Here is a 56,489-nt window from a genome sequence, read left to right as displayed (position 1 = left end):
CATGGCCGAGACGGGCAGTGGCCCGTTCCCGCCGGCCGCACCAGGAATCAGCCGGTCTTCTGGAACCTGACCTCGGTATACGTCGCTGAGCGGCCGCGAACGTAGACCGGGCACCTGTCGCCGGGCTTGTGGTGGCGAGCCAAAGGTTGCCGGGCGCCCATCGTCGCGGACGCCAAAACGCGGTCGCCAACTTTGCATCGGCGGCCAAAAGGTCCGCCATGTCACGTCGTGATACTGAAATCATGGATCTTGAGCTGGTAGAACACGAGATTTCCCCGCTGGTCAAGCCGGGTGACCCCGGGCTCGCGGTGGGGGTCTACGCCGACGGCGCCGCGCTGCTCACCACCGCGGCGGGCGCGGCCTGCGTGGAGTTCGGCGTCCCGATCGACGCCCGTACGCGCTTCGACATCGCCTCGGCCAGCAAGCAGTTCACCGCCGCGTGCGTCCTGCTGCTGGCGAGGGATCGCGCGCTGAGCCTGGACGACGACGTCAGAGCGCACGCGCCCGAGCTGAGCCTCGACGTCCCCGTCACCCTGCGGCAGTGCCTGCAGCACACCGGCGGCCTGCCGGAGTGGTACGCGCTCCAGGCGCTCACCGGGGTGCCGCTGGCCGAGATGAGCGAGGAGCGGCTGCTCAGGATCATCGCCGGCCTCCGCGCGACGACCTTCCCCCCGGGTACCGACTTCAGCTACTCCAACACCGGCTACATCCTGGCCGCGGTCGTGGTCGCCAAGGTCACCGGGCGGTCGCTCGCCGAGTTCGCCCGCGAGTGGATCCTCTCCCCGCTCGGCATGGACGACACCGTGTTCAGGGACGACGTGTCGCTGCCGCTGCCCCGGTTGGCGTACGGCTACGCCAACGCCGAAGGCGAGCCCCGGCGGGCCGACACCCAGGAGAGCGCGGTCGGCGACGGCGGCCTGGCGACCAGCGTGAGCGACTTGGCCCCCTGGTTCGGCTTCCTGGCCGACGGGCGGGTGCTCGGCGCCGATCTGCGCGACGCGCTGCTCGAACGGGCCGTGCTGGCCGACGGCACCGTCCTGCCGTACGCCTTCGGCATCTACCACACCGAGGTGGCGGGCCGTCCCGCGTACGGGCATGCGGGAGGCATGCAGGGCTACCTGTCCAACCTGCTCTACCTGCCCGATCCCGGCTTCGGCGTCGCCGTGCTGTCCAACCAGACCGCGATCGACCCGGTCGCGCTGAGCGAGCGCCTGGCCCGCGTCCTGCTGGGCGAGCCGCCGATCGCGGACCGGCCGGGCACCGGAGCGGCACCGGAACAGGGGCAGGAGCACGGGCAGAAGCAAGGGCAGGCGCCCACCGGCCATTGGCACGACCCGGCGGGCGACGGCACCCTCACCCTGGGTGTGGGCCCGGACGGCCGGATCGAGCTGGTCCTGGGGGGCGCGCCCGTGGAGTTCGCCCCCGCCGAGGACGGCCGCTGGTACGGCATGGGCGACGCGGAGGGGGCCTGGCTGGCCGTGGAGGGCGACCGGCTGCTGCTCGGCACCTCGTCGGCGGCCCGGCGCCCGGTCGCCTTCGTGCCGTGCGACCCGCCGGGTACGGAGCCGCTGCCCGACGGCGTCTACCTCAGCCAGGAGCTGGGCGTGCTGGCCACGGTGCGGGACGGCGAGCTGAGCGTCGGGCCGGAGCTGCGGCTGCCCGTCGAGCCCGCGCCCGCGGGAGCGTGGCAGGCGGGGCCGTTCACCCTCCGCCCTGATTCCGGCGACCTGCTTCTCAGCGGCGACGGGTTGCGCCGGATGCGCTTCACCGGCCAACCGGACGGCACTCGTCCGGTGGGAATCCCGCGCTGACGGTCGCCGACAGTCATCCCGCAGAACGACTTTTTGCGCCCTATTTCCATACTTTGGTCCATAGTGGCCGGAGTGTTCCGGAAGGAAGTCTTGTCCTATGCACGACCTGCTGCTCAGCCACGGAACCGTTCACGACGGGTTCGGCACTCCCGCCAGGGAGGTCGGCGAGCCTCAGCCGTACAAGCTCCACCAGGGCGTCACCACCGAGATCATCGGCAACTGCGGCTTCTCCTGCGGCCCGGCCGACCCCGAGACCTCGGGCATCATGCCCGCCGAACTGGCCGGGGAGGCGTTCGCCACCTTCGGCGATTCCCTCAACACCGCGCAGGCGGCGGGACCGAGCAACAACCTGGCCGTCCTGGTCGGCCACAACACCCCGTGACCGCACGCGGGCGGGTCACCCTCGGGGTCCTGCTGGACAGCCTGGGCGGCGAGGTGGTGCGGGCGCTCGCCCTGCCGCGCGGCAGGGAGCCGCTGGTCGGGACGCCGGTCATCTACGACCCCGAGGAGGCCGTGACGGGCCTCGACGGCGCGGTGCTGCTGGTGACCGGGCGGCCGTCCGCCGAGGTGCTGGCCCGCGCCGGCGAGGCGGGAGCGGCGGTCGTGGTGGTCAAGACGGGCACCTGCGACCCGGATCCGCTGGCCGAGGCGGCCCACGCCGCCGGCACGGCGCTGCTGGCCGCCGCCCCCGACCTGTCCTGGGGGCAGCTGTACACGCTCGTCGACGCCCTGCTCGCGGTGGTGGCTCCCGCCGAGAGCCTGAGCGACGCCTGGGCCGCCGACCTGTTCACCCTGGCCAACCAGGTGGCGATCAGGGTGGGCGGGGCCGTGGCGATCGAGGACCTCGCCATGCGGGTGCTCGCCTACTCCACGGTCGAGGGACAGCGGATCGACGACCTGCGCAGGGAGGGAATCCTGGGCCGCAGGGTGCCCGAGCACCCGAGCAACGCCGAGGAGTACGCCGCGGTGCTGCGCGCCGAGGACGCGGTGTGGAGCTACGAGCCGCGCGAGTTCTATCCCCGGCTGGCCATCGCGATCCGCGCGCACGGCGAGGCGCTCGGCACGATCTGGGCGGTCCAGGCGGAGGAGCCGCTCACGCCCGACGCCGCGGACGTGCTCGCGGAGGCGGCCCGCGCCGCCGCGCCCCACCTGGCGAGGATCAACCTGGCCGCCGACGAGGCGCGCCGCCGCCGCGACGAGTGCCTGGGCCGGCTGCTGCGCGGCGTCGGCCCGGTCGGGGAGCTGGCCACCTCCTTCGGCCTGCTCCCCGACGAGCCGGTGACCGTGGTGGCGGTCGGCCCGCACGCCTGCCCGGCCGACGCCTTCGCCGCGACCCACACCGGTGACCTGCTGCGCACCGCCTTCGCCGCCTACCGCATGCGCGCGGCGGCCGGAGCGGTCGACGGCCGCGCCTACGCGATCGTCGCGGTGGACTCGGCGACGCCGCTGCTGCGCAGGATCACCGCCGACACCCTCGCCAGGGTCGCCGACCGGCTCGGCGGGCAGTGGCGCGCGGGCATCGGCCGTACCGTCCCCTCCGTCGCGTCGGCTCCCACGAGCGCCCGCCAGGCCGAGGAGGCGCTGCGCGCGCTGTGCGGGCCCTTCTCCCGCGCCGAGGTCGGCCACCACGAGGAACTGTCGGCCGCGCTGTTCCTGATGGACGTCGACACCTCGATGCGGGCCCGGCCCTCGCTGTACGGCGAGCCGTTGCGGCCGATCGCCGAGCACGACGCCAGGCACGGCACCCATTACGTGCGCAGCCTGCGCGTCTGGCTGGCCGCGCACTACGACGTGCCCAGGGCGGCGGAGCTGCTCTCCCTGCACCCCAACACGCTGCGCTACCGGCTGCGCCGGATCGGCGAGCTGATCGACCTGGACGACCCGGACACCCGCCTGGTCCTGGCGCTCCAGCTACGGCTGAGCGGTACTACAAAACCGGGCGGGTGAAGTTCGTCGTCCGCGCCAACGCGGCGTGCGCTCCCCCGGCGGGATGCTGTGGAGCATGGTCGAACTCCTCGCCCCGGCTCCGGCCGGGGTACGCCTCCTGTCCTTGCACGCCACCTCCGACCTCCAGCGGGCCGACCGGCTGCTGCGCCGGACCTGGGGCACCCAGCCCGGCGACGACGCGCCCCTTGCCCTGGACATGATGTGCGCCCTGGCCCACACCGGCGGCTACGTCGGCGGCGCCTTCCTCGACGACGAGCTGGTGGGTGTCGCCGCCGGGTTCCTCGCCGCCGGCGGCACCCTGCACTCCCACATCGCCGGAGTGGCCCGGGAGGCGCAGGGGCGAGGCGTCGGCCTGGCGCTCAAGCGACACCAGCGCGCCTGGGCGGCCGAACGCGGCCTGACCGCCATTACCTGGACCTTCGACCCGCTGGTCCGCCGCAACGCCTACTTCAACCTGACCCGGCTCGGGGCGACCGCCGTCGAGTACCTGCCCGACTTCTACGGCCCGCTGAGCGACGGCATCAACGACGGCGACGTCTCCGACCGGCTCTTCGTCACCTGGCCCGTCGCCGCTCCCCCACCCGGGGCCGCGTCTCCGCCCGGGGCGGACGCCGGTGCTGTCGCGGCGAAGACGGCGGATGGTCTCACCGCCGCCGTGCCGATCCTGGACGAGGCGGGGGCCGTACACGAGGCCGGGGGCGCGCCGTCACTGCGCTGCGCGACCCCGCCCGACGTCGAGAGGCTCCGCGAGGACGACCCGGGCGCCGCCAGGCACTGGCGGGCCGCGCTCGGCGCCGCACTGGGCGGCGCGCTCGCCGACGGTTACCTGATCACCGGTTTCACCCGGTCCGGGTGGTACCTGCTGGCCCGGGGAGGCGCCGCGTGAAGCTCGAAGGCGTCGAACTGCGCCGCGTCGCGCTCCCCCTCGTCACCCCTTTCCGCACGTCGCTCGGCACTCAGACCGTGCGCAACGCCCTGCTCGTACGGGTGGCGACCGACGAGGGCGAGGGGTGGGGAGAGTGCGTCGCCGAGGACGAGCCGACCTACTGCCCGGAGTATCTGGAAGGGGCGGCCGACGTGATCCGCCGCTTCCTCGTTCCCGCGCTCTTCCCCGTCGACCTGGACCCGGCCGCCGTCACCCCCGCCCTGCACCATCTGCGAGGCCATCCGATGGCCAAGGCCGCTGTCGAGATGGCTGTGCTCGACGCCTGGCTGCGGGCCCGGGGCGTGTCCCTCGCCGCCTACCTGGGCGCGGTACGGCGCAGCCTCCCGGTCGGCGTCTCGGTGGGCATCACGGACACCCTCGACGACCTGCTCGACACCGTCGACCGGCACCTGGCGGCCGGATACGCCCGGGTGAAGCTGAAGATCGAGCCCGGCTGGGACGTCGAACCCGTCGCGAGGGTGCGGGAGACCTTCGGCGCGGACGTGATGCTCACCGTCGACGCCAACACGGCCTACCAGCCTGGGGACGCCGCCCACCTGACCAGGCTGGACGCCTACGGCCTGGCGATGATCGAGCAGCCCTTCGCCCCCGACGACCTGCACGCCCACGCCCGGCTCGCGGCCATGATGAGCACCCCGATCTGCCTCGACGAGAGCATCACCTCGGCCCGGGACGCCGTCACCGCGATCCGGCAGGGCGCGTGTTCGATCATCAACATCAAGCCGGGCCGGGTCGGGGGCTATCTGGAGGCGCGGCGGATCCACGACGTCGCCCGCGCCCACGGCCTGCCCGTGTGGTGCGGCGGCATGCTGGAGACGGGGCTCGGCAGGGCCGCCAACCTGGCGCTTGCCGCGCTACCCGGATTCACCCTGCCGGGCGACATCTCGGCGACCGCGCGCTACTACGAGCGGGATATCACCGCGCCGTTCACCCTGGCCGACGGCGAGCTGGCCGTACCGGCGGGGCCCGGCATCGGCATCGCGCCCGAGCCCTCCAGCCTGGAGGCGCTCACCACCGCGACCGAGTGGATCCCCGCTCCCTGAGAGCCGAACAGCCACGAGAACCGAACAGCCACCGCCGGACGCCCACCGCCGGACGCCCGCCACCGAGGAGGCGCGACGCGCCGTCACTACGCTCGCCCCGGGAGGGGATCCCCGGCCCGGTGGATGGGCCCATGCGGGTCGGTGCAGTGGCGCTGGGCGTCCGTCGCGGGGAGCAGGTCCTTGGGGGCGTGGTCGACCTGCAGGGTCGTGTGGTCGATGCCGTATTCCTCCCGCATCAGGCGCTCGGCCGCCTTGCGTACGGCGTGGCAGTCGGCTCCGGGCCGCACCAGGATGTGCGCCGACAAGGAGGCATAGCCGGAGGTGACCTCCCACACATGCAGGTCGTGGACCTCCGTCACATGCTCGAGGGCCGCGGCCTTCTGCCCGATCTCGGCGGGGTTCATGCCGGCGGGTGCGGCCTCCATGAAGACGCGGCCGGAGTCACGGACCAGTCCCCAGCCTGCCTTGAGCATCAGCGCGGCGACGACCAGAGCGGCGATGGCGTCCGCGCGCCCCCACCCGGTGAGCCACACGACGACGCCGGCGACAGTGGTGGCGATGAAGGCGAACAGGTCGTTGAGGATGTGCTGGAAGGCCCCCTCGACGTTGAGGCTTGACCGGTTGGCCTTGCTGAGGAGCCAGGTGGCGGCGAGATTGACGACGATGCCGGCCATACCGGTCGCCACCATGTAGACGCCCGCGACGTCGGGAGGAGTGATCAGCCGCTGGACACCCTCGTAGACGAAGTACGCGCTGAGCAGCAGCAGGGTGATGCCGTTGATCTGCGCGGAGATGATCTCGGCGCGTTTGAGGCCGTAGGTGAATCCGCCCTGGGGCGGCCGGGCGGCGATCCGCATCGCCACCATGGCGAAGACGATGGCGGCGGCATCGGTGAGCATGTGGCCCGCATCGGAGATGAGCGCGAGGGATCGAGCGATGAAGCCGATCACCACCTCGACCGCCATGAAGCCGACGATCAGCAGCAGAGCACCCGTGAGGTAGCGGCGGTCCGCCTGGGCGCTCACGGCGTGCCCGTGTCCATGGCCATGTCCATGAGCGTTTCCTCGAGCGCTTCCGTGCCCGTGTCCATGGCCGTGGCCTGTGGTGCTGCGGTGCTCAGTCGTCATGGGGATCCCCTTCGTCGTGTCCGAGATGGGCGATGGTGAGATCGATCAGCATCCGCACATGGGAGTCCGCGAGCCGGTAGTAGGCCATCCGTCCCGTTCTGCGCACCTTGACCACGCGGTTGGTCCGCAGCAGCCGCAACGCGTGTGAGGCGGCGGACATGCTCTGCCCGGTCGCCGCCGCGAGGTCGCACACGCACATCTCCCCGCCCTCCAGCAGGGCGGATATCAGCCGGAGACGTCCCGGATCGGAGAGAAGGCCGAAGATCTGGGCGAGATCCTGGATCGTCTGCTCCGTGGGCAATGCCCGTCGAACGTCGGCGACCCGCTCCGCGTCGACAACAGACGAGGAGCAGGCGTCGGCGGACAGGGGCACGACGTTTGAACGATTATTCACACATGAGAGTGTAGAGCGGATCAAAGGCCACCTGTCAAGACGGTCGGCGACATACCCGTCACGAACCGTCGCCACCCGAACCCCGGTGCAGAGTAAAGAAAGCGCGGGCTCAGCAAGAGGCGGAAGAAACTCGCCGCGAGCAGGCAGCGAAGTGGGCGACTCTCCAGGCGCCAGGTCGCCGTGGCCGCCGCCGCCGCCGCGAGCATCGCAGGCATTCTGCTGGCCACGGCGAACAGCCTCCATGCTGAAGACGGCGGGACCGAGCGGATCTCCCCGACCGCGGGTCTGGCCATGAAGGAGTACGGGCGATCGGTCACCACTCGCCCCAGTCCTGACACGTCCTCGATGCCCATCGGACCGTTCACCGGCCCGCACGGCCAGACGGAACTCCAGACGGCGATCGCTTCTGGACGGCTCAGCCTGGCCGAGGTGTTCCGGCGGAATGACGACCTCGTCAAACGCACCCCGGTCAGCCGCGTCCTGCGCGCTCTGCCCGGATACAGCCCTGACAAAGTGGCCGCGCTCATCATGGCGAGCGAGGTCCAGGAGGGTAAGCAGATGGCCGACCTGACCGTGCAGGAACGCCGGAAACTGCTGAAGGCGTTCCCCTCTATCCATTGAGAGGTCTCGTTGTCATCAATAACTATCGATCATTCATCTCTAGCGCTATCATCGGTGCATGTCGATGATTAACTCAGAGACCGGCGCGGCGCCCCGAACCGAGTTGGCGGCGGCCGGGGCGTTGTTCCGCTCGCTCGGCGATCCGACCCGGCTGGCGATCGTCCGGCTTCTCGCCGGCGGTGAGCGCAGGGTGGTGGATCTGACCACCGAGCTGGGGCTGGCGCAGTCGACCGCGTCCTCGCACCTGGCGTGCCTGCGCGATTGCGGCCTGGTGGTCGGGCGACCGGAAGGGCGGCAGATGTTCTACGCGCTGGCCCAGCCTGAGCTGCTGGACCTACTGCGCGCCGCCGAGACGCTGCTGTCGGCCACCGGCGAGGCCGTGGCGCTGTGCCCGAACTACGGGACCGCCGCGTCAGGCGCTACCACGGAAGGCGGGGTGTGCGGTGAGTGACACCTGCGGGTGCGGCCACGATGAGCCCCGTGCGATCAGCGAGTCCGAAGACGCGGAGGAGCACGAGCCCGAGCGGCTGTGGCAGGTGCCGGAGCTGCGCTGGGCCGCGGTGTCCGGCGTGCTGCTGCTGGCCGGTTACGGCTCCGGCTGGGCGGGTGGACCGGACTGGGCCGCGCTGAGCCTGCAAGGGCTGGCGCTGGCGGCCGGGGCATGGACGTTCGCGCCGTCCACCCTGCGGCGCCTGGCCAAGGGCAAGATCGGCGTCGGCACGCTGATGACGATCGCCGCCGTCGGCGCCGTCGCGCTGGGCGAGGTCGGCGAGGCCGCGATGCTGGCCTTCCTGTTCTCCATCAGCGAAGGCCTGGAGGAGTACTCCCTGGCCCGTACCCGGCGCGGACTGCGCGCCCTGCTGGCGTTGGTGCCCGATCAGGCCACCGTGCGCCGCGACGGCGCCGAGCGGGTGATCACCCCGGCCGAGCTTCGCGTGGGTGACGTGATGCTGGTCAAGCCCGGCGAGCGGATCGCCACCGACGGGATCATCCGCGCAGGCCGCACCACGCTGGACCTCTCGGCCATCACCGGCGAATCGGTTCCAGTCGAGGCCGAGCCCGGCAGCGAGGTGTTCGCCGGCTCGATCAACGGCACCGGCGCACTGGAGATCGAGGTCACCACCACGGCGGCGGACAACTCCCTGGCCCGCATCGTGGCCATCGTCGAGGCCGAGCAGTCCCGCAAGGGCGCCGGCCAGCGCCTGGCCGACAAGATCGCCCGCCCACTGGTGCCCGGCGTGATGATCGCCGCGGCGTTGATCGCACTGGTGGGCAGCGTGCTCGGCGACCCGCTGGTCTGGATCGAACGCGCTCTGGTGGTGCTGGTGGCCGCCTCGCCGTGCGCGCTGGCCATCTCCGTCCCGGTCACCGTGGTCGCCGCGGTCGGCGCGGCCAGCAAGCTCGGCGTGCTGGTCAAGGGCGGCGCGGCGCTGGAGAGCCTGGGCGCGGTCAAGACGATCGCCCTGGACAAGACCGGCACGTTGACCCGCAACCGGCCCGCCGTCGTCGAGGTGGTGGCGACCGGCCCCGGCATGTCCGAGCAGCGCGTCCTGAAGCTGGCGGCCGCGCTGGAGGCCCGCAGCGAACATCCCCTGGCGCGCGCCATCCTGGCCGCCGCCGAGACCATCCCCGACGCGGAGCACGTGGAAGCGGTCACCGGCGCCGGTCTGACCGGGTTCGTCAGCGGTCGCCAGGTACGGCTTGGCCGCCCCGGCTGGCTGGAGCCGGGCGCCCTAGCCGCCGATGTCACCCGCATGCAGGACCTCGGCGCCACCACCGTTCTGGTCGAAGACGACGGGACCTTGATCGGCGCGATCGCCGTGCGGGACGAGCTGCGTCCCGAGGCCGCCGAGGTGATCGCCCGGCTGCGCGAGGGCGGATACCAGATCGCGATGCTGACCGGCGACAACCACGCCACCGCCACCGCCCTCGCCGCCCAAGCGGGCATCGACCAGGTACACGCCGACCTGCGCCCCGAAGACAAAGCCCGCATAGTCGAGAAGCTGCGCGGACAGCAGAGCACGGCGATGGTCGGTGACGGCGTCAACGACGCGCCCGCCCTGGCCACCGCCGATCTGGGCATCGCCATGGGCGCCATGGGCACCGACGTGGCGATCGAAACCGCCGACGTCGCCTTGATGGGCGAGGACCTGCGCCACCTGCCCCAAGCGCTGGAGCATGCCCGTCACGCCCGGCGGATCATGCTGCAGAACGTCTCCCTTTCCCTGGCCATCGTGGTCGGCCTGATGCCGCTCGCGCTGCTCGGCGTGCTCGGCCTGGCCGCCGTGGTGGCCGTGCACGAGATCGCCGAGGTTGTCGTCATCGCCAACGGCGTGCGCGCCGGCCGGGCCCGCCCCCTGCAGACGCTCGCCATCCCGGCACCGGCGACCGTTCCCATCCCGCTCGACGATCAGAGGAGCCATGACCAAACCCATGCCTGAGCGCGTCCGCACCTGTTACCTGTGGGAGATGGCCGCCGCCCGCGCTGCCACCGACCCCGAGAAGCGGTGGCGGCATCTGGAACGGGCGCACATCCTGTCCCAGCCGTGGCCCTGGCCGCACACCCGCAACCACATCGCGATGCTCGCCCTGGCGATCGCCCAACGGGATCGGCGGGAGGCCCTCGGCCAAGTCATGCGGATCATCGTGGCCGCGCCCGGCTCGGCCCTGGGCCGCTATCCCGAAGGCAACACCGGCCGGGCCCGCGTGGGCCTCACCCAGCCCATGCCCATGCCGGAGGATCTAGTGGCGCTGCTGGCCGCGGCCTGACGGGTCCGGCGCCTACCCTGGCGATCGCGGCCCTGTCCGCGGCCAGCTCGGCTCGCCGCCGCCATGCGAACCGATGAGCGTCGCCACTCCGTCCAGCAGGCGTTGCAGGCCGAATTCGAAGAGCGTGTTCAGGTCGAGGGAGTCGGGAGGGATCTGCGACAGCAGCGGGAACTCGGGCATCTGGGGGATCACAGTGGATTCGAGCCACTCATCGTCGGTGGTGCCGGTCTGCTGGACGGCCTCGGCCTCGGCTTCCAGGTGGGCGGCGGTGCCGTGCACGTAGTTGGCCACGGTCACGTAGATGTGAACCATCGTGACCGGGTCGAGTCCGAGGCCGTCCACCGCCCGCATCGCCCACTCGACCTGGGCCATCGCGTGAGGTGTGGCCATGGGGCGGGTGAACGAGACGGCTTGCGCCAGCCACGGATGACGACGGTAGAGGGCCCATTGCGTTCTGGCCGCCCATTCGAGGCAGGCCCGCCAGCCCGGCGGCTGCGGCTCGGGTAGCCCGCCGTCGGCCAGCACCCTGTCCGCCATGAGGGTGACCAGCTCATCCCTGCCGGACACGTACCGGTAGAGCGCCATGACCGACGTGCCCAGGCTCGTGGCGATCCGGCGCATGGTCAGCGTCGCCAGGCCCTCGGCGTCGGCGATGGCGATCGCGGCCCGCACGACGCGCTCCTCGCTCAGCTCGGGAGCCGAACGGCGGGACGGCACGGCGCCCGTTTTGGGATCGGCCACCACGGTCCCGACCCCGGGCACGGGACGGATGAGCCCCTCCTGACGCAGGGTGGTCAGCGCCTTGGTGGCGGTGGCCATCGCCACGCCCCATTCCCGCGTGATCTGTCGTGTCGACGGCACCCGATCTCCGGGCCGGAGCCGGCCTGTCGTGATGCGTCGCCTCAACTCCGCGGCGATGCGCAGGTACGGCGATTGGGCCTCATCCATGATTCATGCTCCCACTGTCTGCTCCCACTGTCCTAGTGCACCGGAGCCGCTCCAGCCTCGACGGATACTCCACAAATTAGTGCACTAGTGCTTACTTAACAACGTACGCGCACTAGGCATACGGTGGCCGTGCAGACGAGAGAGGGAGCATGTGATGACGAATGTCCTGATCAGCGGTGGCGGCATCGCCGGAACCGCCCTGGCCTACTGGTTGCGCCGCTACGGCTTCACCGTGACGGTGGTCGAGCGGGCCCCCGCGCCACGTCTCGGCGGACACACGGTCGACCTGCGCGGCGCCGCCCGCGAGGTGGTGGAGCGCATGGGGCTTCTCCAGGACGCCCGCCGGGTGGCGGTCGACTCCAAGGGGATGTCGTACGTGGACGAGGCGGGCAGGCGCGTCGCCGACATGCCCGCCTCGTTTCTGGGCGGGGCAGGCGTGGTCGGCGAGTTGGAGATTCTCCGCGGCGACCTGGTCGAACTCCTCCATCGGGCGACCGGGGACGAGACGGAATACGTCTTCGACGACACGATCACCGCGCTGACCCAGACACCGGAAGGCGTTCACGTCACCTTCGAACGGTCCGCGCCGCGCGTCTTCGACGTGGTGGTAGGAGCCGACGGCACGCATTCGCTGACCCGTTCGCTGGCCTTCGGCCCCGAGTCACGCTTCAGCCGCGACCTCGGCTGTTACACGGCGTACTTCACCGCGCGAAATGTCTTCGATATCCAGGATTGGGAGCTGTTCTACAACATCCCTGGCCAAAAGATGGCGGCGCTGCGCCCGTCCCGGCGGCCCGAGGAGGCCAAAGTCCTGTTCGGGTTCGCGTCGGAGCCGCTCGACTACGACCACCGCGACCAGCGAAGGCAGAAGGAGATCGTGGCCGAGGTCTTCGCCGGAGCGGGCTGGCACATCCCCGCGATGCTCCGGGAGATGGAGGCGGCCACCGACTTCTACCTCGATTCGGCGACGCAGATCGTCATGGACGGCTGGTCTCACGGCAGGGTGGTGCTGCTCGGCGACGCCGGATACGGCCCCTCATCGTTGGGCGGCAACGGCACCGGCCTGGCCCTGGTCGGCGCGTACGTGCTGGCCGGAGAGCTGGCGGCGGCCGGAGGAGAGCACAAGGCCGCCTTCGCCGCCTACGAGCGGGAAATGCGGGCGTTCGTCAAGCAGAACCACAAGCTGCCGCCGGGCGGCGTCAACGGCTTCGTCCCCAAGTCGGAGCTGGCCATCCGGATGCGGAACCTGTCCATCAAGCTGACGCCCCACATGCCGTGGGCCGGCCTGATCGAGAAGGCGGTGAGCAGGGCCGACGCCATCACCCTCAAGGACTACCCGTACAGCCGGGCCCGGGCATAGATCCCAGCTTTCCGGTCCGTGACCGCCGGCTCCGATACGGGCAGATCTTGCGGGCTGTCCATGAGCACGCATCGGTCCAGACCAGCCCCGGATCCGCGAGGAGCGGCCGGCCCTCCGCGCCGGTCTGCGGAAACGGCGTAAGGTCCCACGCCGGATGGACAGAAGTCCCTGGGCCGATGGCCCGCGCCCCGGGAGGCTGGAAAGTAGGACACGTCCCATAGGGGGTGGGATCCGATGACGCATCACGAGTCCGGAACCGGGCCCGCGACCGGAGTGGAGATCGAACTGGACCTTCTCAAGGCTCGGGTCAGCGGCCTCGAGAAGCAGGTCCGGGCCCTGGCCGAGGCGACCCTGGCTCTCGCACGCGGCATGGAGGCGGGCCCCCTGGAAGAACCCGGCCAGGCGCGCCCCGAGCACACCGCCCGGCTCGCCCACGAACTGCTGCTCGCCGCCGGCCTCGTGTTCACAGGAGGTGAGTCGGCATGAACCGCCGAGACACGCCCATCGCGCTGGATCCGGCCGACGTACAGATGGGTACGCGCGGCGCGGTGCCGACCGGTGCGATCGATGAGGCCCGCGAGACGGTTGCGGCGTCGGCCGGGGTCTCCCACGAGCCCGTGCTGTACGCCCGGGTGAAGCTCAGCACCTCGGCGGATCCGGCCGTGGCGCGCCCTTGCGCCGCGCAGGCCAACCTCGACGTCAACGGCCGGATCATCCGCGCCCAGGCGGTCGCCGAATCCATGCACCAGGCCATCCGTCTGCTCGGTGACCGGATCAGGACGCGGCTGCGCCGTACCTCCCGAGACTGGGAGGACCTACGTGGACGATCGCCGCAGAACGTCGGCGAGTGGCGGCACGACAGCCCTCCCCGGCGCTCCCTGCCCTTCTTCCCGCGCCCGGCCGAAGAGCGCCGGATCGCACGCCGCAAGACGTACGAGCTGGCCTGGGCGACGCCTGACGAGGCAGCCTTCGACATGGAGCAGCTCGACTACGACTACCACCTCTTCACCGAGGTGGACACCGGCCAGGACAGTGTGATCTATCGCGAGGGAGCGGGCTACCGGCTGGCCCAGGTCGTGCCCTGGCCCGATCGGCTCGGTCCGGTGTCCGTACCGCTCACGATCAGCACCACACCGGCCGCCGTCCTCACCGTGGAGGAGGCGAGGGAACGGCTGGAGGCGGCCGGACTGCCCTTCGTGTTCTTCGCCGACGTGGAGACCGGCCGGGGCAACCTCCTCTACCACCGATACGACGGGCACTACGGGCTGATCACGCCCAGCCGATGAGTTCGGTGTCGGTCCCCGTCTCGACGGAGACCCGGAGGTCGGCGGGAACCGGCGGCGCGGACGGCAGGGGCGGCGGAGCGAAGCGGCGCAGCCGGTTGGCGTTGCCGACCACCGACAACGACGACAGCGCCATCGCGACGGCGGCGACGATGGGACTGAGCCGGACGCCCAGGAACGGATAGAGGACACCCGCGGCGACCGGAATGCCGATCACGTTGTACACGAAGGCCAGGAACAGGTTCTCCCGGATGTTCCGCATCGTGGCCCGCGAGAGGCGTACCGCGGTGACGACGCCTCCGAGCGCCCCGGAGATGAGGGTGATGTCGGAGGCCTCGATCGCGACGTCCGTACCCGTGCCGATGGCGAACCCGACGTCGGCCCGGGCGAGCGCGGGCGCGTCATTGATGCCGTCACCGACCATGCCGACGTGCAGGCCCTCACGCCGCAGTCGCGCGATCTCGGACGCCTTATGCTCGGGCAGCACTTCGGCCAGAACGCGAGTGACGCCGACCTGCCGGGCGATGGCCTCGGCGGTACGCCGGTTGTCTCCAGTGATCATCAAGACGTGCAGTCCGAGGTTCCGCAGAGCCGCGACGGCGTCACGGGAGTCGTCCTTGACCGTGTCCGCCACCGCCACCACCCCGGCGGCTTGACCGTCGACGGCCACCATGATCGGTGTACGGCCCGCCTGTACGAGCTGATCGGTTGCCCGTTCCAGGGCAGAGAGGTCCACTCCAGCGGCGGACAGCAGACGTCGTCCCCCCACCAGCACCCGGTGCCCCTCGACAACCGCGGTGATCCCCTTGCCGGTGACCGATTCGAACTCCGAGGGGTCGGCCGGCCGCAGGCCGCGCGCCACCGCTCCCCGCACCACCGCCTGACCGAGCGGATGCTCCGACGGCCGTTCAGCCGAGGCCGCCAGGCGCAGCAGTTCGTCGGACGGCCAGTCGCCGACCGGCACCACGTCCGTGAGCTCCGGCTGCCCTCGCGTGACCGTTCCGGTCTTGTCCAGGACGATCGCATCCAGCTTCTGCGCGGTCTCAAGCGCTTCCGCGTCGCAGATCAGGATGCCGGACTCGGCTCCCTTGCCGGTACCCACCATGATCGACAGCGGCGTGGCCAGGCCGAGCGCGCAGGGGCACGCGATGATCAGCACGGCGACGGCCGCGACGAGCGCCAGCGTGAAGGCCGGGGACGGACCCGCGACGAACCACACCGTGAACGTGGTGATCGCGATGGCCAGCACCGCGGGGACGAAATAGCTCGCCACCACGTCGGCCAACCGCTGGATCGGCGCCCTGGACGCCTGTGCCGTCCGTACCAGGCGGATGATCTGAGCGAGGACCGTCTCACCGCCGACCTTCTCAGCGCGGAAGACGAAGGCTCCCGTCTGGTTCACGGTCGCTCCGACCACGCGGTCCCCCGGGCCTTTCTCCGCCGGAATCGACTCTCCGGTCACCATCGACTCGTCCAACGTCGAACGCCCCTGGATGATCACCCCGTCCACGGGCACCTTCTCGCCGGGCCGGACGCTCACCACATCGCCCGGGACCACCTGCTCGACCGGGATCTCCGCCTCCGAGCCGTCGCGCCGCACTCGGGCGGTTCTGGCCTGCAGGCCGATGAGCTTGCGGATCGCCTCCCCGGTGCCCGCCTTGGCTCGCGACTCCAGCAGGCGGCCGACCAGGATCAGGGTCAGAATCACCCCGACGGCCTCGTAGTAGACGTCGCGCAACTCCGGGGGCAGCACCCCAGGGGCGACGGTCACGAGCAGGCTGTAGCCGTAGGCGGCGGTCGTGCCCAGCGTGATCAAGCTGTTCATCTCAGCGGACCGGTGACGCAGGCTCAACCAGCCGACCCGGTGAATCGGCCAGCCGGTGTACACCATGACCGGCGTGATCAACGCGAGCTGAACCCAGTGGTTGAGCAACAGATCCGGCACCCACGCGGCTCTGAACACCTCATGGGCCATCATGGCCACCGCCACCGGAGCCGTCAGCAGCGCGCCCACCAGGACCCGCCGCGACAGGTCACGGATCTCCGCGCGCCGATCCGCCGCTTCGGTGTCTTCGCCCTGCTCGTCCCGCTCGCGGGAAGCCGTTTCCGGTGCCGCGCGGTGGTCTCCGGCCGGCTGTCCTGTAGTGGTGCCGTGTGTAGTGGTGCCGGCCGGTTCGACGACGAGACGGCCGCGCACCATGTTCATGCCGCAGGTGAAGTCGTACTCTCCGCTGCGGGCTGGGGTCAGCTCGACGGTCGTTCGCTGGAAGGCGGGCAGCGACCGGTTGACGCCGAAATCGGGGAACACCACACGCGAGGTGCACTCTCCGCTTTCCTGCCGGTCGAAGATCAGGCGCAGCGGGATGCCCTGCCGCACCCGGATCACGTCCGGTGAATAGCCACCCCTGACGGTGACCTCCGCCTCCTGTTGCCCCTCGCGGAGTACGGCGCGGGTCGCCTTTCTCGGTCCGAAGAAGAACCAGCCGAGAAAGCCGATCATCGCGACCGCCACCAGGATGACGACAAGGTCGACCATCATCGATCACTGCTCCCTCGCGGTGCACGCGGGAGACGACTCACCACCAGAATCACACTCTCCGACGACACCGGTCAAAAGAGTCCAGCTCAGGAGACGGGTAACGGGTCGTCGAGGAGTCAGCCGAGGTGGTCGATCCCGCCGACGACCGAGATCACCACGACCCGGCGAGGGGAGGACCGGCATGGCCGTCCACGTGCTCGCTCAGCGTGCCGCGGAGGCGGTCCTGGAGCCGGCGCAGTCGCGGGCTGATCTCCACGGGGACCGGCCGGGGAGCGCGCAGTGCCCGCGCGGGGGCGGGCAATCGGGCCAGCTCGCTCATGCACCGGTCCCGCACGACCGTGATCGGCTCGCCCGGGGCGACCCGGTGACCGTTCACCAGGACAGGAACGAGCAGGGGGCGCCAGCCGGCCGGTGGGGTCTCCTCGCGCAGCGCGATCATGTCGCGGTCCGGTCCGCGGAACACCTGCTTCGCCCCGGGCAGGGTCACCTTCCCCGGGGACAGCTTCATCACCGGGCGGTCACCGTAGGCCACCAGCTTGTAGGCCGTGTCCAGGTAGGGCGCGTCCGCCGACACGCCGACCTTGGTGCCGACACCGTACGCGTCGATCGGCGCGCCCGCCTCCACGAGACCGGCGATCTCGTACTCGTCCAGGCCGCCGCTGGCGACGATCCGGGCGTGCCGCAGCCCCGCGGCGTCCAGCAAACGGCGGGCCTCCCTGGCCAGCGCGCCGAGGTCTCCAGAATCCAGCCGTACGCCCACCGGACCGGTGAGCCGGAGCCGGCGCACCACGTCCACCGCCGTCCGTACGCCGGAAAGCGTGTCGTAGGTGTCGACCAGGAAGATCGTCCTGTCGGGGAAGTCGGCGGCGAACGCGGCAAACGCGCCCTCTTCACTCGGGAACGCCTGGACGTAGGAGTGCGCCATGGTTCCCGACGCGGGCAGACCGTGCCGCCGCGCCGCCTCCGCGTTGCTGGTGGCGGCGAAGCCCGCGATCGCCATCGCGCGGGCCACGGCCATGCCGGTTTCGACCCCCTGCGTACGGCGGAACGCGAAATCGATCAGCCGTGCTCCGCCCGCCGCCAGCACGCAACGGACCGCCTTGGAGGCCACGCTGGTCTGGAAGGTCAGGTGGTTGAGCATCGCGGTCTCGACCATCTGGGCCTCGGCGATCGGCGCGGTCACCTCAAGCAGCGGCTCGCCCGCGAAGACCGCTCGCCCCTCCGGCACGGCCCACACCTCTCCGGTGAACCGCAGGTCGGCGAACGCCCGCAGTGTCTCGGCACCGTACCCCTGGATCTCGCGCAGGTAGTCGAGGTCCTCCTGCTCGAACGAGAAGTCCTCCAGGAAACGCAGCGCGTCCTCCAGCCCGGCGGAGATCAGGAAGCCGCGCTCCGCGGGGAGACGGCGGACGAACAGACTGAAGGTGGCCTGATCGGTCATGCCGCGGCGCAGGTAGCTCGCCGCCATATTCAACTCGTACATGTCGGTCAGTAGTCCACCGGGCATGCCGACACCCTGCCCAGCGGAGGGCTGGGCACGCTCGCGCCGCCGAGGTCATGAACGACGGTCCAAAGCCTGTGCGACAAAGGACCTTCGGCCATACCCGGAGCATCGGGTCTAGAAGGGGATAAAGAAGGATATAAGTCCCATCGTCTGGCGCGCGAGGGGGGACGTCGTGGTGGACGTCATCGTGGTGCGGTCAGTGGCCTGCGCGATGCCCGGCGGCACCTGCTTCTGCATCTCCATGGGGCGGGAGCCCGCCGGCCTGCGCGACCGCGGTGACCGCCGCCGGACCAGCTCCGGGGCCGCACCTCCAGAGGGCGGCGACTTCGACCTTGACACTCCCTTCACCCCACCGGTCCGGGCGGCGATACGAGAGACTGCCGAGGCCGTACGGCAACAGCTTGGGTGAACTGGAAGGAGTCGATCGTGCACAAGAAGGTGCGGGACGTCATGACCAGCGAGGTCGCCTCCGTCGACGGCAGCACCCCGTTCAGGGAAGTCGCCGAGCTGCTGATGGCGCGCGGCGTGAGCGCCGTCCCGGTCGTCGACGGCGAAGGACACGTCATCGGCTTGATCTCTGAGGCCGACCTGCTTCACAGGGAGGAGTTCCGGGAGCAGTTCTACCAGGAGGGCTACCAGCCGCCGCTCCGCGTGCGACTCCGCGGCCGCCTCAGCGGGCAGGACGCGGCGGGGAAGGCCCGCGGGCACACCGCGGCCGAACTGATGACCGCTCCCGCCGTCACGGTGAGGCCGTACACCAGCGTCGTGGGCGCCGCCCGGGTGATGAATGAGAAGGGCGTGAAGCGGCTGCCCGTCGTCGACGACGACGGACGGCTTGAAGGGATCGTCAGTCGGCATGACCTCCTCAAGGTCTTCGTCCGCGGCGACGACGACATCGCCCGCGAAGTGCGCGACGAGATCGTCGAAGGTGCCCTGTGGACGGACACGTCCGGCGTCCACGTCCTGGTGGCCAACGGCGTCGTGACCTTGGGCGGCCAGATGCGACGTCACAGCGACGCACGGATCCTGGTGCGGATGGCCGAGCGGGTCAACGGGGTCATGGAGGTCATCGACAAACTGGGGTGGGTAGAAGACGACGTTCCCGGGTGAGCCGGCACCTCCCATCCCACGGCCGATCACTCATTTCTGTTCGCGTGCCGCTGACACCCGGCACCCGACCCAGGCGGTCGCGCGGGTGCCCGAGCGATCGGCTGCGCCCCTCCGCATGGCGCTGATCAGGACGAGCCGGATCGCCGATGCTCGATACGGGCATGCGGGCCAGGAAATACCAGGACCTCCCGCTCCTCATCCAGCCAGCGGACGACATACGGAGGCGAGCCGTCGGGGTGACGCAGAGCGACGATGATCCCGACGTGATTTGGCCTGTCCCCTCTGGTGCTTTCGAGCACCAGTCGATCTCCGACCGCTGCTTTCATGGCAGCTCTCCTCGGTCCCGGCCGAAGCCGACCTCCATCCCATGTCCTGACGGCCCCGCTCCCCAGAGGCGAAGGTCCCGGGAGTATCAGTGCACGGCCTCGGTGATCTTGTCTTCGGGCATGTCGTGGCGCGGATCATGCCGGAGTTGTGGTGCCCACGGCAGGCGGATGCACCACCGCTACGGGGCACCGGGCGTGGTGCAGGACGCCGCGGCTCACCGAGCCGAGAACCGCCTTGCCGAGCGCGCCGCGGCCGTGGCAGCCGACGACGAGCATGGCCGCGTCCCTGGACGCCTGGACCAGCGCGGTGACGGGGTGTTCGTGGATCACGTCGACCTCCGCGGGCACGTCCGGATACGTCGCCCGCCAGGCGGCGAGCGCCCCCTTGACGAGCCGCTCCCGCATCCGCTGCACGTCTTCGTGGTCGTAGGTGAACCAGCCGCCGTAGATCTCCGGAGGCAGCTGCCAGCCGTGCACCGCGCGTAGCGGGCAGCCCAACAGCCGCGCCTGCTCGAACGCGTAGCCGAGCGCCGGCTCGCACTCGGCCGATTCGTCGATGCCGACGACCACTTCGGCGCGAGCCGGCGTGTGGTCCGGCCGCACCACGACGACGGGAGCGGACGCGTGGCCGGCGACATGCGCGCTCACCGAGCCGAGCAGCATCCCGGCGAAACCACCTCTGCCACGGCTGCCGACCACCAGCTCGGAGGCCTGAGCGGCCTGGGCGGCCAGGACGCGGCCGGGAGGCCCGTCGAGCAGCTCGACGGACAGCTCCATGTCGGGGCGCCGCTCCCGCACGAGGCGTTCGGCCCGCTCCAGGAACTGGCGGCCCGCCCGCGTCAGGGCGTCCTCCAGCCCGGGGACGGTGTGCGTCGCGCCGACGTACGGCAGGTGGTGAACGGCGTGGACCACTCTCAGCGGCAGCCCCTTGCGCGCGGCGTCGTCGGCCGCCCATTCGACAGCGGCGGAGGAGGACGGCGAGCCGTCGGTGCCGACGACGATCGGGCCGGTCATCAGCCGCCCTCCAGCACCTCGGGAACTGAACGGCGTACTCCTCGACTGACGTCGTGCGTGACCCCGAACCTCAGGATCATCTGCGGGTACTCCCCCGAGCACAGCTCTTCCCGCAGGAACTCGCGGAGGTGGCGCATCTCCAGCGCCTGGGTGTGGACGGCCGCGCTCACGCCCTCGGCGCACGCGTGTAGGAGGGCGCTCTGCAGCCCCTGGCCGGCGGCGATCCACTCTTCTCGGGAGTCGCCGGGCGTCGTGAGCACCGCGACGACACCGGCATGGGTCGAGGTGAACTGGTCCGCGTCATTGCCCCATGGCTGGCCGTGGGCGTAGTCGCGCTGGGCGAAATGCGGGGATGTATGCCGTGCGGCGCGCGGATACCCCTCCGCCGGCACGCCGTCCCGCCGCGCGCTGCCGGGCGGGCGGGCCCAGCGAAGCAGCTCCAGAGTGAACGCTCGGGCCTGCGACTGGACGTCCTGGGCCGCGCTGGTCAGCGCGGCGATGACCCGTACGGCCGCCTCGGAGCGGATCGGCGTCAGCCGCGCCCCTTCGGCCGCGGCCTTCCGGACGAGCGTCTCGACCAGCCGCTCCAGGACGGGGGCGTCGGCGAAGCCCGCGCGGTGGGTGCGGCGGCGCTCGATCTGCGCGTGCAACAGCCGCGTGTCATCGTCGACCAGGACACTCGCGCCCAGCCTGATCGTCGCGACCAGCGCCCGACGCTCGGGCTCGGGAAAGACGCGCACCACCGGCTCGTAACCCAGCGCGCGCAGGGCGAGCCGCGCGTTGAACAGCGCCGCGCCGCAACTGATGAGCATCTGGCGGCCCTCGGGATCGCCCAGCCGCAGCAGCCGATCGGGATCGGCCCGCAGACTGATCTCGTCACCGGAGACGGCGAACGACCACGGCTGAGTGTTGTGTATGGAAGGCGCCCAGATCGCGGCCTCCACGGCGACGTGAACGGCGTGGCTGATCTCTTCTGCGGAACGGGTGTTCATCCTCCACCACCTCCCGGGGAGATGAGGCCAAAGCGTCACACGGCGGTCCCGCCTCGTCAGCGGCCGCGGCTGTGTCAGAGGCTCAATCAGTAGCGTACGACGGCGCCCAGGGCCGGGTCACCGGCCCTGGGCAGTGCCCGCGCCTCCCCCGGGCTCGGCCTGCGGAGCGTGATGGTGACGCGCGCACGAATCGAGACGCTGCACGCGCCGCGAGACGGTACGCCGGCGACGGTGACCACGCCGGCGGGCGGCAGGCAGACGATCCTGGGCGGCCCGGTCGCCTCCTGGGAGTAAAGATCGGAGGAAGGACCGAGCCCTCAGCGAGCGGACGACCGAACATCCGGCGCATCCCCGGATGCCCGCATCCTGATCAGGGGAATGTGCCCGCCGGCGAGCACCATCGCGACCTGACGGGATGACAGGCTGTGGCGAGCGGCGAAAGCGGCACCCGTGGTCACGTCGCGCACGACGATCTCTCCGCCCCTTTCCAAAGCGGCCCGCAGGTCCTCCAGCGACAGCTCGTCGCCCTCGCCGATGCGGTCGTAGTCCGCCGGGTCGGCGAACTCCAGGGCCAGTACGCCGAAGTTGGCGAGGTTCTGCCAGTGGATGCGCGCGTAGGATTTCGCGATCACCGCGCGCAGGCCGAGGTAGCGAGGTGCTATCACAGCGTGTTCGCGAGACGACCCCTGCCCATAGTTGGCTCCGGCGACGATGACATGCCGGCCGGTCTGATGTGCCCGTGCGGCGTAGCCCTCGTCGATCTGGCCGAAGGTGAACTCGGCCAGCCGTGCGATGTCACTGCGGAAGGGCAGGACACGGGCCCCCGCAGGCAGGATCTCGTCGGTGGAGACGTCATCGCCCACTTTGATCAGGACAGGGCCGCACAGCCGGTCCGGCAACGGATCGAAGTCGGGCAGCGTCCCGATGCTGGACGCCTTGACCAACTCGACCCGCCGCGCCTCGGCAGGGGCCAGCGGCGGCTCGAACATGCCCTCGGGAACGGCGGACCGCTCGGGCAAGGTGACAACGGGATACTCGATCCCCAGCAGGTCAGGCAGCGTTCTCGGGTCCGTGATGCGTCCGGTCAGCGCGGCGGCCGCCGCCGTCTCCGGAGAGCACAGCCACACCGAGTCCTCCTTCGTGCCGGAGCGGCCCGGGAAGTTACGCGGCATGGTCCGCAGGCTGTTGCGGCCGACCGCGGGCGCCTGCCCCATGCCGATACATCCCATGCATCCGGCCTGGTGCAGCCGCGCACCGGCCTTGATCAGGTCGAGGGTGGCCCCCATGCGGGTGAGGTCGGCGAGGGTCTCCCGCGAGGTCGGATTGATGTCCACCGACACCTGGGGATGCGTCTGACGGCCGGCCAGGATGGCGGCGACGATCGCGAAATCCCGCAATCCCGGGTTGGCCGAGGACCCGATCACCACCTGATGGACGTCCTCGCCGGCGACCTGGCGTACCGGGACGACGTTTCCCGGCGAGGTGGGCGCGGCGATCAGTGGTTCCAGGACCGACAGGTCGATCTCCTCGTGAACGTCGTAGCGAGCGTCGGGATCGGGAAGGATCTCGACGAAGTCGCCGGCTCGCCCCTCGGCGGCGAGGAACGCGCGCACCTGGTCGTCGGCGGGAAACACGGTCGTCGTCGCGCCGAGCTCCGCGCCCATGTTCGCGATGACGTGCCGGTCCATCGCCGACAGCGCGGCCAGCCCCGGTCCGTAGTACTCGATGACCCGACCCACCCCGCCTTTGACACCGTGACGGCGCAGCATCTCCAAGATCACGTCCTTGGCCGACACCCACGGCGGGAGCGTGCCGGTCAGGCGCACTCCCCAGATCTCGGGCATCGTCACGTACAGCGGTTGCCCCGCCATCGCCATGGCGACTTCCAGGCCGCCCACACCGATGGCGAGCATGCCCAGCGATCCGGCGGCACAGGTGTGGGAGTCAGAGCCGACCATCGACGCGCCCGGGACTCCGAAGCGCTGCATGTGCGTGGGATGCGACACGCCGTTACCGGGCTTGGAGTACCACACTCCGAAGCGGTGGCAGGCCGAACGCAGGAACAGATGATCGGCCATGTTCCGCTCGTCGGTCTGCAACAGGTTGTGATCGACGTACTGCACCGACGTCCGGGTGCGAACCCGATCCAAACCGAGCGCCTCCAGCTCCAGCATCACCATCGTCCCCGTCGCGTCCTGCGTCAGGGTCTGGTCGATGCGCAGCCCGATCTCCTCCCCGGGTGTCATCACACCGTCCACGAGGTGGGTGCTGATCAATTTCTGAGCGACGTTGAGTCCGGTCATGGCCGACCCCTATGAACGCGGATCTCCGGCACGTTCGAGTGGCTCGTCGATCCGAAGTGCCCGCACGGCACCCGCCGTGCCTTCATGCCCACTTTATGGCGATGCCCGAAATAGACCGTCTGGAATACGCCGGGGCTGGGCGCCATCCTCGCCAAGGCCGTGTGGGGTAGCCGACTCGACTCGCCTGCCGGCCCGCGCCGCGTACGAGGTGGCGGCCGGTCACCTCGCCCCGCCGACCTGGTGTGGCGGCCCGATGTGAGCCCGGCCCCTCGCGTACGGTAGCCGCTGGTCAGGTACGTACGGCACTCGCGGGCGGCGAGCCCATCTCGACGACGAGGAGCAGTGATGACGGACGGCACCATAGAGCGTGACGGCGAACAGGTCGTCTTCCGGTACGAACGCCGCCTGGCGCGGCCTGTGGACGCCGCCTGGCGCGCGGTCACCGACCCGGCGGAGATCGAGCGCTGGGGCGGGGCGCGCACCGAACTGGACCTCCAACCCGGCGGGCGGTTCGTCTCGCATCACCAGGGCGGCCACCGCGTTGAGGACCGCGTGTTGCGGGTGGAGCCGCCGCACCTGTTCGAGCACACCTACTTCGAGGACGTCAACCCCGGCGCCGTCGTCACCTGGCGGCTCCAGGCGACCGACACCGGCTCTCTGCTCACCTTCAACCACCGCCTGCCCATAGACGACGTACGCGCGGCGGCGGAGAGTATCGCGGCGGGAGACGATCCGATCACCATCCTGGCCCGCAACGGCGCGGGATGGCACCACGTGCTCGACATGCTCGAGGCGTATCTCAGCGGCCGGAGCCTGCCCTGGTCGCCCCAGGATCAGCAGGCCCTCCAACGGCACTACGCGACACTGATCCCTTAGGTCGCGCGGAGCGTCACGCGTCGATCTCGCGGACGCGCGACCGTGCGCACGCCGGAGAAGGCGTGTTCCCAAGTCGGTACGTGAAGCTGCACCAGCCAGCGGGATCAACCGGCACCCGCGGGGCCTGCCACGAAGCAGACCGCCGAAGAACGGTGGCCTCCTACTGTGAGCGGGCATCGTCAACGGCGTAGTCGCGGAGCGTTATGTTCTCGGCGGTCTTGCGGGCGATCTTGGTGACCATGTTCTTCCCCGGCAGGTACGGCATGATCTTGTAGTAGTGGTTGAGGACCGAGGCCAGGAAGCGGTTGCTCGGGACCATGAGCTGGGCCACGCCGTCGCCCATCTTCTGGCAGCCCTCCACGTACTCGCGCATCTCCTGCTCGTAGCGGGCGAACGCGACGCGGTGGTCGCCGCGCGCCGCGGCCAGCTCACCCGCCAGGACGTACGCGCCGACCAGGGCGAGGCCCGAACCCATGCCCGACAGGGAAGACGGGCAGTATGCGGCGTCGCCGACCAGGGCGACCCGCCCTCGGGTCCAGGCGTCCATGCGCACCTGGCCGACCGAGTCGAAGTAGAAGTCGGGCGCGTGCCGCATGTCGTGCAGCAGCCGGTCACTCTGCCAGCCGCCGCCGGTGAAGTGCTCGGCGAGGACGGCCTGCTGCCGCGCCACGTCCCGCCGGTCCAGGTCCAGCTCCGGTGAGCCGAAGTAGAAGACGGCCTTGGCCTCGGTGTTGTGGCGGGCGCTGTACATCGCCACCAGCTTGTTCGCGGTCCGGTACGCGTGGCCGGTGTGGTCGAGCCCGAGATGGTTGGCGGTGGTGAAGATCGCGCAGTAGACGCCCAGATGCTTGACGTAGTCCTTCTCGGGGCCGAAGGTCAGGCGGCGGGTGGTCGAGTGCAGGCCGTCCGCGCCGATGACCAGGTCGAACCGCCGCGGCGCGCCGCGTTCGAAGGTGACGGCCACCCCGTCGGCGTCCTCGGTGAGCGAGGCGATGGAGTCGCCGAAGATGTACTCGGTGTGCTCCCTGGTCGCGTCGTAGAGGATGCGGGCCAGGTCGCCGCGGAGGATCTCGACGTCCCCGGCGAACAGGTCGGCGGGCATCTTCGCCTGCGGCTTGCCCGCGCTGTTGACGTACGACATCGAGCCCATGCCGGTGCGGGCGCGTTCGACGTCGTCCAGGATGCCCATGCGGCGCAGGACAGACAGGTGCGCCTCGCCCCGGAAGTCGACGGCGTAGCCGCCGTCACGCAGCGCCGGGGCGCGCTCCACGATCGTGGGGGTGAAGCCGTGGCGGTGGAGCCAGTAGGCGAGCGCGGGGCCCGCGACGGAGGCGCCGGAGATCAGTACGGTGCGGTTCTTCATGGCAGAGAGCCTGCCGGGGAGGGCTCACCGGACACTCACCGCCGGCTCACCGCGTCGACGACGGTCTCAGCTCTGGCCGGAGGTTCCGGGCTGGCCGAAGAGGTGGAGGGCCGCTTCGGTACGGCTGGCCACGCCGAGTTTGGCGTAGATGTTGGCGAGGTGCTTCTCCACCGTCCGGGGACTGATCTGCAGGATGCGCGCGGTCTGGACGCTGGTACGGCCGTGCGCGACGAGCCAGAGTACCTCGGATTCGCGGGCGGTCAACGGGGCGCCGGGATGGGATGGGGATTCGGAGAGCAGCAGCGCCCCGCAGGCGTCATAGGGGAACAGCTGGATGGTCAGGCGCCGTCCGCCCTGCTCGACCACGTAGTCGCTGGCGAGGTAGGGCATCGTCGGGTCGGCCGGCCGACGCCGCGCGGTCAGCCAGGCGTCGAGCTCGTCGGGCAGCGTTCGATTCTCGCCGGTGGGCCTGCTGAAGTACGCGGCCAGCAGCATGCGGGCGGCACGGTTCATGGTCTTGATCGTCGCGTGGCGCCCCAGGAGCACCAGCCCGTGGGCGGCGCCGTCGATGTCGTCCAGGCTGGCCAGCGCCGCCTCCAGCCAGGCGGTCGCGTGCCTCGCCCGCAGAAAGGCGGCCAGATAGGGCTGGGCCAGCTCCAGGAGCTCTCGATCGGTGTCGCTGAAGTCGGCTCCGGTGCGGTTGAAGCCCATGCAGGTGATCGTGCCGTGATAGGTGTTCAAAACGCACATCATCTGATGCTCGATGCCCTGCGGGCGGTAGAACTCCTGATAGAGCGCCTGGCCGTGCCAGGCGCCGCGCGGGATCACATCGCTGAGCCGGATCGAGCGGCCGTCACCGACGGTCTGGCGTACGTGGCCCAGCAACGGGTGCTGAAAGAACAACCGGTCCAGGGCGTTTTCCAGATCAGTCGTGATTTCCACCCGGGGGCGCAGGTAGTGGTCGAAATGACGGCCATACGGGTTGATCGTCTTGATCGCGACGATATCGGCGGCCACCACAGTGGAGACGACCTCCAGCACCTGCGGGAACGCGTCATCGGCGGGGACGCGTTCGCATTCGCGCAGCGCGTCCAGCAGACGTTTGACGTCAGATGCCCGCAAATCTGTCACACGATCATGGTACGCGGACGCGATCTACGTAATTTCCCCCATCGCGCCGACGAAATACGAAACCTGATAGTGGGGGAAATCGCTTCCGGAACAAGGGAGAAAGCCATGCGATCCCCCGCTCCGCAAAACGTCCCGATCCTTCACACCGGCATGAATGCCATGGCCAGGAGGCTGCTCGGCGGCTTACTGGCCATGGTGACGGCACTGGCCGGGCTGGGCCTGGTCGCGCCGGCGGCACACGCGGCCACCCTCGTCGCCCAGAACAGCCAGCATTCCTGGCACAACAACAACCGGAACAAGACCATCGACACCACGGTGGAGGTCTACAACGACGGCACCGTCCGGGGTGTGTCGACCGTCGAGTCAGGCGTGTGGCTCACCGGCGTCCGCCTGTGCGCCAAGGCCGTGCTCATGGACCGTGACGGCGGCGCCCTGGCCGAGGTGGGAGGCGACTGCTGGGGTGTCAACGGCACCGCCTTCGGCTATTCGAGCCGCACCGAGAACTGGGGCGGCCAGGTGTCGCCGGACATCGCCTCCCGGACCTACGCCGTGCAGATCGTCCACTGGAACAACGGCATCGACTGGGGTCAGGTCTTCGCGTTCGCCAAGAAGGTCTGGGACATCTACCGCGCCATCGCGCAGAGCAACAACGATGCCGCCGCCACCGACATCGTCATGCCCAACGGCACCGTCATGCCGTACAGCAGCTTCGTTCCCGCTCCGGGCGGCGGCGGAGGCGGCAACATGTGCGGCGGAAGCCCGTGCAAGCATCCGCTGTGATGACGCACTGACCTCCGTGTAGCAAGCGAAGGCCGGGACAGTCCACGCTGTGCCGGCCTGCGCGCTTTGTAGGTGCCTCGTGGGCGCCCACCCCCGTCCCCCAGAGTTCAAACCGGGCAATTTGTACAGATGTCATTGTGTTCAGCAGGGCAAGATGCGCAATCTGAACATGGCTTTCGTCCTGCTGTTGCGTAGGTCATCCCCTTTCGGTTCTCATCTGCTACATCGGCGTTCGTTCGCTGCGGCAGCAGTGTGGGGAAGGGACTTCAGCATGGGCGTGGAGCAGACGTTGACCAGCGAGGAGCGGCTGGCCGAGCTGAACCTGACGCAGCTCAAGCAGCTCGTCGGCCTGGTTGAGTACGACGACGACGCCGACCCGTTTCCTGTCACAGGTTGGGACGCCGTGGTGTGGGTCGTCGGGAACGCCACCCAGACCGCTCACTACTACCAGTCGGCCTACGGCATGGAGCTGATCGCCTACTCCGGCCCCGAGACCGGCAACCGCGATCACGTCGCGTACGTTCTGCGCAGCGGCGCCATCCGCTTCGTCATCAAGGGTGCCGTGGACCCCGAGAGCCCTCTCATCGAGACGCACCGGCGGCACGGGGACGGCGTCGTGGACGTCGCCCTGGAGGTGCCGGACGTCGACCGTTGCATCGCCCACGCCCGGGACACCGGCGCCACCGTCCTGGAGGAGCCGCATGACGTGACGGACGAGCACGGCACCGTCCGCCTCGCGGCCATCGCCACGTACGGCAGGACCCGGCACACGCTCGTGGACCGCTCCCGCTACACCGGGCCGTACCTTCCCGGATATGTGGCCCGCACCTCCGGCTACACCAAGCGTCCCGGCGCGCCGAAGCGGATCTTCCAGGCCCTCGACCACGTCGTCGGCAACGTCGAGCTGGGCAAGATGGACGACTGGGTCGCCTTCTACAACCGGGTCATGGGGTTCACCAACATGGCCGAGTTCGTGGGCGATGACATCGCGACCGAGTACTCGGCCCTGATGAGCAAGGTCGTCGCCAACGGCAACCACCGGGTGAAGTTCCCGCTCAACGAGCCGGCGATCGGCAAGAAGAAGTCCCAGATCGATGAGTACCTCGAGTTCTACCGCGGCCCCGGCGTGCAGCACCTCGCCCTGGCGACCAACGACATCCTCGCGTCCGTCGACGCGCTGACCGCCGAGGGCGTGGCGTTCCTGGCCACGCCCGACTCCTACTACGAGGACCCGGAGCTGCGGGCCCGCATCGGAGAGGTCCGGGTGCCGATCGAGGAGCTCCAGAAGCGGGGCATCCTCGTCGACCGGGACGAGGACGGCTACCTGCTGCAGATCTTCACCAAGCCGATCGGCGACCGTCCGACGGTCTTCTTCGAGCTGATCGAGCGGCACGGCTCGCTCGGCTTCGGCAAGGGAAACTTCAAGGCGCTGTTCGAGGCGATCGAGCGCGAGCAGGCCCGCCGCGGCAACTTCTGACCGCCGTCCGGGCTCGCCAGGCCGGTCCGGCCGCTGCCGACACCGACAGCGGCCGGCCTCCGGCAGGAACCGATGGCGCGCCGCCGGCAGGTGAGCGAGCCCATCGCCACGATCGCCGTGGCACGCACCGCGTACGCGCACGAAACCGGCTGATCCGAGGAGGACGAGAAGAAATGTCGACGCCGCGCTTCCGGGCCGTACTCGACACCATGCCCCCGTACAAGCCGGGCAAGGCCGTGGTCGCCCCTGACGGCAGGTCGTTCAAGCTGTCCTCCAACGAGAGCCCGTTCGGGCCGCTGCCGAGCGTGCGGGAGGCGATCGCCGAGGCCGCCGCGCGGATCCACCGCTACCCCGACCCTGGCGCGACCGCCCTCACCGAGGCCCTCGCCGAGCGCTTCGCCGTGCCGCAGGAGCATGTCGCGCTGGGCGGAGGATCGGTCGCAGTGGCGCAGCAGATCTTCGAGACCGTCGCCGAGCCGGGCGCCGAGGCGATCTACGCGTGGCGGTCCTTCGAGGCCTACCCCATGCTCGCGGACCTGGCCGGGATGACCTCGGTCCAGGTGCCGCTCACGGACGAGACGCACGACCTCGACGCCATGGCCGCGGCGATCACTGACGCGACCCGCCTGATCTTCGTCTGCAACCCGAACAACCCGACCGGTACGGTCAACCGCTCGGCCGAGCTGGCCGAGTTCCTCGACCGTGTGCCCGGCGACGTACTGGTGATCATCGACGAGGCGTACTGCGAGTACGTCCGCGACGAGGACGTCCCCGACGGCCTGCTGTATCGCGACCGCCCGAACGTGGCCGTCCTGCGCACGTTCTCCAAGGCGTACGGCCTGGCCGGGCTGCGCGTGGGCTACCTGATCGGCCACGAGCCCGTGGCCGCCGCCGTGCGTAAGACCGCGGTGCCGTTCGCGGTCAACGCGATCGCCCAGGCCGCCGCGATCGCGTCCCTCAGGGCCGAGGACGAGCTCCTGGAGCGGGTCGAGACCGTGGTCAAGGAGCGGGACCGGGTCCGGGAGGCGCTGATCGCCCAGGGCTGGACGATCCCCCCGACCGAGGCCAACTTCGTCTGGATGCGCCTGGGCGACCGGACTCCGGAGTTCGCCGAGTTCTGCGCCGGGTACGGCGTGGCCGTGCGGCCCTTCGGCACCGAGGGGGCGCGCGTCTCGATCGGCGACCAGGGGGCCAACGACGTCTTCCTCGCCGCCGCCGAGGCGTTCGGCGCCTGATATCCGGCGGATCCCCGCATGTCCTCAGCGGGCTGCGGGGATCTTGACGCGGTTCGCGCCGCGGCCCCGGCGGCTTCGTCGAGCGTCATCGTGACACCGCCGACCGCCGTAAAGTGTTGGTGCGCTCGACAGGACGTCACGAGGCGGCGCTGGAGGACATCTTCGCGCGGGTGGAGTCGGCCTTCTCGGCCATAGCCGAGGATTACGACGACGACCAGCTGAACCTGATCAGCGGGTTCGTGAGCCGTCTCAACGCGACCGCGTACGACGTCACATCGGCTCTCGTTCGCGACCTGGGCGAAGGACGCCGTGACCGCGACGACCCCGACCCGGTTCAGCCGGTCCCGTGAGCAGCCGCGCCGTCCGTCCTGCGCTGCCGACCGTCCGGTACGACCTGTGACCAAGGAGTTCCGTGCTCTTCAAGCGTCTTCGCCTACCCGCGCTCCTCGTCGTCGCGACCGGCCTGCTCGGGGTCGTCGCGAGGACACCCGTGGTCACCCAGTACGACCTGCGCGCCGTCGAAGCCGTCGAGACACTTCGCACTCCCGCCCTGACGGCGATCGCCGACGGCCTCAACATCGCCTTCGGACCCGTGGCCGGCGTGATGATCGTCGCGCTGCTGGCGGTCACGCTCGCCCTGATGGGACGCGCCCGTACGGCCGTCCTCGTCACATTGATGGTCACGGTCGGCTGGGCCACCAGCTCGCTCTTCAAGCGGATCATCGCCCGGCCCCGCCCGCCGGAGGCGGAGCAACTCGTTCACCAGATCGGTCATGACAGCTTTCCCAGCGGACACGTCACCCTGACGCTTTCACTGGTCATCGCCGCCGGCTTTCTCGCCTACGGCACCCGCCGGTTTCGGCTCGTCGTGTCCGTCGGCGCCGTTCTCGTCGCCGCGCAGGCGTTCGCGCGCATGTATCTCGGCGTCCACTACCCCACCGACGTGATCGGCTCGTTGCTGGCCGGCACCGCGGGGACCTCGGCCGTCATCGCGTTCCGGGACAGCGTCGATCGCTGGACCGGCCGGACACCGATCTCCCCCGGGCTCGGCGGTCTGGCAGACCGACGGGGGTCACAGGACGCGGCCGGTGACGTCTGAGAGCACCCGGCGCACCGCGACGGGACGGGTTCCCAGGGTTCCGGGACCTGGCCCGGAGTGCGCGAATCCAACCTGTACTAAACCTGAACGCCGCGCCTCACCTGCACGGGAGCACTTCGGAAGCAGGTGATACTGGCGAGGTGACGGTCTACCGCGTCCTGGTCGTCGAGGACGATCATGGGCTTCGCGACGCACTCGCCCGCGGCCTGCGCGAGGAGCACTTCGAGGTGCTCACCGCCGCCGACGGGGCCGCGGCGCTGCGGACCGTCCAGGAGCAGGTGGACGCGGTCGTCCTCGACATCGGCCTGCCGGACTCCGACGGTCGTGACGTGTGCCAGGCGATGCGGGCGACGGGCATCGACGTCCCTGTGGTCTTCCTCACCGCGCGCGACAACCTGACCGACCGGCTCTCCGGCTTCTCGGCGGGAGGCGACGACTACCTGAGCAAGCCGTTCCACATGGCCGAGCTCGCGGCCAGGGTGCGCGCGGCCCTTCGCCGGGCCGGGCGCGAGCCGTACGTCGAGGTCGAGGGAGTGCGGCTCGATCCCGTCCGGCATCTTCTGGAGGTAGGCGGAGTGCCGGTCGCCCTCACTCCCACCGAGTTCCGGCTTCTGGCCTGCCTGATGGCGTCCCCCGGAGCCGTGACGCGCAGGCGGGCGCTGCTGCATGCGGCCTGGCCGGTAGGCGCGCAGGTCAGTGACAACACCCTGGACCAGTACCTGGCCCGGCTGCGGCGCAAGCTTCGCGAGGTGAACAGTCCGCTCGGCATCGGCACCGTACGAGGCGTGGGTTACCGCTTCGCATGAGACGACTGCGAACCACCCTGTCGTGGCGCATCCCGCGCCCGGGCACCCTGCGCGGACGGCTCGCTCTGCTCGCCCTGGTCACCACAGCGGTCTGGGTCGGTCTGCTCACCGGCGCCTTCAACCTCGTCCTGTCCGCGCGCCTCGGAGACCAGGCCGACGACCTGCTGCGTACCCGGGCGGCGGCGGTGGCGGCCACCTTGGAGACGAGGCCGGACGGCGGCATCGTCGTGCACGAGCCCCCGGACGACCGCGCACTGGACACCGGCGTCTGGATCTACCAGGGGAACCGCGCCATCGAACGGCCCAAGGCGCCCCGGCGACTGCAGCGCCAGGCGGACCGGCTCGCGGAACACGGCGAGATCTTCGCGGAGTCCAGGGGACCCGACGCGTCCCGGCTCTACGCCCTGCCGGTCCTGGCTCAGCCCGGCCACGGGCGGCAGATCGGGACCGTCGTCGCCTCTGTCAGCCTCGACCCGTACCACAGCACGGCACGCACGGCCCTCGCCGGCTCAGCGGTCTTCGGACTGCTGCTCCTCGGCGTGGTCTATCTCATCACCCGGGGGATCGTCGGCCGGGCCCTTCGGCCGGTCGCCGAGATGAGCGCTCAGGCCGCGCGGTGGAGCGAGCGCGGCGCGGCCGAGCGGTTCGGCGTGGCGGACCGTCCGGACGAGCTCGCCTCACTCGCCGCCAACCTCGACGAACTGCTCGACCGGCTGGCCGCCGTCCTGCGCCACGAACAGCAGCAGTCCGCTGAGCTCTCGCACGAGTTGCGCACCCCGTTGGCCCGGATCGTCGCGGAGACCGACTGGCTGACGGCGCGGCCACGGGACGCGACCGAGCGGCGGGCGTCGCACGTGACGATCGCGTCGGCGGCGGCGACGATGCAGCGGATCTGCGAAACCCTGCTGTCCGAGGCCCGTACCCGGTCGGCACCGGTCCCGGGGCGGTGCGCGTTGCTCGACCTCGCGGACGACCTGGCTCGGCGCTGTGCCGAGGAACATCCGCAGGCTGCCCAGGTGGTCGTGCGCGGCTCCGCCGCGACCGCCGGCGTCGCCGCGACCGTGGCGGAGCGCATCCTGGCCCCACTGCTGGACAACGCTCGCCGCTACGCCGTACGGACGATCACGATCGAATGCGCGCAGGTTCCCGGCGGTGTCGAGGTGGCAGTCGCCGACGACGGGCCTGGGGTACCCGCCGGCGTCGGCTCGGCCGTCTTCGATCCGGGTCGCCGCGCCGACCCCGCCGACGGGCACGACGGCGCCGGTCTCGGACTCGCCCTCGCCCGGCGCCTGGCACGGGCGGCAGGAGGTGACATCCACCTGGCCGTATGCGCGGAGGGCGCCCGATTCGTGGTCAGGCTCCCCGCCGGGTGACCTACGGTGGTCTTGCCGAAGCGTTTGACCAGGCCTTCGGCCTCGAATGCGTTCATGCCACGTCGTCGAGCCCGGCCCTGGCAGATCGCGCACGAAACGCTGTCAGCGCCTCTTCAGCAGGAGCTCGGTGTTGCGGTCGCCGGGCAGGCCCGCCAGCCCGCTCTGCAGGCCCGGCGAGTTGAACGACAGCTCCCGGTAGAGCGCAGCCAGGCCGTTTTGCGACAGATCAGTCACGTCGGTGCGGTGCGGCGCGGCCGACTCCACCAGCGTGGTGAACAGGGAGAGCGTTCCATCGTGATTGTCGGCCAGCTCGATCACCCTGGCCAGCTGCGGGTAGTCGACGTGAGAGGCGGTGGAGACCTCCCAGAAGCCGCCATGCGAAACGACCTTGTTCCGGTGGGAGTGGCCGTTGATCCACGCGACCACGTTGCGGTGCCTGTTCAGCACCGCCAGCAGCTCCTGCCCGCTGTGGCGCTTGTCGTGCGGGCGGGCGGGGTTGGGGATCAGGTTGGTCATGGCCCAGCTCGGGTGGTGACTGAAGATCAGCGCGATGTCGTCGGCGTGGGTCTTCAGGGTCTGCTCCAACCAGGCCAACTGCCGGCTGCCGACCGATCCGCGGTAGTCGCCGCCGCGGTCGGTGGTGTCCAGGCTGATGCCGACGACGCCGTCGGCGATCGGGAAGGAGTAATCCAGCCGGCCGCTGTCGAGGTTGTCGCGGGTGTAGCCGTGGCCGACGGGTCCCGCGCCGGTGTATGCCGGGTCGAGGTGAGCGGCGATGTAGTCGTGCGGGCTCACGGGGGCGCGACGCTCGTCGGCGGTGACAGTGCGGGCCTTGGCCTTGTAGCGCTTCCAGGCCGCCCGAAAGCGGGCACCCGTGGGGTCGGGGCCCTGGCGCAGCGCCTGGAAGACGGCGTTGGCCTCGGAGGCGGGCAGGGTGAACAACTTGCGCGAGCCGGTGGCCAGGTCGGCGAAGAAGTCGCCGGCCGCGGCATAGGCGCCGCCGAAGAGTTGGTCGTGGTTGCCGATGGTGGAATACCACGGCACGGCCAGTCCGGGGCTGCTCACCTCGCGGATGGCCGCCTCCAGGAAGCCGTCCAGGCGGGGGAATCCCACCCGCTTGTCGACGTCGTGCATGCCGGACTCGGGCTGCCAGTACAGGCCCAGGCCGGAGTTCTGCACGCCCTCATACGCGCTCGGGTCGCCGGTGTTGGGGGTGAAGCGGCCGCCGGTCATGGCGGTCAGGAACCACTCCAGCTCGATGCGGGAGTTGTTGTCGGTGTTGTCGCCGGTGGTCATGACGAAGCCGATGGGTGCCCGGGTGGCCGGGCCGTACCGCAAGGTGTTGACCTGTTCGATCAATGAGACGGCGCCGGCGGCGGTCAGCGCTTCCTGCGGGCGCCAGGCGCTCACGGCTCCGGCGCGCAGGAACTCATAGCGCTGCGGGTTCTGCACGTCGGTGATGTGCAGGTCGGTGAACTGGACGAAGCAGGCAAGCGCCGTGCGGCGCTCGGCCCTGCCCTTCTTGGCCTCGGCCAGCTCTGTGCGTATCACCCGCCGCCAGCCTGGGCCGTCGGCCAGCCTGCGGTATCCGGTGGCGCCGCGAGGGCTGGAGACGGTCTGGACCGTGGTGGTGGTCGTGGTGGTGGTGGTCGTCGTGGTCGAGGAGGCGGCCGGGGTGGAGGCGAGTGCGATCTCCAGCCCGACGCCCGCGGCGGTCATTCCGGAGGTGAGCAGGAACGCGCGGCGGCTGAGGACGGGATCCATGGTGCTCCCCAGTGATGGCGTCGAGGCGAAACGTCCACTGGAATGCTTGACACCGGGAATGACTGCTGGCCTAACAAGGCCGGAACGCTATGCAGCTATCTATGGCATAGCCGGGCTGTATGTGGTAAAGCCATCTGGCGGCAGCGGACTGGATGCCTGCCGCTCTCCCGCCGTTCACAAGGGCGGGGAGGGGATCTTCTCACCCACCCGTGCGGGCTCGAGAGGCAAACGGCGTGACCGTCCCGATCGTCTTCTTGACCGGTTGACGGCAGGACGTCCGGACCATCGAACGGCCCGGACGTCCACCATGGTTCGTCCTCTTTATGAAGATCAGCGCGTACGCGGCAGGACCTGGATCGTGTCGCCGACGGCACGCTCACCCGCCGCGTCCGACGGGCCATTGACCAGCTCGCCGTTCACGGCCATCGCCGTGGAGCCGCCGCCGTCCAGATTCAGCGCCTGCACCGCTCCCAGGGACTTCATGAAGGCAGCCGCCTCGGCGAGGGTGAAGCCCTCGCTGCCGCCGCTGAGCCGGCCGTCCACGGTGACCAGCAGCAGGCGGCCCTGCCGGTCGATGCCCGCCATCGTCCGAGGCTGGCGGGTGTTCGACCAGGCGTACCCGAAGGACAGGTCGGCCGGGTCGACCGTGCCCTCGGCGGCGGCGTCGATGCTGATCTCCCCGTTCTCCACCAGGGTCGGGGCGGCGCTGACGATGGTGTCGTCCGGGCCGAGCTTGATCTGCCGGCCGTGGGTGTCGCGGATGACCTCCTTCACGGAGATCTTTCCGCCCGTCACAGCGTGGCCGCCGAGCCAGTCGGCCGCCTGGCCGATGCCCTGGAACACGCTCTGTCCGGGGGCCACAACGCCGCCCCGGTCGCCGACCGCCACCACACGGCCCTTGGCGTCCAGCGTCACCTGCCTGCCAGGACCGGTCGGCAGAGCGTGGCCGTACTCGGAGGTGAACTCGACCAGGTCGTCGGCCATGGTGCAGGTGACGTCCTGGCGCGGCTCGGCGGTGGGGCTCCCGCCGTCCTGACCGCAGTCCCGTACGAGTCCAGGGGTGCGGTTGATGCCCCGGACGGCGTAGGTGGAGCCTCCAACGCGGGCGGTGACTGTGGTGGTCAGGTCGGCGATCCGGCTGTGCCGTCCACCGTCGGTGAGGATCAGCGCGGCGCGCGATCCCACCGCCATCGACGCGAGCTTCCCGTCGTGGGCGCTGACGCCCGCCTGGATGCCCTGCACTCCGTCCGCGTCGGAGGTGACGAAGAAGCCCCCATTGACACCCACCAGCGAGCCGAGCTTGGCGGCCACCGAGGAGGTCGTCTCCCGCTGGGCGACGTTGCCGTCGTGGGTGGCCGTGACGGAGCCGTCGAAGGCGCGCGGGTCGACGACCGCGACGTGGATGTTCTCCCTGCCGGCCGGCTGGTCCGCGTCGTAGCCGGTCCACTCGACGGCGGTGCGGAAACCGGCCGCGGTGACCTTCGCCGCCGCGCTCTTCGCCTCAGCCTGGGTCGGGTAGGAGCCGACCCGGACGCGTACACCCATCAGGCCGTGCGGCGTGTCGGTGTAGTCCGGCCAGTCGATCCTCGTCAGGTTCGGCTCGAAACCCGCGGCGCGCAGTTGGTCGGCGGTCTGCGCGGCCCACGCCTCCGTGCCGACCGTGGCCCAGGCCTGGGCGCCGGTGAAGCGGGCCGTGACGGGGGTCTGCACCGTGATGGCCCAGCTGGGTGCGGCGGTGGGGTCGCTGATGACGCCGGTACGCACCTCCACCCCTGTCGCGACGGTACGCGTCGTCCACTGCGCGGTGGGCGCGGCCTTCGAGGCCGATGCGGAGGGCGCGTCCGCGGCAGCGACCGTGGTCATCGACAGCGGTGCCGTGGCGGCCGCCACGGCCACGATGGCGAGTGTAAGCCGTGCTCGGCGATTGTCCATTGCACATCCTTGCGACTCAGTGAACGGTCGAAGCACCCAGACATATGGGCGCTTATTCGGACCGAAATGACCAAGTCGGAAGTCCAACGTGACCGGGCGAACGGCAGGATCTGATCACGGGTGCGCACGTGGGCGGGTGGGTGAACGCTTGGGGGCGGGCGACGAGGACCTGCCCTTCCCCCACGGATCAGAGAGAGGTCCGATCGCCGAAGGCGCCGATTCCGAACGCTCCGCCGTCTACGCGCTCGCGCCGCAGGTTCCTGGCGGCTGCGGTGCGGATTCGTCCTTCCGGGTGATGCTCAGATAGACGACCAGGCACAGGATCGTGGCGAGGAAGAGGCCGCTGGTCGCCACCGTGCCCAGGCCCAGCCCGCCGTCGTCGTGAGACTGCGACAGGTAGTCGCCGACGGAGGCCCCGAAAGGACGGGTCAGCACATAGGCGATCCAGAACGCCGGGACGGCGGCCAGCCTGAGCCCGCGATGGGCGGCCGTCACGACGGCGATCAGCGCACCGAACAGGATCGCGCTGACCGCGTAGCCGAGGTCGAATCGCTCGGCCACGAGATCGCCCGCGGACGTGCCCAGGGCGAAGGTGAACAAGATGGCCAGCCAGTAGAAGGCCTCGCGCCGGAACGTGAAGATGGTGTGGATGGACAGCGTCTTCTCGCACGCGTACCAGACGAGGAAGGTGACCGCCAGCAGGGCGCCGAAGACGAGGGTCGTCGTCTCCAGGGCAACGCCGAGATTGTCGGTCAGGTTGTCGCTCACCAGCGTGCCGACGACGCTGATCAGGACGACCGCGAGCCAGTAGACGGCCGGCACGTATCTCCTCAGAGAGAACTGGAAGACCAGGGCGATGACGAGCAGCAGCGTCATGACGATGGACGTGCTGGTCAGGCCCAGCCCCAGATTCTCGTTCAGGAAGTCGGCCGCGGTCTCGCCCACGGTCGTGCACAGGATCTTGATGATCCAGAAGTAGAGGGTGACCTCGGGAACCTTGTTGAGCATCCGGCTCACGGCTTGGTGCCGAGGACTTTCGTATGAGGTGGTCATGACGCGTCAGCCTGGCACCGGGCACCTGAACACGACCTGACAGCGTCTCCCGGTTCTTGGCACCCCGGGGCTGGCGGCCGGGTCCGCCCTAGGGAGTGTTTCGTGGATCTTTGCCGTAGCGAGGATCGGCCAGATGGATGCCGCGCAAGGCGGAGGAGGAGGTCGGAGCGGAGCCTCCGGCCGACGACGACAACGCCGCGAGGCGCCATCTGGGCGACCGCAGTAGGCCAAAAAGATCCACGAAACACGACCTAGCCCGCCCCAGGGACCTTCGCGAGGTCGGCGATCAACCCGGAATCAACCCGTCGTGCCCATCGACCGCTCCGCGTCGGACAGCAGCGCCCGCGTCCGCTGCTGCCGCATCGTGTAGGCGATCAGCGCGGCCAGGACGCCCACGAGCACCAGCGAGGAACCGATCGTCCCGTACCCGAGCCCGCCCTTGACCACGGGCTTGCTGAAGAAGTCGCCGACGGTCGCGCCGAGCGGGCGGGTCAGGACGAACGCCGTCCAGAACAGCAGGGTGACGGAGATCCGGGTGACGTATTTGGCGATGATGATCAACGCCAGCAGGCCGCCGATCAGGAGCGCCCCTCCGGAGTAGCCGAGACCGGAGTCGTCGGCCAGGAAGTCACCGAGAGAGGTGCCCAGCGTGTTGGAGAACAGGATCGCCGTCCAGTACAACACCTCGCCCCTGAAAGTGCTGATGTGCTCGACGTGGAAGGACTGACCGCTGAACCTCCAGACGAGAAACACCGCGGCGAGCGCGGTGATGAGGACCAGGGCGCCCCTGGCGTAGCCGAGCCCGGCGGTGCGGTTCATGAAGTCCGACATGGTCGTCCCGGCCGTGCTCGTCGAGAGGATGACGGTCCAGTAGAGCACCGGATGGAACTTCGTCGCCCTCAACTGCGTCACGAGACTGACCAGGAACAGCCCGACGAGGATCACCGAGCTGGCGGCATAACCGACGTTCAGAGTCTGGGCGAGAAGGTCACCACCCGTTTCCCCCAGAGTCGTCGCCGCGATCTTCATGATCCAGAATGCCAGCGTGATCTGCGGCAGCTTCTTCATTTTCCCTCCCCCGTTCCCAGGTGCGCACGCGGACATCACGGATGAACCGCTGAGTGCCGCATGCGCGCCCTGGAGATGACCAGCGACGCTGGGCGGGTCCGGCCCCTCGCACGGACCGCCGTGAGGAGCGTAGATCGCCGAACCTGAAATCAACGTGAGCGGCCGACGTGTCGTCCGCATCGGGCGGCGTGACGCCCTCGATCTTCGGGCGGCACCGGGCGGTGGCGGGGGCCGGTCCCGCGATAACGGCCCGGGACCGCCCCGGGCGCGAGGGCCCGGGGCGGTCCGTACAGGTGGGGCCCGTTCACGTTCACCTTCACCGGGTCAGGTGATCAGGCGGTCCCGGGACGGGGCGGAGAATCCGGTCGGTGTCACCAGCCGACGTCGGCGGCGTGGGCCCGGTCGTAGGCCGACGCCCAGTAATGGCCGGGCGCGACAACACGGTGGATCTGGAATCCCACCGCACCGGTCGGCGTGCCGAGCGCGGTGGAGTCCGCGGAGGCCCGCCCGCCGGCGTCCGCCCGCATGTCGACGTACTGCCCCGCGGTCTTGGTGAAGCGGCCGCCGACCGCCGCTTGGACCCCGGTCCCGTCGGCCATGTCGACCATGCGCAGCGACACGTGAGCGACGCCGTCCGCGTCGCGGGTCAGGGCGAGCTCGTCCACGACGACGGGGCGCAGCGACGACGGCTCCGTCGTGGCCGAGGTGACCGCTGACGCCGGGCCCTCGTTGCCCTTCATGTCCACCGCCGTCACCCGGTAGTGATAGGTGGTCCCGGGCAGCAGACCGGTGTCGGTGAACTCCAGCCCGTGCGTGCTGCCGGCGAGCGTCTCCGGCCCGGGCCGGAACCCCCGCGACGTGGATCGATACACGTTGTAGTGGTGGATCTCGGTGTCGTCGTGGGCGCGGCCGTAGCGCACGTCCACGGTCTGGAAGTCCACGGTCGAGGCGCGGGGCGGCGCGCTGACCGCGGTGGGCGGGGTGGTGTCGCCGGGCATGGGCGGGAAGATCGCGCTCGGCCCCCACTCCGAGGGAGTGTCGAGGATCGAGTCGTAGTGGTGCATCGCGATCCCGCCGAACGCCGGGTTGTCGGCGTACGCGGCGTAGACGCGCGCCACCTCGGTCTCGAGCCCCCGGCGGCCCTCCTCGGCGAAGGTGACCCATTCCGGGTCTCCGCCGACCGCGACCAGGTCGATGGTCTCGACACCGATGATCACTGAGCCGGGCTTGCCGATCTGCTTCGCGTACGCGATCTCGTCGGCCGCGTCGCGGATGATGGCCTCGGCGGTATCGCGGTAGTCCATGAGCGACACGTAGTCGGAGATGTCCTGGAAGTGCTGGGCCATCGTCTTGGTCGCGCCGTGCCAGGTCACGGTCTCGCCGTCCAGCCAGACCGGCATCGCGGGGCCGAACATGATCCCGGTGCCCGACGCGTCGCGCCGGTCGATCAGCGTCTGCAGCGTGTCCAGCCACTGCAACTGGATGAACGGCGACCTCTCGCTGTACATGGGACCGATGATGTACGGCTCGATGTCGACGTTGACACCGTCGAAGCGCTCGTCGGCGGCGGAGGAGAGGTTGTAGTTCAGCACCTTCTCCATCTCGTGGACGGCATGGTCGCGGTACCGCCACAGCCCGCCGAGGAAGGGCGGCCGTGTACCGCCCGCGATGAGCGCGTGCACCTTGTACCCCTCGGCGTGCGCCCAGGCGACCAGCTCGCGCACCTTCGGCCGCAGGTCCTCCAGCATGTCCTCGTCCCAGTACCGGTCCACGCCGAAGTAGACGGTCCTGATCGGTCGGGAGCCGTAGGTCGCGGTGTCCTTGGTCAGGGCCTCCAGCGCCCGGCGGGAGCCGCGGTTGTGGACGAGGTTGTACGAGGACTCCTCCCACAGCCACATGGCGCGGTCCTGGTCGTGCGGGACCACCGGCGCGGGCCGGCCGTCCCCGACCGCCACATACGTGGTGGTGCTGTGCCCGACGTTTCCGCGCACGTCCGTGGCGCGGGCCTCGATGCTCGCCATCGTGTCGCCGAGCCGGCGGGGATCCCAGCGGAGGGTGTACGTCCCGCCGGAGCGCGCGGCCGGCTGCCAGCGCCCTCCGTTGACCCGCACGGCCACGGTGGCCACGCGGTTGCGGCCGGTGGCCTCGACCTCGATCGCGGTGACACCGCGCACGCGGCCGCCCTCCGCCGGGGCGACCACCTTGACGGACGGCTTCGCGGCGGCCGGGTTGTCGATGTGCGTCAGCACGTACGGTGACCAGACTCCGTACCGGGTGATGGGAGACGTGCCGAGCACGACGATCTCGAAATCGCCGTCGTGGGCGCGGGTGTCGAGATCGTAGTTCCAGGTGCCGCTGCCGTCCCCGTCGGGGTCGGTGAGGCGGACCCGCTCCATCTTCTCTCCATTGAGCACGATGCGCAGGTCGTACGCCTCGGTGTAGGTGCCGGAGAATCGGACGGTGCCGACCGGCAGCCGGTCGCCGGTCCGGTGGGAGTCGATCGTGATCACGGTCTCCGCCGCGGCGGCGTGGGCGTCGGGCGGACGCGGCGTGGCGAGGCCGGCCGCCGCCGCCGCGACGAGGACCGAGAGGAGCACCCCGATCCGTTTCCGTACGCGTCCGATGGTCCGTGTTCTGGGCATGGCGGCACACTCCTTCGTGCTGGGGGGACAGAGGGAGGACAGAGAGAGAAGGACGGACGATCGTGGTCAGTGGGCCGGGACGCCTCCGCACAGCCGGTCGGCCAGGTCGACGAGATCGACACCGGCGAGCTCCGGCAGGCAGCACCCGATGAGCCTCCGGGAGGCCGCGACCCACGGCGGGGGCAGGGACGCGAGGCCGCCGAGCGCCCCGCAGAGCGCTCCGGCCAGCGCGGGCGCGGAGTCCGCGGTGCGCGCCAGGCAGGCGGCGGCGGGGATCGCCTCGCCCGGCCGGCCGCGTGCGGCGGCGGTCATGGCCAGGGCGACCGCCAGGGTGTCGGCGGCCGCCACACCGTAGCTGTAGACATGGTCGAGCACCTCGTGGTCGAGCAGCGGGACCAGCCAGAACGCGCCGTCGGCCGCCGGAACCAGATCCAGCGCGGCCCGGACGTTCCTGCCGACGGCGCTGTCCTCCGGAAGCTGGCCGAGCGCCGTCTCCACCACGACGTCGACGCTCGCACCCCCGCACGCCGCCGCCACGGCGGCGCCCATGGCCCGGGCGGCGTGTACTCCGTCGCCCGACTGGGTCACCGCGGCGTCGGTCTCCGCCAGGTCCGCCGCGCCGGCCGGGTCCCCGGCGCAGGCCACGCCGACGGCGACAGCGCGCACCGCCGCCGCGTCATCGAAGTGGTGGGGGTTGTGGTGCCCCGTGACGGGCGGCCGCAGCCCGCGGCGCAGGTTGCCGAGCGCGGTGCGCACCGAGATCCGGGCCCACGTCCGCGACGCCCGCGCATCGTCGCCGGCCAGCCGCGTCCAGGCCGCCTCCACGGCCGCCTCCATGGCCGCGGCTCGGGCGCCGGCCCCGGGCGACGCACCGAGAAGCGCCAGCGCCGTGAACGCCGCCCATTCCGCGTCATCGCCCGGCCCGAGCATGAGCGGCCCGACCGGCTGGTTGAGAGCGAACGGCACCGGCAGGGACGTCAACACGCGGTCGTCGGCGAACCGGTCCAGCATCTGCCGCACCTTGCGCGTCCATCCGACCAGCCGGTGCGAGCGGTGCCAGGCGGCCGGCCATCCTGCCGCGTCCCCGGCCGCGAGGCCGACCATCGCGCCCCGTGCCCGGTCCCGTACCTGCTCGTCCACGCCGTTCACTTCCTCCGCGCCGTACCGCCCGGTTACGCTGCTTCGCCGGCTCATGCCCACATTCCGTCCCGTACGGCGGCGTCGGCCAGGAGGTCCCCGGCGTCGGCGGGACGCCGGCCCGCGACGTCGTCGACGCACGCTCCGGACAGCGGCCCGATCTGCGCGGCCCACCGCGCCGGCACGGAGGCCGCGCCTCGCCCGGCCGCCGCCAGGCCCCCGGCGATCGCGGCGGTGGTGTCGGCGTCCCTGCCGAAGTTGGCCGCGGTCACCACGGAGTCCTCCGCCTCTCCCCCTGCGGCGAGGTAGGCCGCCATGGCGAGCGCCACCGCCTCGGGTGCCAGGTCGGAGAACGGGTAGTACTCAGGGACCACCGCTTCGTGCAGCGCCGCCGTCAGGTCGTCGCCGCGGGTTCCGGCGTCCACCACCGCCCGCGCGTCGCGCAGCGTCCGCGCCGTCCAACTATCACCGGGCACGGCGGCGAGGGCGGCTTGGCAGACCTCGCCCGGGGGCGCTCCGGTCATCGCGACCGCGACGGCCGCGGCGACCGCGCGCCCTCCGTAGACGCCCTCGCCGTCGTGCGTCACGGTGCCGTCCACCTCCGCGAGCCGGGCCGCCTCGCCCGGCCGCCCCGCCGCGTACACGCCGTACGGCGCGGAACGCATGGCCAGGCCGTCGCTCCAGGAGTGGCGGTGGCGTCCTGTGTGCGGCGGCCGCAGTCCGCGGCGCAGTGCCAGCACGGCGGCGAGCTCGCTGAACCCGGCCGCGCCCAGCGAGTCGGGGTGCCGGCACGGCCCGGCCAGCCATGCCCGGGCGACATGCTCGGCGGTCAGCTCCCGGCCGTGTTCGGCCAGCAGGAGCGTCACGAACACGGCGTACTCGGTGTCGTCGGTGCCGGTCACCCGCCCGTCGTCGTCGGGGAGCAGCTCGGTCAGCCGGCCGTACCGGCCGCGGATCTCGGCGGGTTCCATGGTCTCCACGGGCCGGCCGAACGCGTCGCCGACGGCGAGCCCGAGCAGGCAGCCGCGCGCGCGGTCACGCAGGACGTCGACGTCCATCAGACCTCCTGTTGCGAGTCAGCGGATCGCGCCGGCCGTCATGCCGGCCTGGATGCGGCGCTGGAACACCGCGTACACGATGAGGACCGGCAGCATGCCGATGACGAGGCCGGCGAACAGTCCGCTCCAGTCGCTCCGGTAGCCCTGGCTCACGGCGAGCGCCGCGAGCCCCTGGGCCAGCACGTAGTGGTCCTCGTCCGGATTGAGCACCAGCGGAAGCAGGTACTGGTTCCACAGGCCGAGGAAGTTGAAGATGCCCACGCTGATCAGGCCCGGGCGGGCCATCGGCAGCATGACCCGGAAGAACACTCCCGCGTGCGAGCATCCGTCCACGAAGGCCGCCTCCGCCACCTCGCCGGGCAGCGTCCGGAAGAAGCCGGTGAGGAAGAACACGGTGAACGGCAGCGCGTACGCCGTGTAGACGACGATCAGCCCGTGGTACGTGCCCAGCATGCCGAGCTGCTCGACCACGAAGAACAACGGCACCAGGGCGAGGAAAACCGGGAAGGTCATGCCGCCGACGAACAGGTAGTAGATCAGCCGGTTGCCCCGGAACTCATATCTGGCCAGGCAGTACGCGGTCATCGAGCCGAGCAGCATGGTGAGCGCCAGCGCGCCACCGACGACGATGAGGCTGTTCATGAAATATCGCCCGATGGACGCCTCGGTCCAGGCACGCGCCCAGTTGTCGAACCGGACGGTGACCGGCAGGCCCCACGGATCGGTGAAGATCTCCCCATCGGTCTTGACCGAGCTCAGCACCGCCCAGAGGAGCGGGAAGACGACCAGCACCGCCCACACCAGCAGGAAGGCATGGCAGAACATGTCGAACGGCCGCAGCCAGAGCCGGCGCGCGGGCCGACCGGCGGGAACCGCCCCGCCCGCGTGTCCGGCACCCGGAATGGCGGGCTTGGGCATGACTGTCGCCATGGACGCGCCCTTTCAGAACTCGACGCGGTCGCGCCGGGAGACCCGGAGCGTCAGCGCCGCCAGCGTGAGAGTGAGGAAGAACAGCGCGACGCCCATGGCGGAGGCGTAGCCGAACTTGCCGTAGGTGAAGGCGTTGCGCCACAGGCCGAGGCCGATCACCTCGGTGGCGTCGTCCGGGCCACCCGGGCCGACGGTCATGATCTGGACGATCGCGAAACCGTCCATCGCGGCGATGCCGAGATAGATGAAGGCGACCTGCACGTTGTCCCATACCAGGGGCAGCGTGATCCGCCGGAAGGTGGCTCGCCGACCGGCGCCGTCCAGCATCGCCGCCTCGAAGATCTCGCGTGGGATCGACTGCATCGCGGCGGAGAAGAGCACCACGTAGAATCCGACGGCGCTCCACACGATCACGGCCATCACGCACCACAGGGCCAGGCTCGGTTCGGCCAGCCACGAGTTCCGGAGGGCGGACAGGCCCACCGCGTCGAGGACGCTGTTGAGGAGCCCGGCGTTCGGGGTGTAGACGAACTGCCACAGCACCGCGATGATCGCCACCGACAGGACCTGCGGGAAGAAGTAGACGAATCGGTAGAGCGACGTTCCCCGCGCTCCCCGCACACCGGCGCGTCCGCGCCGCCCGCCCAGGTTGAGCATCGAGGCGAAGAAGAGCGCGAACAGGATGGTGGCGAGCGGCACGACGAGGAGCATCACGCCGTTGTTGCGCAGCCCCGCCCAGAACACCGGATCGTGGAGCAGCCTCGTGAAGTTGCCCAGCCCGATGAACCGCTGCCGGGAGGACACCCCCCGCCAGTCCGTCAGTGCCAGGTAGAAGGCCTGCACGTACGGGGAGATCACGAACACCGCGTACAGAATCAGGGGGATCGTCAGGAAGCTCAGGAGGAAGCGGTGCTTGCCGTGCCGCATGGCCTCCTCCCGTCAGCGCTCGTACTTGGGGATCGACGAGTCCCTGGCGACGTCGTCGGCCGCCTTCTGCAGGCGCTTGATCCAGTCCGCGGGGGTGATCCGCCTGGTCAGCAGCTCCCCGGTCGCGGTGGACGCGGCCTTGCCGATCGTGGGATACCAGCCGCCAAACTTGTAGATGAACACGTCGTCGCCGGCCGCGGCCACCATGTCGCGCACCGACGACAGCCCGCTGGACAGGGTGAGTCCCTCGGTCGCCCCGGCCACGGTCGGGAGGGCGCTGGCCAGCTCGGCGAACCTGCGAGCGGCCTCCTTCGACAGCATGATGCGCAGGAACTCCATCGCGCCGTACGGATTCTTCGCCATGGCGGGCACGATGAACGACTCACCGGAGCCGCCCTGGGTGGCGGTGACGGGCATCTTGTCGGAGGAGGACAGCCGCGGCGTGGCGCCGACCACCATGTCGAACCCGGCCGGGGTGACGGACTTCTGCTCGCTTTCCAGCCAGGAGCCGCACGGGATGAAGGCCGCCTTGCCCTGCACCCAGGCGGTCTGCGCCTCGGTGTGGGACAGCCCCTCTGAGCCCTTCAGGAAGTAGCCGCGCGCGGCGAGTTCGTAGATCGCCTCGACGGCGCCCTTCATCGCGTCCGACTGCCAGGCGTTCGGCTCCAGGTTGTCGATCGCCTTGATCAGCTCCATGCCCCCCGCCTTGGCCGCGAGCATGAAGAGGGGGTCGTTCATGTACTCGGGGTACTTGCCCTGGTACGTCCATGGCGCGAGGCCGGATTTCTTGATCTCGGCGCAGAGCGCGAGCATCGCGTCCCAGGTCTGCGGGTACTCCCAGCCGTTCTTCTCGAAGAAAGGCTTGGAGTACCAGATGCCGTAGACGGTGTAGACGTAGTTCAGCACGCAGAAGACGCCGTCCATCGTGCCGTCCTCCACCACGCCCGGCAGCAGGATGTCCCGGATTTTCGTGGCCGGATCGTCGATGGACGGGGCGTCGAGCAGCTCGCGGAGGTCCCGCAACTGCCTGTCCGCGCTCAGCACCGAGATCTCGAGCCGGCCCGCGCCCGTGTTGTCGATGATGTCCGGCGGGTCCCCGGCGACGAAGCGCGGCTGCATGACCTGCCCCACCTGCTGGATGCCACGATGCGTTATCCGGGCCTCGGGGAACCGCTTGCGGTACAGCTCCTCGTCGAACTTGGCGTACTCGTCGCTGTAGCCGCCCTTGAAGATAACGATTTCGAGCGGCTTGTCCGGGGGGACGCCGAGCGGGTTGCCGGCTCCGGCGGCGGCCCGCAGGGTCGCGTCCGTGCCCTGGGAACCGGGACCGGGATCGGAGCCGGAGCCGATGGCGCAGGCGGACAGCAGTCCGCCCGCCGGCCCCGCCAGCAGGGCGGCCACGGCGGCGCGCCGAAACAGTTCGCGGCGGGTCTGTAAGGAGGGGGGATTCGTCATGGGGGGTTCACCTCCGGGTCAGGCGCCTCGGCGGATTCGGCCGACGTAGCGCGCCTCCAGTTGGCTGTTGTGCTCGCCCCCGCCGGGGACGTTGGCGGACAGGTAGATCGGCGGTTCCTCACCGGCGTCGAGCAGGCGCCTGGTCACCTCGGCGATGATCATCTGGGCGAGCACGGCGCCCGTGACCGAGGACACCGCGCAGGCGCTTCCCCCGGCCGGGAGCGGCAACACCGCGTCGCCGTACGGTCCGCCGTTGTCGAGCACGACGTCGGCGATCTCGCTGAGCCGCCGGCCCGACGGGTGCCGGGCGGGCACCCCCCGCGTGTGCTCCAGCGAGGTGACGGCGATCAGGCCGTGCCCGCGCTCCTTGACCAGCGACGCGAGCTCGACGACCACCCCGTTCACTCCGGAGTGGGACGCGATCACGAACACGTCCCCCTGCTTGACCGGGGCCAGCTCGTAAAGCCGCCGCGCGACCGAGGCGTCATGCTCCAGGCCGGGATCACTCAGTACGGACGCCGGCTCGCCGCCGAACAGCACGATGTCCCTCAGGGCGAGCCGGTTGCTCGGCACCAGCCCGCCCGCGCGACCGGCCAGCTCCATGGCGAGGGCCTCGGAATGGCCGGAGCCGAACGCGTGCAGCACGCCACCGCCCCGGACCGCCTCGCTGATCAGGTCGGCCGCCGCGGCCACCTCGGCGGCCTGGCCGCGCGCCACCCGATCGAGCAGCTCGGAGATGATCGTGTAGTACGCCATGCCGCTGATGGTCATGTCTCCTCGGTTCTGTCGGGAGCTTCCACGGTCGTTTTCGGCCGCTTTCCGGTCGGGCGTCGTGGCCGCCTCGAGGCGGACGAGGAAGCCTTGTCGGGCAGACGATGGCCGGTCACCGCCCGGGCGGTCTCCTCGAACGCCGCCACGCTGGCGTCGTACGTCCGCTGGGCGACGCCGATGTAGATGAGGTCGAGCACCAGGAGCTGGGCGTGAAGCGCGGCCAGCGCCTCGGGGCGGAACGTCGTCTCGTGGGAGGCGGTGATGAGGAGGTGGTCGGCGACCTCAGCCAGCGGTGTCCGTGGAGAACCGATCACCGCCACCGTGGTCGCGCCGTGTCCGCCGGCCTCGGCGATGACCTCGATCACCTCGCGGGTCAGCCCGCTGTGGGACAGCCCGATGGCCACGTCGCCGGGCCGGAGGATCGCGGCGTTGGTGAGCGCGGTGTGGACCTCCGACCGCGCCCAGCACAGCACGCCGATGCGCTGGAGCCGCAGAGCAAGCTCCTGCGCGGCGTTCGCGCTGCTGGCGATGCCGAACACCTCCACCCGGCGAGCCTGGACGATGGCGCTGATCACCTGGTCGAGGGTCCTGACGTCGAGCTGGGCGGCCGTCTCCTGAATGGCCCGGGAATCCGCCGAGGCGACCATGCTCAGCACGCGGTCGAGGGGGTCGGCCGGGAGGATCTCGCGCCCGATGTCGAGGTCCCAGCGGGCCTGCTCCGCCCGGCCGGTCTCGGTCGCGAGCGCGACCCGCAGGGCCGCGTACCCGCGGAACCCGAACATCCGGCAGAAGCGGGTGACGGTGGCCGTCGAGGTGCCGCTGCGCTCGGCGAGGTCGATGATCGTCGCCAGCGCGGCCGAGGCCGGGTCGCTGAGAATCGACTCCGCGATCCGCTGCAGTGCGTCGGGGAGCTTGGGCGACTCGGCCCGGATCCGGCCGATGATCCCTCCCACGGACGGCGCGGGCGTCTCGCCGATCTCTTCCGGCATGCCTGAACATTCCTTTCCCCGCTGGGTATCGATGATGAAAATTACGACCTAGAACCTCCCATACGTCAATACGAAAAAAGAATTTTCATCGGAGCCTTGTTCCGACGCCCGGCGGGGCTCACGATGGACGCACACCCCCCAGATCACTTCGCGAGGCCCCCATGGCGAACAGCGACACGCTGGTGATCGGCCTGGACATCGGCGGCACGTCGTCCCGCGCGCTCGTATCGACCCTCACCGGTATCCCGGTCGGCTACGGCAGGGCAGGCGCGGGCAACCCGGTGTCCCGGCCGCCCGAGGCCGCGGCGGCGGCGATGCTGTCGGCGCTGCGGCAGGCACTGGCCGGCCTCGACGCCGCCGAGGTGCGGGCCGGCGTGCTGGGCCTGGCCGGGAGAGGCCGCCTCGCGGACGCCCGAGTCGGCGCGATCTTCCAGCGGGCCTGGGAGGACGCCGGGCTGCGGTGCCCGATGCGGGTCGTCGGCGACGTCCTCGTGGCCTTCGCCTCAGGGAGCGGCGATCCGGCGGGCACGGTGCTGGTCTCCGGGACGGGAGCCGTCGCCGCGGAGATCCGCGACGGGCGGGTCCACCGCACCGCCGACGGGCTCGGCTGGCTGCTCGGCGACGAGGGGTCCGCTTTCTGGCTCGGCAGGGAGGCCGTCCGGCGGGTCACGCGGGACATCTACGCCGACCGACAGACTGGCCCGCTCGCGACCCTGGTGACCCGTCACCTCCTCGGGCCGGACGGTCTCACGGGGGACCGGGGGGAAGATGCCGACGCCGTCGTCACGGCGAGCTACGCGCTCGTCCCCCGCGCGCTCGCCCGACTGGCTCCGCTCGTCTCTCAGGCCGCCGCCGAGGACCCGCTGGCCCGCGACATCGTCCAGGACGCCGCGGCCCGCCTGGCCGGATCCGTGGCGGAGATCCGCGACGCGGCGTCGGAGAACCCGATCGTGCTCTCCGGCGGCGTGCTCACCTCCGGCGGTCCCGTCACAGCCGCCGTACGACGACTGCTCCGCGACCGGTGGAAGGCCCCCGTCTTCACCGCCGCTCCCGGCGTCGTGGGCGGCGTGTGCCTCGCGGCCCGCGCGCTCGCCCGCGTGGACGTGGACGAGCTACGGGCACGGCTCCAGGAGGCGGCTCCCTGGCGGCCTCCCGCCGACTCCCCCGACACTCATGGAAAGGACCGCCATGCTGATCCCCCGACCGGGCACGTACGTCCCGGCGAACGGTGAGTTCGCGTTCGACGACGGCACGCGAATCGCGGCCACCCCGGATAATCGGGTGGAGTCCGGCTTAGGACGGCGAGTACCGTTCAAGGATGCGGCGGTGCGGCAAATGCCACCACTGGGAACCCGCCGGAGCGCCTGAGTGCGAGCGATGCGCCGGAATCGTGGACGAGATCGTCGAATCCGGATGGCGGGAGTTCGTCACGCAGGAGTTCGGCACGCTGACGGCCCTGGATGAGTGCGACGTCGCTGAGATGGTGATCGACGAGCCCAACAGGCACCTGTGGCGGGTGGTGGACGCCGCCTACGACCGGTTCACCTGCACCGAGTGCGGCAACAGGCTGAGCCGGGGTCCGGCCGGCTGTATTGGTTGCGACCTGGCCAATGGATTCCGGTACGTCGCCATCGAGATCGACCGGCCTGGCGTCCCACCAGGCAACGAGCACGCGTTGAGGGTCAATATATCCGTGGTACGCAGGCCATCAGGAATCTCGTGGCGTGAGGTACTGGGGCGGCGGCTCTTACTCCCCTACCTCCTCGACGGGTATCTGCCCACGACCAGGCAGGCCCAGGCCGTCCGCGCTCTCCTCAACGTGGGGGGCACGGCTGAGGACCTAGCGGAGTACCTCAACCTTGCCTGGGGCGACGACCGCATCTAGTGGTCCGTCACGCAACCCTGGCGGGTTCATCGCCGGAGATCAATTTACCCGGCTGAGGTTCGGTGACGGGCCACTGGAACGGCGCCTTCATGGGCCGATGAAGTTGCGGATGCGGCGTGCCACGTCAGCGTGCCGGCTGGGGTCGAGCCGGGCGAACGGCTCGTCATCGACGATGCAGCCGACCGGGATGATGGTGAAGCGGGTGAGAGCGGCGATGCCGACACCGGGGATCACCTCGGCGAGCAGCGGCGGCGGCTTCGGCCATGGGTCGTCGAGCCGGATGACCGGTACGACGGCGACGGCGCCGGAGACGAACCGCGCCATGGTGGGCGAGCTGATGACCATGACGGGCTCGGGTCCGTAGACGCCGCCCTTGGCGTACCAGATGGTGCCGAACTCGGGTGTGCTAAGCGGCATTGCCTGCCTTGCCGGTGGCGCGCTGGTGGGCAAGCTCGGCCTGGGCGGCGGCCGCGAGGCCGTCGAACTTGGCGAGGTGCGCGTCGATCCGCTGTTCCCATTCGGGCGCGGCGCTCTCGGTGGCCCGGAGATTGGCCTCGATGAGCGCCTTGCTGACGTACTCGGACAGGGAGATGCGTTGGGCATCCGCGATGTCCTGGGCGTCGGCGAGGGCGCCTTCGTCGAAGGTGAGGTTCTTCCGTGCAGTTGCCATGCCCACCAAAGTAGTGCATGAAATGATGCACGTCACTGGAACATGCGAGCGTGCGCGGATCCATCGGGATGCCGAGCTCGGCGTTGGCGACGCCCCAAGCCATCTCGGCCGAAGCGTTCTCAAATGGTGATCGATCGACTCGACAGGGGCATATTTCGGTCTGGACGATCAGGAATGAGTCCGGCACCGTCTACCGAGATAACGCTGTCCGACGCGTTCCCCCAGGTCGCTCTGCGGGAGTTCCTGCTGCTGGTCGCACAGACCCGAACGGAGGGCCCCGGCAGGGGGTGCGTCGCGTCGAGCGCCGTCAGCAGCGGGTTTTGGCCTCAACACAAAGGGATTGACTAGCCTCGGTCAATCAAGCATTCTTGCGGTAGATCACTTACGCCATCCACGGATGAAGGATTCGGTCGCCGGCGAATTTCGTACGGCGTGGGAGAGTCCAGATGCTTCGCCATACGGGAGGATGAACAATGAAATCCCAGTTTCGACACCGCGTGGGCGTCGGACTCGTCGCCCTTGCCACGCTGGCCACCATCTCCGTTACGACCGCGCCCCCCGCGAGCGCCGCGATCTCCTGCAGCACCGGTAAGTCGGCCGACCTTCACAGTGCCTGGGCATACTGCTCTTCCAACCAGCCGACCACCGGTCGTTTCAGAGTGAAGGCCAATTTCTGCGTCGCACATGGGTGTAATTTGGTATACGGTCCCTGGAAATTTGTCGACCAAGGTCAGCGTTCTACTGTGAGCAACAGCGGCGCGTACGTGCAGTCTGTGAGCTCTGAACAGGCCGGAGGCGCCTGAAAGGTCACCGCGATAGGTCATTCGCTCGATATCGCACTCATTGATATGGCCACCCGAATCCCTACATGGATAAGGGCGTGGTGAGATGGGTGGTCAGGTTCGGCTGAAGATGTAGCGGGGCTGTCGGCGACTTCAACGGGGACGGCTATGCCGACCTCGCCGTCGCCTACGCCGAGGATGACCCGGCCCGACGAGGGCATCGGTGTGGTGTACCAGGGGTCGCGGGCTGGCCTGGCAGGGCAGGCGCGCGGGACCTTCCCCGGCTGGGGCGTGCGTGCCGTAGCGGTCGGCGACCTCGACGGTGACGGCTACGGTGACGTGGTCACGAGCAGCGCCGACGACGCGATCGACGATGCGGGCGGCAGTATCTCCATCACCCGGGGCTCCGCCGGAGGTCTGGACGGCACGCCCAGGTTTTGGACGCCGGCCTCTCCCGGCATGCCCAAGATCTCAGGGGCCGCCCGGAGCTTCGGATCGTTCGTCGCCGTCGGTGACGTCAACGGGGATGGGTACGCCGACGTGGCCGTCGGCGCAAGCGAGGGGATCGTCCAGCTCGGCGAAGGCGCGGTCGTCGTGCACAACTGATCGCCTTGCGGGCTCCTTGCGGCACGGTCGGCATGCCGTGATCAAGCGATCTGCAAGCGGGTGACCTTTCACTGCGTGCACAAGCCCGGGAGGCACAGGCCAGAGGCCAGACCGGGACGTGCCCGTATCTCAGGAGATCACAATGAAGCGCACCGCACTCCCTCCGGCCGCCGGCACGATCGTCGGCCGCGTCGCCACGATCCCCGCCACGCCCGCGTTGAAGCTGCGTGTCCTTTCCGGACTCGCCCTTGTCCCTGTATTGCTGACCCCTGTGCTGTTCGCACCCGACGCCGCTCTCGCCCGCACCACCACCACCGCTGGTGAAGCCGAGGGAGGCGGTGCGGTCGGCACGCCCGCCGGGGCCACGAGCGCGACGCCGACGCCGCTCAAGGGGGTCGCCGTCTACCTGAGTTACGCCAAGGGCTATCCGGTCGCCCGCTACGAGCCCGGCGGCGGGTTCACCAAGCTGGGCAACGTGCCGGACACCTTCCAGTTCTCCGCCTCGCCCGACGGCACGAAGCTCGCGTGGATCACGCTGGACGGCCGGGTCCACGTCGGCGCCGGGAGCACGGCGAAGATCGTGGCCAAGGGCGCCGCCGCTGGGTTCCCCTGCCTCACGCCGGTCTGGTCCCCCGACTCCACCCAGGTCGCCTACTCTCCCAAGGACAATTCCGAAAAGTCGCCGCTCATAGTTATAAACCCGGACGGCACGGGCGCGCGCAAGGCCGGTAAGACGCTCGGCGTCTGCCACCTCGCCTGGTCCGCTGACGGACGCCACCTCGCCGGGTATACCGGGACGACCGCAGGCGTCTATGTTTTCGACATGAAGACCGGGACCTCCGTCCGGGCCAAGGGAATCAAGCTGGCCAACCACGTGCAGAGCCTGTCGCCCGACGGCAGGAAGGTCGTGGTGCACACGCTGTCGCCGGAGGATCCGGGGGGCGACGGGGGTTGGCCGGAGGGGTTCACGCCGACGATCGTCGACACCGTCACCGGCAACCAGGTGCCCGTCCCGGTGAAGGGAAAGAAGATAGGCGCGTTCTACCTCGCCGACGGCCGCCTGGTGGTCCGCGTCGCCGGCCGCACGCACAACACCCTGGTCGTGCTCGACTCGTCCGGCAAGGAACTGCAGCGGCTCGCCGAGCCGGCGCAGGCGCGAACCCAGGCTCTGCTCCAGATCGTCAGTTGACCCACACCACTGGAACGGCCCGCGACTCCTGGCTCTGACTTCCAGCAGCAAAGCGGCGGTCGCGCCTTCGCGACCGTGGTCTCTTGGGCGGCGGGGCACGGTCGTGGCCCTGTCGAGGCTCAGCGCTCCGGGATGGATCGGGGGCGCCGATCTCCGGTGAGCCGGCCGCCGCAGAACTTCGACCCGGCTGTCCACCGGAAGCACGCGGCGTTGTCCCGTCAGGGGCCGGCCCTGCTCGACGGCCCATATGGGCTCCCGTTATCGTCAGCGATTGCCGGTCCGGTCGACACCCTTATGCACCCGCACCGTGCGGTCGATGAGCTCGCGCAGCGCGCTCTCGTCGACGTCGTCGAGCCGTTTCAGATAGAGGCATCCCTTGCCGGTTTTGTGTGGACCGAGCCGGGCGAGCACCGATGCGTGCCGCTCCTCGAACCCGGCCACCAGATAGACGACGAGCTGCTGCTTACGCGGCGAGAAGGCCGCCAGGGGCCAGTCGCCCGTGCGCCCGCTTTCATAGGTGTAGCGGTAGCTGCCAAAGCCGACGATGCTCGGGCCCCACATCACCGCGGGCTCGCCGGTCACCTCGCGCAGAATCGTGCAGAGGCGCTCCCCGTCGGCCCGCCGGCGTTCGTCGGGGACTGCGGCCAGGAAGTCGTCGACACTGGCGTCGGTCGGAACCGTCACCGGCTGTTTCGATGTCGCCATGAAGTCATGCTCCCACGCCAGTACGACAAGGTCCGTGTGGTGCATACACCGCCGCGGCGGGTGCGCGAAGGTCGCTACATGGCCGGGACGGGTGCGAGGCGATAACCGAGCTGGCTGTACAGCTTGAGCTGGTCGTAGTAGTCCCGGTCGGTGATGATCCGGCCGTTCTCGGTGGAGCACGCACAGGCGCCGCGGACGGCGATGCGGCGACCGCTCGGCTCCGCCACGACACCGTCCGGCAGGAGGAAGGGGCCCGTATGGGTGCCGACGAGCGTGTACTCCGTGACCGCGGGATCGTCGAAGCTGAACTTGTTCCACGCCGCGATGTGAAGATCGGGGAAACCGGCGAACAGGTGCTCGAACTGCCAGGCGATCTGCTCGATCCCTTCCGCGACGCCCGCCGGGGTGACGTAGACGGCATCGGAGCAATAGCACTCGAGCACTCGATCCAGGTCATGATCGTTCATCGCGTCGAACAGCGCGTCCTTGAGCTCTCGAGCAGTAGGCACGGCCATCGCCCCCTCATCGATACATCCAAGCTATCGCCCGGTATGTCCGATATCTCGCCCACCCGGCGTCTCCGGTGACAGTGCCGGCGAGCTAGGGCGGCGTCACGATGGTGGACCCTGCTGGCTAACTCGTCTCAGGCCGCGAGAGCGAGTTCTGCCAGTTCGAGGCGGGCAAGGTGGCCGGTGCGGGTCCGGTCGAGTGGGTGCCCGTTCCACCAGGCGTCCAGGCGGATGAGGTTG

General features: G+C 70.1%; 53 protein-coding genes and 1 pseudogene. 27 read left to right on the top strand and 27 right to left on the bottom strand.

Going from position 1 to position 56,489, the window contains the following annotated elements:
• Positions 1 to 242 precede the first annotated feature (242 nt).
• The 5 genes from QSK17_RS32130 (at position 243) to menC (ending at position 5,747) form a co-directional block, all read left to right on the top strand.
• The gene (locus QSK17_RS32130) at positions 243 to 1,811 is read left to right on the top strand and encodes a serine hydrolase domain-containing protein (RefSeq protein WP_285709605.1); all 1,569 of its coding nucleotides are present in this window, start codon (positions 243 to 245) and stop codon (positions 1,809 to 1,811) included.
• A 97-nt stretch (positions 1,812 to 1,908) separates the two neighbouring features.
• On the top strand, positions 1,909 to 2,193 hold the full coding sequence (locus QSK17_RS32125) for a hypothetical protein (protein WP_285709604.1): 285 nt from the start codon (positions 1,909 to 1,911) through the stop codon (positions 2,191 to 2,193).
• Complete coding sequence (locus tag QSK17_RS32120) at positions 2,190 to 3,758, top strand: PucR family transcriptional regulator (protein ID WP_285709602.1); 1,569 nt, start codon at positions 2,190 to 2,192, stop codon at positions 3,756 to 3,758. Before QSK17_RS32125 ends, QSK17_RS32120 begins: the two co-directional genes overlap by 4 nt.
• Before the next feature lie 55 nt (positions 3,759 to 3,813).
• Positions 3,814 to 4,644, top strand: coding sequence for a GNAT family N-acetyltransferase (locus QSK17_RS32115; RefSeq protein WP_285709599.1), 831 nt, complete (start codon positions 3,814 to 3,816; stop codon positions 4,642 to 4,644).
• Positions 4,641 to 5,747 (top strand): o-succinylbenzoate synthase, encoded by a 1,107-nt coding sequence (gene menC, locus QSK17_RS32110; protein WP_285709597.1) that lies wholly within the window; start codon positions 4,641 to 4,643, stop codon positions 5,745 to 5,747. Before QSK17_RS32115 ends, menC begins: the two co-directional genes overlap by 4 nt.
• An 86-nt stretch (positions 5,748 to 5,833) precedes the next feature.
• Here the strand turns inward: menC and QSK17_RS32105 are convergent, their stop codons facing one another.
• On the bottom strand, positions 5,834 to 6,772 hold the full coding sequence (locus QSK17_RS32105; RefSeq protein ID WP_285709595.1) for a cation diffusion facilitator family transporter: 939 nt from the start codon (positions 6,770 to 6,772) through the stop codon (positions 5,834 to 5,836).
• A gap of 91 nt (positions 6,773 to 6,863) precedes the next feature.
• Positions 6,864 to 7,268 carry an ArsR/SmtB family transcription factor gene (locus tag QSK17_RS32100; RefSeq protein ID WP_285709594.1) on the bottom strand — a complete coding sequence of 135 codons (405 nt, stop codon included), beginning with the start codon at positions 7,266 to 7,268 and terminating at the stop codon, positions 6,864 to 6,866.
• Positions 7,269 to 7,448: 180 nt separating this feature from the next.
• Between QSK17_RS32100 and QSK17_RS32095 the strand changes: the two genes are divergently transcribed.
• From QSK17_RS32095 to QSK17_RS32080, 4 genes are read left to right on the top strand one after another with little or no spacing between them, the layout of a single operon-like run.
• Positions 7,449 to 7,889 carry a hypothetical protein gene (locus QSK17_RS32095; RefSeq protein ID WP_285709592.1) on the top strand — a complete coding sequence of 147 codons (441 nt, stop codon included), beginning with the start codon at positions 7,449 to 7,451 and terminating at the stop codon, positions 7,887 to 7,889.
• Between the two features lie 58 nt (positions 7,890 to 7,947).
• Entirely contained in the window at positions 7,948 to 8,340 is a 393-nt protein-coding gene (locus QSK17_RS32090; protein WP_285709589.1) for an ArsR/SmtB family transcription factor, read from the top strand.
• Positions 8,333 to 10,330, top strand: coding sequence for a heavy metal translocating P-type ATPase (locus tag QSK17_RS32085; protein ID WP_285709587.1), 1,998 nt, complete (start codon positions 8,333 to 8,335; stop codon positions 10,328 to 10,330). Before QSK17_RS32090 ends, QSK17_RS32085 begins: the two co-directional genes overlap by 8 nt.
• The gene (locus tag QSK17_RS32080; RefSeq protein WP_285709585.1) at positions 10,311 to 10,658 is read left to right on the top strand and encodes a DUF3703 domain-containing protein; all 348 of its coding nucleotides are present in this window, start codon (positions 10,311 to 10,313) and stop codon (positions 10,656 to 10,658) included. The genes QSK17_RS32085 and QSK17_RS32080 overlap by 20 nt, the downstream gene beginning before the upstream one ends.
• Before the next feature lie 12 nt (positions 10,659 to 10,670).
• Here the strand turns inward: QSK17_RS32080 and QSK17_RS32075 are convergent, their stop codons facing one another.
• Positions 10,671 to 11,606, bottom strand: a complete 936-nt coding sequence (locus QSK17_RS32075; protein WP_285709583.1) for a TetR/AcrR family transcriptional regulator C-terminal domain-containing protein — start codon at positions 11,604 to 11,606, stop codon at positions 10,671 to 10,673.
• Positions 11,607 to 11,760: 154 nt separating this feature from the next.
• On the opposite strand from QSK17_RS32075, the gene QSK17_RS32070 reads away from it, so the two are divergent.
• The 3 genes from QSK17_RS32070 (at position 11,761) to QSK17_RS32060 (ending at position 14,252) form a co-directional block, all read left to right on the top strand.
• Positions 11,761 to 12,966: an FAD-dependent monooxygenase gene (locus QSK17_RS32070; protein ID WP_285709580.1), complete on the top strand. Its 1,206-nt coding sequence runs from the start codon at positions 11,761 to 11,763 to the stop codon at positions 12,964 to 12,966.
• 234 nt (positions 12,967 to 13,200) lie between these two features.
• Positions 13,201 to 13,452, top strand: a complete 252-nt coding sequence (locus tag QSK17_RS32065) for a hypothetical protein (protein ID WP_285709578.1) — start codon at positions 13,201 to 13,203, stop codon at positions 13,450 to 13,452.
• Complete coding sequence (locus QSK17_RS32060; protein ID WP_285709575.1) at positions 13,449 to 14,252, top strand: ribosome hibernation promotion factor; 804 nt, start codon at positions 13,449 to 13,451, stop codon at positions 14,250 to 14,252. Before QSK17_RS32065 ends, QSK17_RS32060 begins: the two co-directional genes overlap by 4 nt.
• Here QSK17_RS32060 and QSK17_RS32055 read toward each other — a convergent pair.
• Positions 14,236 to 16,788 (bottom strand): heavy metal translocating P-type ATPase, encoded by a 2,553-nt coding sequence (locus tag QSK17_RS32055; RefSeq protein WP_285709572.1) that lies wholly within the window; start codon positions 16,786 to 16,788, stop codon positions 14,236 to 14,238. The genes QSK17_RS32060 and QSK17_RS32055 overlap by 17 nt on opposite strands.
• Before the next feature lie 151 nt (positions 16,789 to 16,939).
• On the bottom strand, positions 16,940 to 18,295 hold the full coding sequence (locus QSK17_RS32050; RefSeq protein ID WP_285709570.1) for a nicotinate phosphoribosyltransferase: 1,356 nt from the start codon (positions 18,293 to 18,295) through the stop codon (positions 16,940 to 16,942).
• A gap of 169 nt (positions 18,296 to 18,464) precedes the next feature.
• Here QSK17_RS32050 and QSK17_RS32045 point away from each other — a divergent pair, with 169 nt between their 5' ends.
• Positions 18,465 to 18,701, top strand: a complete 237-nt coding sequence (locus tag QSK17_RS32045; RefSeq protein ID WP_285709566.1) for a hypothetical protein — start codon at positions 18,465 to 18,467, stop codon at positions 18,699 to 18,701.
• A gap of 17 nt (positions 18,702 to 18,718) precedes the next feature.
• Positions 18,719 to 19,402 (top strand): CBS domain-containing protein, encoded by a 684-nt coding sequence (locus QSK17_RS32040; RefSeq protein WP_285709564.1) that lies wholly within the window; start codon positions 18,719 to 18,721, stop codon positions 19,400 to 19,402.
• A gap of 125 nt (positions 19,403 to 19,527) precedes the next feature.
• Here QSK17_RS32040 and QSK17_RS32035 read toward each other — a convergent pair whose 3' ends face one another.
• The 4 genes from QSK17_RS32035 to QSK17_RS32020 form a co-directional block, all read right to left on the bottom strand.
• Positions 19,528 to 19,728, bottom strand: coding sequence for a DUF1918 domain-containing protein (locus QSK17_RS32035; protein ID WP_285709562.1), 201 nt, complete (start codon positions 19,726 to 19,728; stop codon positions 19,528 to 19,530).
• A 135-nt stretch (positions 19,729 to 19,863) separates the two neighbouring features.
• Positions 19,864 to 20,742: a universal stress protein gene (locus tag QSK17_RS32030; RefSeq protein WP_285709560.1), complete on the bottom strand. Its 879-nt coding sequence runs from the start codon at positions 20,740 to 20,742 to the stop codon at positions 19,864 to 19,866.
• Complete coding sequence (locus tag QSK17_RS32025; protein ID WP_285709557.1) at positions 20,742 to 21,734, bottom strand: Acg family FMN-binding oxidoreductase; 993 nt, start codon at positions 21,732 to 21,734, stop codon at positions 20,742 to 20,744. Before QSK17_RS32025 ends, QSK17_RS32030 begins: the two co-directional genes overlap by 1 nt.
• A 317-nt stretch (positions 21,735 to 22,051) precedes the next feature.
• Complete coding sequence (locus QSK17_RS32020) at positions 22,052 to 24,037, bottom strand: aconitate hydratase (RefSeq protein WP_285709555.1); 1,986 nt, start codon at positions 24,035 to 24,037, stop codon at positions 22,052 to 22,054.
• Positions 24,038 to 24,382: 345 nt separating this feature from the next.
• Here QSK17_RS32020 and QSK17_RS32015 point away from each other — a divergent pair, with 345 nt between their 5' ends.
• Positions 24,383 to 24,913 carry an SRPBCC domain-containing protein gene (locus QSK17_RS32015; protein ID WP_285709554.1) on the top strand — a complete coding sequence of 177 codons (531 nt, stop codon included), beginning with the start codon at positions 24,383 to 24,385 and terminating at the stop codon, positions 24,911 to 24,913.
• 160 nt (positions 24,914 to 25,073) lie between these two features.
• On the opposite strand, the gene QSK17_RS32010 is transcribed toward QSK17_RS32015, so the two are convergent.
• Positions 25,074 to 26,276 (bottom strand): FAD-dependent monooxygenase, encoded by a 1,203-nt coding sequence (locus QSK17_RS32010; protein ID WP_285709551.1) that lies wholly within the window; start codon positions 26,274 to 26,276, stop codon positions 25,074 to 25,076.
• Positions 26,277 to 26,342: 66 nt separating this feature from the next.
• Positions 26,343 to 27,407, bottom strand: coding sequence for a helix-turn-helix transcriptional regulator (locus QSK17_RS32005; protein ID WP_285709549.1), 1,065 nt, complete (start codon positions 27,405 to 27,407; stop codon positions 26,343 to 26,345).
• A 105-nt stretch (positions 27,408 to 27,512) separates the two neighbouring features.
• Here QSK17_RS32005 and QSK17_RS32000 point away from each other — a divergent pair, with 105 nt between their 5' ends.
• From QSK17_RS32000 to QSK17_RS31970, 7 genes are all read left to right on the top strand, one after another.
• On the top strand, positions 27,513 to 28,187 hold the full coding sequence (locus tag QSK17_RS32000) for a hypothetical protein (RefSeq protein ID WP_285709547.1): 675 nt from the start codon (positions 27,513 to 27,515) through the stop codon (positions 28,185 to 28,187).
• Positions 28,188 to 28,458: 271 nt separating this feature from the next.
• Positions 28,459 to 29,664, top strand: a complete 1,206-nt coding sequence (gene hppD, locus QSK17_RS31995; RefSeq protein ID WP_285709544.1) for a 4-hydroxyphenylpyruvate dioxygenase — start codon at positions 28,459 to 28,461, stop codon at positions 29,662 to 29,664.
• 173 nt (positions 29,665 to 29,837) lie between these two features.
• On the top strand, positions 29,838 to 30,899 hold the full coding sequence (hisC, locus tag QSK17_RS31990; RefSeq protein ID WP_285709542.1) for a histidinol-phosphate transaminase: 1,062 nt from the start codon (positions 29,838 to 29,840) through the stop codon (positions 30,897 to 30,899).
• A 119-nt stretch (positions 30,900 to 31,018) separates the two neighbouring features.
• A complete protein-coding gene (locus QSK17_RS31985; RefSeq protein WP_285709539.1) occupies positions 31,019 to 31,249 on the top strand; it encodes a hypothetical protein in 231 nt (76 codons plus the stop codon).
• 62 nt (positions 31,250 to 31,311) lie between these two features.
• A complete protein-coding gene (locus tag QSK17_RS31980; protein ID WP_285709536.1) occupies positions 31,312 to 31,998 on the top strand; it encodes a phosphatase PAP2 family protein in 687 nt (228 codons plus the stop codon).
• Positions 31,999 to 32,138: 140 nt separating this feature from the next.
• Positions 32,139 to 32,804, top strand: coding sequence for a response regulator transcription factor (locus QSK17_RS31975; protein ID WP_285709533.1), 666 nt, complete (start codon positions 32,139 to 32,141; stop codon positions 32,802 to 32,804).
• The gene (locus tag QSK17_RS31970) at positions 32,801 to 34,177 is read left to right on the top strand and encodes an ATP-binding protein (protein ID WP_285709531.1); all 1,377 of its coding nucleotides are present in this window, start codon (positions 32,801 to 32,803) and stop codon (positions 34,175 to 34,177) included. Before QSK17_RS31975 ends, QSK17_RS31970 begins: the two co-directional genes overlap by 4 nt.
• Before the next feature lie 102 nt (positions 34,178 to 34,279).
• Here the strand turns inward: QSK17_RS31970 and QSK17_RS31965 are convergent, their stop codons facing one another.
• From QSK17_RS31965 to QSK17_RS31910, 12 genes are all read right to left on the bottom strand, one after another.
• Positions 34,280 to 35,941 carry a TIGR03767 family metallophosphoesterase gene (locus tag QSK17_RS31965; RefSeq protein WP_285709529.1) on the bottom strand — a complete coding sequence of 554 codons (1,662 nt, stop codon included), beginning with the start codon at positions 35,939 to 35,941 and terminating at the stop codon, positions 34,280 to 34,282.
• A 330-nt stretch (positions 35,942 to 36,271) separates the two neighbouring features.
• Positions 36,272 to 37,837 (bottom strand): phosphodiester glycosidase family protein, encoded by a 1,566-nt coding sequence (locus QSK17_RS31960; protein ID WP_285709528.1) that lies wholly within the window; start codon positions 37,835 to 37,837, stop codon positions 36,272 to 36,274.
• Positions 37,838 to 38,110: 273 nt separating this feature from the next.
• On the bottom strand, positions 38,111 to 38,926 hold the full coding sequence (locus QSK17_RS31955) for a COG4705 family protein (protein ID WP_285709526.1): 816 nt from the start codon (positions 38,924 to 38,926) through the stop codon (positions 38,111 to 38,113).
• Positions 38,927 to 39,223: 297 nt separating this feature from the next.
• The gene (locus QSK17_RS31950) at positions 39,224 to 39,994 is read right to left on the bottom strand and encodes a COG4705 family protein (protein ID WP_285709524.1); all 771 of its coding nucleotides are present in this window, start codon (positions 39,992 to 39,994) and stop codon (positions 39,224 to 39,226) included.
• 371 nt (positions 39,995 to 40,365) lie between these two features.
• Complete coding sequence (locus QSK17_RS31945) at positions 40,366 to 42,636, bottom strand: Ig-like domain-containing protein (protein ID WP_285709521.1); 2,271 nt, start codon at positions 42,634 to 42,636, stop codon at positions 40,366 to 40,368.
• Positions 42,637 to 42,702: 66 nt separating this feature from the next.
• Entirely contained in the window at positions 42,703 to 43,830 is a 1,128-nt protein-coding gene (locus QSK17_RS31940) for an ADP-ribosylglycohydrolase family protein (RefSeq protein WP_285709518.1), read from the bottom strand.
• Positions 43,827 to 44,831, bottom strand: coding sequence for an ADP-ribosylglycohydrolase family protein (locus QSK17_RS31935; protein WP_285709517.1), 1,005 nt, complete (start codon positions 44,829 to 44,831; stop codon positions 43,827 to 43,829). Before QSK17_RS31935 ends, QSK17_RS31940 begins: the two co-directional genes overlap by 4 nt.
• Before the next feature lie 18 nt (positions 44,832 to 44,849).
• Positions 44,850 to 45,761 (bottom strand): carbohydrate ABC transporter permease, encoded by a 912-nt coding sequence (locus tag QSK17_RS31930; RefSeq protein ID WP_285709515.1) that lies wholly within the window; start codon positions 45,759 to 45,761, stop codon positions 44,850 to 44,852.
• A 12-nt stretch (positions 45,762 to 45,773) separates the two neighbouring features.
• Positions 45,774 to 46,688: a carbohydrate ABC transporter permease gene (locus QSK17_RS31925; RefSeq protein ID WP_285709513.1), complete on the bottom strand. Its 915-nt coding sequence runs from the start codon at positions 46,686 to 46,688 to the stop codon at positions 45,774 to 45,776.
• A 12-nt stretch (positions 46,689 to 46,700) separates the two neighbouring features.
• Positions 46,701 to 48,143: an N-acetylglucosamine/diacetylchitobiose ABC transporter substrate-binding protein gene (gene ngcE, locus QSK17_RS31920; RefSeq protein WP_285709510.1), complete on the bottom strand. Its 1,443-nt coding sequence runs from the start codon at positions 48,141 to 48,143 to the stop codon at positions 46,701 to 46,703.
• An 18-nt stretch (positions 48,144 to 48,161) separates the two neighbouring features.
• Entirely contained in the window at positions 48,162 to 48,914 is a 753-nt protein-coding gene (locus tag QSK17_RS31915; protein WP_285709508.1) for a sugar isomerase domain-containing protein, read from the bottom strand.
• Positions 48,911 to 49,903 (bottom strand): MurR/RpiR family transcriptional regulator, encoded by a 993-nt coding sequence (locus QSK17_RS31910; protein ID WP_285709506.1) that lies wholly within the window; start codon positions 49,901 to 49,903, stop codon positions 48,911 to 48,913. Before QSK17_RS31910 ends, QSK17_RS31915 begins: the two co-directional genes overlap by 4 nt.
• Before the next feature lie 161 nt (positions 49,904 to 50,064).
• On the opposite strand from QSK17_RS31910, the gene QSK17_RS31905 reads away from it, so the two are divergent.
• Complete coding sequence (locus QSK17_RS31905) at positions 50,065 to 51,135, top strand: N-acetylglucosamine kinase (protein ID WP_285709504.1); 1,071 nt, start codon at positions 50,065 to 50,067, stop codon at positions 51,133 to 51,135.
• A gap of 158 nt (positions 51,136 to 51,293) precedes the next feature.
• Positions 51,294 to 51,788 (top strand): hypothetical protein, encoded by a 495-nt coding sequence (locus QSK17_RS31900; protein WP_285709501.1) that lies wholly within the window; start codon positions 51,294 to 51,296, stop codon positions 51,786 to 51,788.
• Between the two features lie 87 nt (positions 51,789 to 51,875).
• On the opposite strand, the gene QSK17_RS31895 is transcribed toward QSK17_RS31900, so the two are convergent.
• Positions 51,876 to 52,205, bottom strand: coding sequence for a hypothetical protein (locus QSK17_RS31895; RefSeq protein WP_285709498.1), 330 nt, complete (start codon positions 52,203 to 52,205; stop codon positions 51,876 to 51,878).
• Positions 52,195 to 52,458 carry a hypothetical protein gene (locus QSK17_RS31890; protein WP_285709495.1) on the bottom strand — a complete coding sequence of 88 codons (264 nt, stop codon included), beginning with the start codon at positions 52,456 to 52,458 and terminating at the stop codon, positions 52,195 to 52,197. Before QSK17_RS31890 ends, QSK17_RS31895 begins: the two co-directional genes overlap by 11 nt.
• A gap of 916 nt (positions 52,459 to 53,374) precedes the next feature.
• On the opposite strand from QSK17_RS31890, the pseudogene QSK17_RS36335 reads away from it, so the two are divergent.
• The 3 genes and pseudogenes from QSK17_RS36335 to QSK17_RS31880 all read left to right on the top strand — a co-directional run.
• Positions 53,375 to 53,431: pseudogene (locus QSK17_RS36335) on the top strand (hypothetical protein); the annotation flags it as partial.
• Positions 53,432 to 53,438: 7 nt separating this feature from the next.
• A complete protein-coding gene (locus tag QSK17_RS31885) occupies positions 53,439 to 53,846 on the top strand; it encodes an FG-GAP repeat protein (RefSeq protein ID WP_285709492.1) in 408 nt (135 codons plus the stop codon).
• A gap of 142 nt (positions 53,847 to 53,988) precedes the next feature.
• Positions 53,989 to 55,035, top strand: a complete 1,047-nt coding sequence (locus QSK17_RS31880) for a TolB family protein (protein WP_285709489.1) — start codon at positions 53,989 to 53,991, stop codon at positions 55,033 to 55,035.
• Positions 55,036 to 55,299: 264 nt separating this feature from the next.
• Here the strand turns inward: QSK17_RS31880 and QSK17_RS31875 are convergent, their stop codons facing one another.
• Both QSK17_RS31875 and QSK17_RS31870 read right to left on the bottom strand, forming a co-directional pair.
• Positions 55,300 to 55,740, bottom strand: a complete 441-nt coding sequence (locus tag QSK17_RS31875) for a DUF1801 domain-containing protein (RefSeq protein WP_285709488.1) — start codon at positions 55,738 to 55,740, stop codon at positions 55,300 to 55,302.
• Positions 55,741 to 55,814: 74 nt separating this feature from the next.
• Positions 55,815 to 56,255 (bottom strand): ester cyclase, encoded by a 441-nt coding sequence (locus QSK17_RS31870; RefSeq protein WP_285709486.1) that lies wholly within the window; start codon positions 56,253 to 56,255, stop codon positions 55,815 to 55,817.
• Positions 56,256 to 56,489: the final 234 nt, after the last annotated feature.

Source organism: Microtetraspora sp. NBRC 16547, assembly GCF_030268965.1.
Taxonomy (GTDB): Bacteria; Actinomycetota; Actinomycetes; order Streptosporangiales; family Streptosporangiaceae; genus Microtetraspora.
Note: the sequence above shows the minus strand (reverse complement) of the source record. Positions and strands in the feature narration are given on the sequence as shown.

Coding starts and splice junctions, on each gene's coding strand:
- QSK17_RS32130 (WP_285709605.1), top strand. CDS start 243: ATGGATCTTGAGCTGGTAGAACACGAGATTTCCCCGCTGGTCAAGCCG.
- QSK17_RS32125 (WP_285709604.1), top strand. CDS start 1,909: ATGCACGACCTGCTGCTCAGCCACGGAACCGTTCACGACGGGTTCGGC.
- QSK17_RS32115 (WP_285709599.1), top strand. CDS start 3,814: ATGGTCGAACTCCTCGCCCCGGCTCCGGCCGGGGTACGCCTCCTGTCC.
- QSK17_RS32090 (WP_285709589.1), top strand. CDS start 7,948: ATGTCGATGATTAACTCAGAGACCGGCGCGGCGCCCCGAACCGAGTTG.
- QSK17_RS32080 (WP_285709585.1), top strand. CDS start 10,311: ATGACCAAACCCATGCCTGAGCGCGTCCGCACCTGTTACCTGTGGGAG.
- QSK17_RS32075 (WP_285709583.1), bottom strand. CDS start 11,606: ATGGATGAGGCCCAATCGCCGTACCTGCGCATCGCCGCGGAGTTGAGG.
- QSK17_RS32070 (WP_285709580.1), top strand. CDS start 11,761: ATGACGAATGTCCTGATCAGCGGTGGCGGCATCGCCGGAACCGCCCTG.
- QSK17_RS32065 (WP_285709578.1), top strand. CDS start 13,201: ATGACGCATCACGAGTCCGGAACCGGGCCCGCGACCGGAGTGGAGATC.
- QSK17_RS32060 (WP_285709575.1), top strand. CDS start 13,449: ATGAACCGCCGAGACACGCCCATCGCGCTGGATCCGGCCGACGTACAG.
- QSK17_RS32055 (WP_285709572.1), bottom strand. CDS start 16,788: ATGATGGTCGACCTTGTCGTCATCCTGGTGGCGGTCGCGATGATCGGC.
- QSK17_RS32050 (WP_285709570.1), bottom strand. CDS start 18,295: ATGCCCGGTGGACTACTGACCGACATGTACGAGTTGAATATGGCGGCG.
- QSK17_RS32035 (WP_285709562.1), bottom strand. CDS start 19,728: ATGAAAGCAGCGGTCGGAGATCGACTGGTGCTCGAAAGCACCAGAGGG.
- QSK17_RS32030 (WP_285709560.1), bottom strand. CDS start 20,742: ATGACCGGCCCGATCGTCGTCGGCACCGACGGCTCGCCGTCCTCCTCC.
- QSK17_RS32025 (WP_285709557.1), bottom strand. CDS start 21,734: ATGAACACCCGTTCCGCAGAAGAGATCAGCCACGCCGTTCACGTCGCC.
- QSK17_RS32020 (WP_285709555.1), bottom strand. CDS start 24,037: ATGACCGGACTCAACGTCGCTCAGAAATTGATCAGCACCCACCTCGTG.
- QSK17_RS32015 (WP_285709554.1), top strand. CDS start 24,383: ATGACGGACGGCACCATAGAGCGTGACGGCGAACAGGTCGTCTTCCGG.
- QSK17_RS32010 (WP_285709551.1), bottom strand. CDS start 26,276: ATGAAGAACCGCACCGTACTGATCTCCGGCGCCTCCGTCGCGGGCCCC.
- QSK17_RS32000 (WP_285709547.1), top strand. CDS start 27,513: ATGCGATCCCCCGCTCCGCAAAACGTCCCGATCCTTCACACCGGCATG.
- hppD (WP_285709544.1), top strand. CDS start 28,459: ATGGGCGTGGAGCAGACGTTGACCAGCGAGGAGCGGCTGGCCGAGCTG.
- hisC (WP_285709542.1), top strand. CDS start 29,838: ATGTCGACGCCGCGCTTCCGGGCCGTACTCGACACCATGCCCCCGTAC.
- QSK17_RS31970 (WP_285709531.1), top strand. CDS start 32,801: ATGAGACGACTGCGAACCACCCTGTCGTGGCGCATCCCGCGCCCGGGC.
- QSK17_RS31965 (WP_285709529.1), bottom strand. CDS start 35,941: ATGGATCCCGTCCTCAGCCGCCGCGCGTTCCTGCTCACCTCCGGAATG.
- QSK17_RS31955 (WP_285709526.1), bottom strand. CDS start 38,926: ATGACCACCTCATACGAAAGTCCTCGGCACCAAGCCGTGAGCCGGATG.
- QSK17_RS31950 (WP_285709524.1), bottom strand. CDS start 39,994: ATGAAGAAGCTGCCGCAGATCACGCTGGCATTCTGGATCATGAAGATC.
- QSK17_RS31945 (WP_285709521.1), bottom strand. CDS start 42,636: ATGCCCAGAACACGGACCATCGGACGCGTACGGAAACGGATCGGGGTG.
- QSK17_RS31940 (WP_285709518.1), bottom strand. CDS start 43,830: ATGAGCCGGCGAAGCAGCGTAACCGGGCGGTACGGCGCGGAGGAAGTG.
- QSK17_RS31935 (WP_285709517.1), bottom strand. CDS start 44,831: ATGGACGTCGACGTCCTGCGTGACCGCGCGCGCGGCTGCCTGCTCGGG.
- QSK17_RS31930 (WP_285709515.1), bottom strand. CDS start 45,761: ATGGCGACAGTCATGCCCAAGCCCGCCATTCCGGGTGCCGGACACGCG.
- QSK17_RS31925 (WP_285709513.1), bottom strand. CDS start 46,688: ATGCGGCACGGCAAGCACCGCTTCCTCCTGAGCTTCCTGACGATCCCC.
- ngcE (WP_285709510.1), bottom strand. CDS start 48,143: ATGACGAATCCCCCCTCCTTACAGACCCGCCGCGAACTGTTTCGGCGC.
- QSK17_RS31915 (WP_285709508.1), bottom strand. CDS start 48,914: ATGACCATCAGCGGCATGGCGTACTACACGATCATCTCCGAGCTGCTC.
- QSK17_RS31910 (WP_285709506.1), bottom strand. CDS start 49,903: ATGCCGGAAGAGATCGGCGAGACGCCCGCGCCGTCCGTGGGAGGGATC.
- QSK17_RS31905 (WP_285709504.1), top strand. CDS start 50,065: ATGGCGAACAGCGACACGCTGGTGATCGGCCTGGACATCGGCGGCACG.
- QSK17_RS31895 (WP_285709498.1), bottom strand. CDS start 52,205: ATGCCGCTTAGCACACCCGAGTTCGGCACCATCTGGTACGCCAAGGGC.
- QSK17_RS31890 (WP_285709495.1), bottom strand. CDS start 52,458: ATGGCAACTGCACGGAAGAACCTCACCTTCGACGAAGGCGCCCTCGCC.
- QSK17_RS31885 (WP_285709492.1), top strand. CDS start 53,439: ATGACCCGGCCCGACGAGGGCATCGGTGTGGTGTACCAGGGGTCGCGG.
- QSK17_RS31880 (WP_285709489.1), top strand. CDS start 53,989: ATGAAGCGCACCGCACTCCCTCCGGCCGCCGGCACGATCGTCGGCCGC.
- QSK17_RS31875 (WP_285709488.1), bottom strand. CDS start 55,740: ATGGCGACATCGAAACAGCCGGTGACGGTTCCGACCGACGCCAGTGTC.
- QSK17_RS31870 (WP_285709486.1), bottom strand. CDS start 56,255: ATGGCCGTGCCTACTGCTCGAGAGCTCAAGGACGCGCTGTTCGACGCG.